Source organism: Rickettsiella endosymbiont of Aleochara curtula (assembly GCF_964030935.1).
In the GTDB taxonomy this organism is placed as follows: domain Bacteria; phylum Pseudomonadota; class Gammaproteobacteria; order Diplorickettsiales; family Diplorickettsiaceae; genus Aquirickettsiella.
This window is the reverse complement of the sequence record NZ_OZ034990.1, coordinates 519,042-576,712: the sequence shown is the minus strand read 5'-3', so window position 1 is coordinate 576,712 and position 57,671 is coordinate 519,042. Positions and strand designations below refer to the sequence as shown.

At 39.5% G+C, this 57,671-nt stretch carries 56 protein-coding genes and 2 other RNA genes (2 of these 58 cut by a window edge); 33 read left to right on the top strand and 25 right to left on the bottom strand.

The annotated features are described in order from the left end of the window. From AAHF87_RS02475 to polA, 6 genes are all read right to left on the bottom strand, one after another. A protein-coding gene (locus tag AAHF87_RS02475) for an adenylosuccinate synthase (protein WP_342146786.1) crosses the window boundary here: on the bottom strand, window positions 1-465 show its start. Its footprint begins 822 nt before the window's first position; 465 of the gene's 1,287 nt are visible here — the first part of the coding sequence; it begins with the start codon at window positions 463-465; its stop codon lies off the left edge, out of view. Beyond that, on the bottom strand, window positions 462-1,397 hold the full coding sequence (locus AAHF87_RS02470) for a protease modulator HflC (protein WP_342146785.1): 936 nt from the start codon (window positions 1,395-1,397) through the stop codon (window positions 462-464). The genes AAHF87_RS02475 and AAHF87_RS02470 overlap by 4 nt, the downstream gene beginning before the upstream one ends. Then, window positions 1,394-2,578, bottom strand: a complete 1,185-nt coding sequence (hflK, locus tag AAHF87_RS02465; RefSeq protein WP_342146783.1) for an FtsH protease activity modulator HflK — start codon at window positions 2,576-2,578, stop codon at window positions 1,394-1,396. The genes AAHF87_RS02470 and hflK overlap by 4 nt, the downstream gene beginning before the upstream one ends. A gap of 148 nt (window positions 2,579-2,726) precedes the next feature. Further along, a complete protein-coding gene (gene hflX, locus AAHF87_RS02460; protein WP_342146781.1) occupies window positions 2,727-3,914 on the bottom strand; it encodes a ribosome rescue GTPase HflX in 1,188 nt (395 codons plus the stop codon). Then, window positions 3,907-4,188 (bottom strand): RNA chaperone Hfq, encoded by a 282-nt coding sequence (gene hfq / locus AAHF87_RS02455; RefSeq protein WP_342146779.1) that lies wholly within the window; start codon window positions 4,186-4,188, stop codon window positions 3,907-3,909. The genes hflX and hfq overlap by 8 nt, the downstream gene beginning before the upstream one ends. Before the next feature lie 331 nt (window positions 4,189-4,519). Further along, window positions 4,520-7,219, bottom strand: a complete 2,700-nt coding sequence (gene polA / locus AAHF87_RS02450; protein WP_342146778.1) for a DNA polymerase I — start codon at window positions 7,217-7,219, stop codon at window positions 4,520-4,522. Window positions 7,220-7,306: 87 nt separating this feature from the next. On the opposite strand from polA, the gene AAHF87_RS02445 reads away from it, so the two are divergent. From AAHF87_RS02445 to erpA, 6 genes are all read left to right on the top strand, one after another. Continuing rightward, a complete protein-coding gene (locus tag AAHF87_RS02445; RefSeq protein WP_342146777.1) occupies window positions 7,307-8,371 on the top strand; it encodes a GMP reductase in 1,065 nt (354 codons plus the stop codon). Between the two features lie 233 nt (window positions 8,372-8,604). Beyond that, the gene (gene ccmE, locus AAHF87_RS02440; RefSeq protein WP_342146776.1) at window positions 8,605-9,003 is read left to right on the top strand and encodes a cytochrome c maturation protein CcmE; all 399 of its coding nucleotides are present in this window, start codon (window positions 8,605-8,607) and stop codon (window positions 9,001-9,003) included. A 161-nt stretch (window positions 9,004-9,164) separates the two neighbouring features. Next, the gene (locus AAHF87_RS02435; RefSeq protein ID WP_342146774.1) at window positions 9,165-9,710 is read left to right on the top strand and encodes a hypothetical protein; all 546 of its coding nucleotides are present in this window, start codon (window positions 9,165-9,167) and stop codon (window positions 9,708-9,710) included. A gap of 36 nt (window positions 9,711-9,746) precedes the next feature. Beyond that, window positions 9,747-9,995, top strand: coding sequence for a succinate dehydrogenase assembly factor 2 (locus AAHF87_RS02430; protein WP_342146773.1), 249 nt, complete (start codon window positions 9,747-9,749; stop codon window positions 9,993-9,995). Then, window positions 9,985-10,410 carry a protein YgfX gene (locus AAHF87_RS02425; protein WP_342146772.1) on the top strand — a complete coding sequence of 142 codons (426 nt, stop codon included), beginning with the start codon at window positions 9,985-9,987 and terminating at the stop codon, window positions 10,408-10,410. Before AAHF87_RS02430 ends, AAHF87_RS02425 begins: the two co-directional genes overlap by 11 nt. Before the next feature lie 184 nt (window positions 10,411-10,594). Continuing rightward, window positions 10,595-10,954: an iron-sulfur cluster insertion protein ErpA gene (gene erpA / locus AAHF87_RS02420; RefSeq protein WP_342147863.1), complete on the top strand. Its 360-nt coding sequence runs from the start codon at window positions 10,595-10,597 to the stop codon at window positions 10,952-10,954. Window positions 10,955-10,959: 5 nt separating this feature from the next. On the opposite strand, the gene AAHF87_RS02415 is transcribed toward erpA, so the two are convergent. From AAHF87_RS02415 to AAHF87_RS02405, 3 genes are all read right to left on the bottom strand, one after another. Then, the gene (locus AAHF87_RS02415) at window positions 10,960-11,244 is read right to left on the bottom strand and encodes a type II toxin-antitoxin system RelE/ParE family toxin (protein ID WP_342146771.1); all 285 of its coding nucleotides are present in this window, start codon (window positions 11,242-11,244) and stop codon (window positions 10,960-10,962) included. After that, window positions 11,237-11,464: a TA system antitoxin ParD family protein gene (locus AAHF87_RS02410; protein ID WP_342146769.1), complete on the bottom strand. Its 228-nt coding sequence runs from the start codon at window positions 11,462-11,464 to the stop codon at window positions 11,237-11,239. The genes AAHF87_RS02415 and AAHF87_RS02410 overlap by 8 nt, the downstream gene beginning before the upstream one ends. 69 nt (window positions 11,465-11,533) lie before the next feature. Continuing rightward, window positions 11,534-12,658: an anhydro-N-acetylmuramic acid kinase gene (locus tag AAHF87_RS02405; protein WP_342146767.1), complete on the bottom strand. Its 1,125-nt coding sequence runs from the start codon at window positions 12,656-12,658 to the stop codon at window positions 11,534-11,536. Window positions 12,659-12,958: 300 nt separating this feature from the next. Here AAHF87_RS02405 and rnpB point away from each other — a divergent pair. The 11 genes from rnpB (at window position 12,959) to AAHF87_RS02350 (ending at window position 26,304) form a co-directional block, all read left to right on the top strand. Beyond that, an RNA gene (gene rnpB, locus AAHF87_RS02400) (RNase P RNA component class A) lies at window positions 12,959-13,321 on the top strand. Window positions 13,322-13,503: 182 nt separating this feature from the next. Beyond that, the gene (gene mraZ, locus AAHF87_RS02395) at window positions 13,504-13,959 is read left to right on the top strand and encodes a division/cell wall cluster transcriptional repressor MraZ (protein WP_342146766.1); all 456 of its coding nucleotides are present in this window, start codon (window positions 13,504-13,506) and stop codon (window positions 13,957-13,959) included. Window positions 13,960-13,969: 10 nt separating this feature from the next. Then, window positions 13,970-14,905 carry a 16S rRNA (cytosine(1402)-N(4))-methyltransferase RsmH gene (rsmH, locus tag AAHF87_RS02390; RefSeq protein ID WP_342146765.1) on the top strand — a complete coding sequence of 312 codons (936 nt, stop codon included), beginning with the start codon at window positions 13,970-13,972 and terminating at the stop codon, window positions 14,903-14,905. Continuing rightward, window positions 14,902-15,243, top strand: coding sequence for a cell division protein FtsL (gene ftsL, locus AAHF87_RS02385; RefSeq protein WP_342146764.1), 342 nt, complete (start codon window positions 14,902-14,904; stop codon window positions 15,241-15,243). Before rsmH ends, ftsL begins: the two co-directional genes overlap by 4 nt. 97 nt (window positions 15,244-15,340) lie before the next feature. Further along, window positions 15,341-17,029, top strand: a complete 1,689-nt coding sequence (locus tag AAHF87_RS02380) for a penicillin-binding protein 2 (protein ID WP_342146762.1) — start codon at window positions 15,341-15,343, stop codon at window positions 17,027-17,029. 69 nt (window positions 17,030-17,098) lie between these two features. Next, window positions 17,099-18,898 (top strand): inverse autotransporter beta domain-containing protein, encoded by a 1,800-nt coding sequence (locus AAHF87_RS02375; RefSeq protein ID WP_342146760.1) that lies wholly within the window; start codon window positions 17,099-17,101, stop codon window positions 18,896-18,898. Window positions 18,899-18,956: 58 nt separating this feature from the next. Beyond that, on the top strand, window positions 18,957-20,762 hold the full coding sequence (locus AAHF87_RS02370; RefSeq protein ID WP_342146759.1) for a hypothetical protein: 1,806 nt from the start codon (window positions 18,957-18,959) through the stop codon (window positions 20,760-20,762). A gap of 49 nt (window positions 20,763-20,811) precedes the next feature. After that, window positions 20,812-22,620: a hypothetical protein gene (locus tag AAHF87_RS02365; RefSeq protein ID WP_342146758.1), complete on the top strand. Its 1,809-nt coding sequence runs from the start codon at window positions 20,812-20,814 to the stop codon at window positions 22,618-22,620. Between the two features lie 79 nt (window positions 22,621-22,699). After that, window positions 22,700-23,680 carry an EF-P beta-lysylation protein EpmB gene (gene epmB / locus AAHF87_RS02360; protein WP_342146756.1) on the top strand — a complete coding sequence of 327 codons (981 nt, stop codon included), beginning with the start codon at window positions 22,700-22,702 and terminating at the stop codon, window positions 23,678-23,680. Window positions 23,681-23,834: 154 nt separating this feature from the next. Further along, window positions 23,835-25,238 carry a class II fumarate hydratase gene (gene fumC / locus AAHF87_RS02355; RefSeq protein ID WP_342146754.1) on the top strand — a complete coding sequence of 468 codons (1,404 nt, stop codon included), beginning with the start codon at window positions 23,835-23,837 and terminating at the stop codon, window positions 25,236-25,238. 121 nt (window positions 25,239-25,359) lie between these two features. After that, window positions 25,360-26,304, top strand: coding sequence for an Rpn family recombination-promoting nuclease/putative transposase (locus AAHF87_RS02350; protein WP_342146753.1), 945 nt, complete (start codon window positions 25,360-25,362; stop codon window positions 26,302-26,304). Window positions 26,305-26,413: 109 nt separating this feature from the next. Here AAHF87_RS02350 and dapF read toward each other — a convergent pair whose 3' ends face one another. From dapF to lptM, 3 genes are all read right to left on the bottom strand, one after another. Next, a complete protein-coding gene (gene dapF, locus AAHF87_RS02345; RefSeq protein ID WP_342146752.1) occupies window positions 26,414-27,247 on the bottom strand; it encodes a diaminopimelate epimerase in 834 nt (277 codons plus the stop codon). Between the two features lie 158 nt (window positions 27,248-27,405). Further along, a complete protein-coding gene (gene lysA, locus AAHF87_RS02340) occupies window positions 27,406-28,656 on the bottom strand; it encodes a diaminopimelate decarboxylase (protein WP_342146751.1) in 1,251 nt (416 codons plus the stop codon). Further along, window positions 28,656-28,799: an LPS translocon maturation chaperone LptM gene (gene lptM, locus AAHF87_RS02335; RefSeq protein WP_342146750.1), complete on the bottom strand. Its 144-nt coding sequence runs from the start codon at window positions 28,797-28,799 to the stop codon at window positions 28,656-28,658. Before lptM ends, lysA begins: the two co-directional genes overlap by 1 nt. Window positions 28,800-28,982: 183 nt before the next feature. Here lptM and AAHF87_RS02330 point away from each other — a divergent pair, with 183 nt between their 5' ends. The 6 genes from AAHF87_RS02330 (at window position 28,983) to ycaC (ending at window position 34,769) form a co-directional block, all read left to right on the top strand. Next, window positions 28,983-29,654 carry an alpha/beta hydrolase gene (locus AAHF87_RS02330; RefSeq protein WP_342146748.1) on the top strand — a complete coding sequence of 224 codons (672 nt, stop codon included), beginning with the start codon at window positions 28,983-28,985 and terminating at the stop codon, window positions 29,652-29,654. 188 nt (window positions 29,655-29,842) lie between these two features. Beyond that, the gene (gene lepA, locus AAHF87_RS02325) at window positions 29,843-31,636 is read left to right on the top strand and encodes a translation elongation factor 4 (protein WP_342146747.1); all 1,794 of its coding nucleotides are present in this window, start codon (window positions 29,843-29,845) and stop codon (window positions 31,634-31,636) included. 24 nt (window positions 31,637-31,660) lie between these two features. Next, the gene (gene lepB, locus AAHF87_RS02320; protein WP_342146746.1) at window positions 31,661-32,437 is read left to right on the top strand and encodes a signal peptidase I; all 777 of its coding nucleotides are present in this window, start codon (window positions 31,661-31,663) and stop codon (window positions 32,435-32,437) included. Between the two features lie 28 nt (window positions 32,438-32,465). Beyond that, on the top strand, window positions 32,466-33,158 hold the full coding sequence (rnc, locus tag AAHF87_RS02315) for a ribonuclease III (protein WP_342146744.1): 693 nt from the start codon (window positions 32,466-32,468) through the stop codon (window positions 33,156-33,158). 11 nt (window positions 33,159-33,169) lie between these two features. Further along, on the top strand, window positions 33,170-34,045 hold the full coding sequence (era, locus tag AAHF87_RS02310) for a GTPase Era (RefSeq protein WP_342146743.1): 876 nt from the start codon (window positions 33,170-33,172) through the stop codon (window positions 34,043-34,045). A gap of 82 nt (window positions 34,046-34,127) precedes the next feature. Further along, a complete protein-coding gene (ycaC, locus tag AAHF87_RS02305) occupies window positions 34,128-34,769 on the top strand; it encodes an isochorismate family cysteine hydrolase YcaC (RefSeq protein ID WP_342146742.1) in 642 nt (213 codons plus the stop codon). 45 nt (window positions 34,770-34,814) lie between these two features. On the opposite strand, the gene AAHF87_RS02300 is transcribed toward ycaC, so the two are convergent. After that, on the bottom strand, window positions 34,815-35,273 hold the full coding sequence (locus AAHF87_RS02300) for a DUF721 domain-containing protein (RefSeq protein ID WP_342146740.1): 459 nt from the start codon (window positions 35,271-35,273) through the stop codon (window positions 34,815-34,817). A gap of 1 nt (window position 35,274) precedes the next feature. Next, a complete protein-coding gene (locus AAHF87_RS02295) occupies window positions 35,275-37,239 on the bottom strand; it encodes an APC family permease (RefSeq protein WP_342146739.1) in 1,965 nt (654 codons plus the stop codon). A 247-nt stretch (window positions 37,240-37,486) separates the two neighbouring features. Here AAHF87_RS02295 and AAHF87_RS02290 point away from each other — a divergent pair, with 247 nt between their 5' ends. The 3 genes from AAHF87_RS02290 (at window position 37,487) to gshB (ending at window position 40,937) form a co-directional block, all read left to right on the top strand. After that, entirely contained in the window at window positions 37,487-38,440 is a 954-nt protein-coding gene (locus AAHF87_RS02290) for an ankyrin repeat domain-containing protein (RefSeq protein WP_342146737.1), read from the top strand. 241 nt (window positions 38,441-38,681) lie between these two features. After that, entirely contained in the window at window positions 38,682-39,992 is a 1,311-nt protein-coding gene (gshA, locus tag AAHF87_RS02285) for a glutamate--cysteine ligase (RefSeq protein ID WP_342146736.1), read from the top strand. A gap of 3 nt (window positions 39,993-39,995) precedes the next feature. Beyond that, window positions 39,996-40,937, top strand: a complete 942-nt coding sequence (gshB, locus tag AAHF87_RS02280; RefSeq protein WP_342146735.1) for a glutathione synthase — start codon at window positions 39,996-39,998, stop codon at window positions 40,935-40,937. A gap of 103 nt (window positions 40,938-41,040) precedes the next feature. Here the strand turns inward: gshB and AAHF87_RS02275 are convergent, their stop codons facing one another. Next, window positions 41,041-41,493 carry a hypothetical protein gene (locus AAHF87_RS02275; protein ID WP_342146733.1) on the bottom strand — a complete coding sequence of 151 codons (453 nt, stop codon included), beginning with the start codon at window positions 41,491-41,493 and terminating at the stop codon, window positions 41,041-41,043. 279 nt (window positions 41,494-41,772) lie between these two features. Between AAHF87_RS02275 and AAHF87_RS02270 the strand changes: the two genes are divergently transcribed. From AAHF87_RS02270 to AAHF87_RS02260, 3 genes are all read left to right on the top strand, one after another. Continuing rightward, a complete protein-coding gene (locus AAHF87_RS02270; RefSeq protein ID WP_342146732.1) occupies window positions 41,773-42,612 on the top strand; it encodes a DoxX family protein in 840 nt (279 codons plus the stop codon). 271 nt (window positions 42,613-42,883) lie between these two features. Beyond that, on the top strand, window positions 42,884-43,471 hold the full coding sequence (locus AAHF87_RS02265) for a hypothetical protein (RefSeq protein ID WP_342146730.1): 588 nt from the start codon (window positions 42,884-42,886) through the stop codon (window positions 43,469-43,471). 113 nt (window positions 43,472-43,584) lie between these two features. Further along, a complete protein-coding gene (locus AAHF87_RS02260) occupies window positions 43,585-44,340 on the top strand; it encodes a hypothetical protein (RefSeq protein WP_342146729.1) in 756 nt (251 codons plus the stop codon). A gap of 26 nt (window positions 44,341-44,366) precedes the next feature. Here the strand turns inward: AAHF87_RS02260 and AAHF87_RS02255 are convergent, their stop codons facing one another. Both AAHF87_RS02255 and AAHF87_RS02250 read right to left on the bottom strand, forming a co-directional pair. Beyond that, window positions 44,367-44,681: a Rieske 2Fe-2S domain-containing protein gene (locus AAHF87_RS02255; RefSeq protein WP_342146728.1), complete on the bottom strand. Its 315-nt coding sequence runs from the start codon at window positions 44,679-44,681 to the stop codon at window positions 44,367-44,369. A gap of 17 nt (window positions 44,682-44,698) precedes the next feature. Next, a complete protein-coding gene (locus AAHF87_RS02250; protein WP_342146727.1) occupies window positions 44,699-45,040 on the bottom strand; it encodes an SUF system Fe-S cluster assembly protein in 342 nt (113 codons plus the stop codon). A 161-nt stretch (window positions 45,041-45,201) separates the two neighbouring features. On the opposite strand from AAHF87_RS02250, the gene AAHF87_RS02245 reads away from it, so the two are divergent. Next, entirely contained in the window at window positions 45,202-47,892 is a 2,691-nt protein-coding gene (locus AAHF87_RS02245) for a histidine kinase (protein WP_342146726.1), read from the top strand. Between the two features lie 18 nt (window positions 47,893-47,910). On the opposite strand, the gene sufU is transcribed toward AAHF87_RS02245, so the two are convergent. The 7 genes from sufU to AAHF87_RS02210 form a co-directional block, all read right to left on the bottom strand. Further along, window positions 47,911-48,366, bottom strand: coding sequence for a Fe-S cluster assembly sulfur transfer protein SufU (gene sufU, locus AAHF87_RS02240; RefSeq protein WP_342146725.1), 456 nt, complete (start codon window positions 48,364-48,366; stop codon window positions 47,911-47,913). Window positions 48,367-48,518: 152 nt separating this feature from the next. After that, complete coding sequence (locus tag AAHF87_RS02235) at window positions 48,519-49,766, bottom strand: cysteine desulfurase (protein WP_342146724.1); 1,248 nt, start codon at window positions 49,764-49,766, stop codon at window positions 48,519-48,521. Beyond that, a complete protein-coding gene (gene sufD / locus AAHF87_RS02230; RefSeq protein ID WP_342146722.1) occupies window positions 49,753-51,081 on the bottom strand; it encodes a Fe-S cluster assembly protein SufD in 1,329 nt (442 codons plus the stop codon). Before sufD ends, AAHF87_RS02235 begins: the two co-directional genes overlap by 14 nt. A gap of 3 nt (window positions 51,082-51,084) precedes the next feature. Beyond that, complete coding sequence (gene sufC / locus AAHF87_RS02225) at window positions 51,085-51,837, bottom strand: Fe-S cluster assembly ATPase SufC (RefSeq protein WP_342146720.1); 753 nt, start codon at window positions 51,835-51,837, stop codon at window positions 51,085-51,087. Window positions 51,838-52,074: 237 nt separating this feature from the next. Next, window positions 52,075-53,517: a Fe-S cluster assembly protein SufB gene (sufB, locus tag AAHF87_RS02220; protein WP_342146718.1), complete on the bottom strand. Its 1,443-nt coding sequence runs from the start codon at window positions 53,515-53,517 to the stop codon at window positions 52,075-52,077. Continuing rightward, complete coding sequence (locus AAHF87_RS02215) at window positions 53,514-53,978, bottom strand: SUF system Fe-S cluster assembly regulator (protein ID WP_342146717.1); 465 nt, start codon at window positions 53,976-53,978, stop codon at window positions 53,514-53,516. Before AAHF87_RS02215 ends, sufB begins: the two co-directional genes overlap by 4 nt. A 192-nt stretch (window positions 53,979-54,170) precedes the next feature. Further along, window positions 54,171-54,803: a hypothetical protein gene (locus AAHF87_RS02210; protein ID WP_342146716.1), complete on the bottom strand. Its 633-nt coding sequence runs from the start codon at window positions 54,801-54,803 to the stop codon at window positions 54,171-54,173. 293 nt (window positions 54,804-55,096) lie between these two features. Between AAHF87_RS02210 and AAHF87_RS02205 the strand changes: the two genes are divergently transcribed. Together AAHF87_RS02205 and ssrS are read left to right on the top strand one after the other, a co-directional pair. Continuing rightward, complete coding sequence (locus AAHF87_RS02205; protein WP_342146715.1) at window positions 55,097-56,053, top strand: hypothetical protein; 957 nt, start codon at window positions 55,097-55,099, stop codon at window positions 56,051-56,053. A 37-nt stretch (window positions 56,054-56,090) separates the two neighbouring features. Beyond that, window positions 56,091-56,252, top strand: a non-coding RNA gene (gene ssrS / locus AAHF87_RS07285) — 6S RNA. A gap of 567 nt (window positions 56,253-56,819) precedes the next feature. Here ssrS and AAHF87_RS02200 read toward each other — a convergent pair. After that, window positions 56,820-57,578: a pteridine reductase gene (locus AAHF87_RS02200; protein ID WP_342146714.1), complete on the bottom strand. Its 759-nt coding sequence runs from the start codon at window positions 57,576-57,578 to the stop codon at window positions 56,820-56,822. A gap of 29 nt (window positions 57,579-57,607) precedes the next feature. Here AAHF87_RS02200 and AAHF87_RS02195 point away from each other — a divergent pair, with 29 nt between their 5' ends. After that, window positions 57,608-57,671, top strand: partial view of a class I SAM-dependent methyltransferase gene (locus AAHF87_RS02195; RefSeq protein ID WP_342146713.1) — the beginning only. 1,121 nt of this gene lie beyond the right edge of the window; the window shows 64 of its 1,185 coding nt (coding positions 1-64); it begins with the start codon at window positions 57,608-57,610; the stop codon falls past the right edge of the window.

The following is a 57,671-nucleotide window of genomic DNA, read 5'->3' as shown; positions in this document are numbered from 1 at the left end:
TTGTGGATTAAAAAAATCACACAGTCGTAAACCGCGTCGCGCTACTTTATCTTCATAAGCAGGTCCTATGCCGCGTTTGGTGGTGCCGATGGCATTTTTTCCACTCTTTTCGCGCGCTTCATCGAGTGCAATATGTGTCGGTAGAATAATAGGACAGGTCGCGCTGAGCTTCAGGCGTAGTCGTGCTGGGACACCTTGCTGTTCTAGTTCATCCATTTCTTTGATCAGGGCTTCTGGCGAAATGACTACGCCATTTCCAATTAAACATTCTACACCGGCATGTAAAATTCCAGAGGGGATTAACCGTAAAATCGTTTTTTTACCTTGGATAACCAAAGTATGTCCGGCATTATGTCCGCCTTGAAAGCGTACTACGGCTTTAACGTGCTGCGTGAGTAAGTCAACAATTTTCCCTTTGCCTTCGTCGCCCCATTGGCATCCAATAATGATGATGGTTTTTGTCATAATATTTGGTGGGTTAATTTAAGCTGGCTTTTATGCGAGTGAATTTTTTCTAATTTTAAGTGTGCATCTTTTGTATTTAATAACAAAAAATTATTCGTTGAGGATTGGTTAAATCCTTGTTGATAGGCTTCTAGATTGAGATAAAAAGCCGCAAATTCTGGATTTTTATTATAGGCTTGATTATATATTTTTGCGGCTTCGGCGTCGCCTCGTGCACGAATCTTTGCAGCTTCCTCTTTTGCCTTAGCTAAAATTAAACTGACTGAATTATCGGCGTTGGCACGAATCAATTCGGCGTTGGCTTTACCTTCGGCGCGTTGGGCAATGGCAATATTTTCTTGTTCACTACTCATACTGTTTAATAATCGTGTATTAGCATCACTAGAGAGATGTAATTGCTTAAAACCAATACCGATAAGTTTAATTCCGGCGGTTTTAAGTTGTTTATTAATAGTAGACAAAATGCTATCTATTTGCGTAGGTGATCCATGTAGGATGAGTTGGCTAAAGGATCGATGCGGATCTTTATCATTAAATAAAGTGTTTATCTGTTGGCTAACTAATAATTTAATTTGCTGCAAATTATTTTTAGTTTGTTCGTAGTAACGCACAGGATCACTGATGCGCCAATTCGCATAATAATCGATGTTAATGGGTTTATCGGGTGAATTATTAGTATCACTGACCTCACTAAAGAACAGTGTTTGCAAGCGATTATCCAGCAATATCGGACGCATCAAAAAAGGAATTTTAAAATGTAAGCCAGGTTTTAGAACCAAATCTTGTTCTTGCGCATAGGTGGTTAATTTTTCTGCAGATAACAGCAAGCCGCTATGACCTTCGGGCACGATAGTAGTGCTTTGGTAAAGAATAAATAATAAACAGATTAAAAAACCTAAGAGTAAATGAATTTTTTTTCTTAGAATGATCATTCATATCCTCCGGAAATATTGTAACTACTGGGGATAGTATTATTTGTTTTATTATTCGATTCGTTATCAATACTTGATGTTTTATCGTTGCTAGTCGAAGTAGGGGCTTTTTCTATCTTGGCGTTTACTGGCGATGCGGTTTGGAGTTGGTCTAAGGTTAATGAAAAATTAGTATTCGCATTATTGGCTACAACCAGCTTATTGCTATGTGCCATCATCGTTTGCAAAGCGCTTAAATAAAGCCGTTTTCGCGTCAATGCAGGAGCAGCTTCATAAGCCGGTAGTAAGGCTAAAAAGCGAATGATATCGGTTTTAGCTTTTAATACGACTTCTTGTTGATAAGCTTTGGCATCCGTTATAAGTCGTTGTGCCAGCGCTCGAGCGCGTGGTTCCACTTGGATGGCATAAACATTGGCTAGCTTTTCTAGTTGTTGCTTATCATTTTTGGCATTAGCAACATCAGTAAAAGAAGCATGCAGTTGCTCTGGAATTTGGATAGGTCCCAACTCAATATTTTTGATAGCTAAGCCGGTTTGTTGTTGTATTGTTAAAGTATCCAACTGTTTTTGTAAGCGTTCTGCGAGCGAGAAATTTGAAGTGCTGAGCAGTTGCTTTAATGTAAACTGACTGAGGACCTGATTTACTACATTGTGTAAGGTCTCTTGAACGCTGAGTAAAGGCTGAGCGGTGGCAAAAAGGTAGTTGCGCGGATTAGCGATAGAATAATCAATATCGACGTCTACAGCAATTTTGTTTTCATCTTGCGTTAATAATTTAACCTGAGTGGAAAGTTTAGCTAATTTGCCGGAATTTACTATTGTGTAATGTTGGAAAGGTTTAAGGATCCAATGATAGCCTGAACCTAGTGTTGTGCTATAGGCTCCAAGGCGAGTAATAACGGCTGATTCACCCATATTGACTTTGAAAAAGCCGAGCGCAAGCCATGCAAGTAAGCAGACGATCGAAATCAGACTAAGTGACTTGGCATTAAGTTTTGTGGGTAAGAAAGGGAAAGGACGAGCGAGCGCCGACTTCTTATTCAAAATTCTTAGCTTAAATAAAGCGACGATCTTCTTTACTAAATCACGTAGAAACGCTTCAAGATCGGGAGGAGTCTGTTTGGGTCGTCCTGTCCACGGATCTTTGTTTTTACTGGGATCACCCGGTTCGTTCCAGGGCATAATATGCTCCAATTGTTAGCCTTCTATACTTTACAATACAGTTTACCGCTTTTTAGTAGCTAGCTGTCAAATAGCTTAGACGGTATTTTTTATGTAACTTGCCTGCTGAGGAGAGCATTTTAGGCATGCTGAGCCATTCTCGCAACTATTAATTCATCACCGCGTCGTTATGATCAGATGAAGCGGGGTCAAATAGACTAGCTTGTGTATGATGGTTTGGCAGATAAGATTTTTCGCTATCCGCTTGATAAGCCAGACATTCGATGATTGCCTGTCGTAATAAATCGATACCTATACCCGATTGAGCGGATATCCAAACTTTAATAGGTAGGCCTACCGCATTGCGTTCTAAACGAGGCGGCGTATCGTCTAGTAAATCAATTTTATTGACCACCAGCAATTGCGTAATGTGATCGGTATGTATTTGTTTTAAAACATTATTTACCGCTAGATTACATTCATTTTTATCATTATTCGTAGCATCCACTACATGTAATAGTAGATCGGCTTGTTGTGTTTCTTCTAAAGTCGCTCGAAAAGCCACGACGAGGTGGTGAGGCAAGTGGCGTATAAAACCTACCGTATCGGCCAAAATAGCGATTTGTCCGTCGTTAAGAGGCAGTCGACGTATATTGGGATCTAATGTGGCAAAAGGTTGATTAGCGACAAAAACCGTGGCTTTAGTCAAACGATTAAATAACGTGGATTTCCCGGTATTCGTGTATCCGACTAGCGAAATATGTGCTAAACGAGACTTTCTTCTTGCACGTTGGCTTTGCGCACGTTGTGCGCGAACTTTTTCTAAACGTTTTTTTATAATTTTTATTTGTTGTCGAATCAAACGCTTATCGGTTTCTAATTGCGTTTCACCGGGACCGCGTAAGCCAATACCACCGCGTTGCCTTTCCAAGTGCGTCCAACCACGGATGAGCCGCGTGGAAAGATGTTCTAGTTGCGCAAGTTTAACCTGCAATTTCCCTTCAAAGGTACGTGCACGTTGCGCGAAAATATCTAGAATTAACCCAGTACGCCCTAATACCCGACAATGTAATTTTTGTTCTAAATTACGTTCTTGAGCGGGACTTAAATCGTGATTAAATAGAATTAATTGTGCTCGATGTGCAATTGCAGCAGTGTAAATTTCTTCAAGTTTACCCAAGCCAATGAAATACTTTACTTGTGCTTTGCGCTGTCGCCCAGTGATGAGAGTCATCGCGCGGGCGCCCGCTGCTAGAGCTAGCTCCTGAAATTCTTTTACTATTTCTTCGGGTTCATATTTTTTAAAATAAATATGAACCAATAGTGCTAGCTCACCGCTTTGGGGACGTTCAAGCATTACTGATTTCTAATTCCTCAACTGGCACATTAGTATTTTGTTGATCATCGCATTCATCAATACTTGCTAATTTAACATTCTTTGCTGGAACGACGGTTGAAATAGCATGTTTGTAGACCATTTGGCTAACTGAGTTTTTTAATAACACTACGAACTGATCAAATGATTCTACTAAACCCTGAAGTTTAATCCCGTTAACAAGATAGATTGAAACCGGAACTTTATCTTTACGCAATGCGTTTAGAAAAGGATCTTGTAGTTGCCCTTTAGACATAATTAGCTTCTCCATGCAAATTTTAAATATAAATATAATCTCAAAAAGCCTTGGCCTTAAATTTATTTAGCTTATAACCAAGCGCAGTAAGTTTAGCATGGGAAATGCATAGGGCATAGCCCTGAACGTTAAGATTTTGTCTAGTCTCTAGGAAGTCAGAGAGAATATAAGTCTGTAATCTAACCATCCGTGAGCCTAGAAAAATAGGCTAACAACCTAAAAAATAGTGATAAAAAGTCAATCTGGATTTTTTTTAGCAGCTGTTAATTTAATACCGAATGGGTAATATATGGTAATTTAAGATACGAATGCGCATCTTAAATTAAAGCAATTAAATTGCTTTGTCCCAATTCGAGCCTATCTGAATATCGACCAGGAGTGGAACAGACAGTGGTGTGGTATTGACCATTAAGTCTTCAATCAGTTGTTTTGCAGGGTTAAGATCCACATCGGCGACTTCAAATACCAGTTCATCGTGAACTTGCATAATCATATGTGCTTTAAGACCATGTTGCGTTAAAGCATGGTCAATAGTGATCATCGCTTTTTTGATGATATCGGCTGCGCTACCTTGTAAAGGCGCATTGATGGCGGCACGTTCGCTGGATCGACGTTGTATCGGGTCACTAGAGTTAATGTAAGCCAAATTCAAACGCCGCCCAAATAAGGTGGTGACATAAGCGTGTTCATGCGCTAGGTGTCGTGTGCGTTCCATATACTCTTTTACGCCTGGGTAGCGAGTAAAATAACGATCAATATAATTTTTAGCTTCTTCCCGCGAGATGCCTAATTGTCTGGCTAAGCCAAAAGCAGACATTCCATAAATGAGCCCGAAATTAACCGCTTTAGCGCTACGCCGTTGATCAGGTGTGACTTGATCCAAGGGGATATTTAAAACTTCTGCCGCAGTGGCTTGGTGAATATCGAGTCCTTTAGCAAACGCGTCCAGTAAACCTTGATCTTGTGAAACATGGGCTACGATGCGTAATTCAATCTGCGAATAATCCGCTGCAAGGATTTTATAACCCGGTGGCGCAATAAACGCTTGACGGATTTTTCGGCCTTCTTTAGTCCGAGCAGGAATATTTTGTAGATTAGGATCCGATGAGGAAAGTCGTCCGGTAACCACCGCCGCTTGATGATAAGAAGTGTGGATGCGACCGGTTTTTGGATTAATTTGTAGCGGAAGTTTATCGGTATAGGTTGATTTTAATTTACTGAGGCTGCGATGTTTTAAGATGACTTTTGCTAAGGGAAATTTTATGGCGAGCGCTTGTAAAACACTTTCAGAGGTGGATGCTTGGCCTTTGGGTGTTTTTTCTAAAATAGGGAGACGTTGCTCAATAAATAACACCGTTTGCAGTTGTTTGGGTGATGCTAAGTTGAAGCTTTTACCGGCTAATTGATAAGCTTGTTCTTCGAGTTTTAATAAACGTTTCGCAATAGAACGACTTTGTTTTTGCAGTAATTCTGCATCGACTAATACACCATGACGTTCGATATGAGAAAGCACTGGGACTAATGGCATTTCGATGTGCGTGAAAACTTTAGATAATCCTGGCAACGCATTTAATTGCGGCTTAAGTGCTTCGTGTAAGCGTAAAGCAATATCGGCATCTTCGGCGGCATAAGGACCGGCTTGTTGAATATCGATTTGATTAAAGGTTTTTTGTTTAGCGCCTTTACCCGCAATTTCTTCAAAGCGTATGGTTTTATGATCGAGATGTTTTATTGCCGCGCTATCAAGACTATGTGAATTACTTGCACTATCCAATAGGTAAGACTCTAACATGGTATCAAAACTAATTCCTTGCAGTTGTATTCCATAATTGGCGAGAACACCCCTATCATATTTTAAGTTATGACCTATTTTTAATTGCTTAGGATCTTCAAACGTAGGTTTTAACTGCTGCAGCACCCAATTTCTATTTAATTGTTTTGGGGCCCCAACATAATCATGCGCTACAGGAATATAAACCGGTTTTTCACCTTTTATGGCAAAAGACAGGCCTACCAGTTCTGCTTGCATGACATCTAAACTTGTGGTCTCGGTATCGAATGCCCAGGTCTTTGCTTCAGTTAATTGTGTTAAGAAGTTTTGAAAAGCCTTTTCGTCGAGAATTAATGTGTAAGGTGCGGATGTGGGCAGATTTTTATCGCTAACTTCGCTGTCCGGAGTGAGGTTTTTTTCTAATTCTCGTACCCATCCTTTGAATTCTAATTTTTTATACCACTCCATTAACGCCGCTGTATCGGGTGTTTTAGGCCGAAATTTTTCCAAATCAAATTCGAAGTCGACATCTTTTTTAATCGTGACTAATTGACGAGATAAGGGGAGTTTATCGAGATGTGCTTTAAGATTTTCTCCGACTTTCCCTTTAATTTCATGCGCATTTATTATGAGTGATTCGAGATTTCCATATTGGTTAAGCCATTTTGCGGCAGTTTTTGGTCCTACATTGGGAATTCCGGGGACATTATCCACCGTATCGCCAATCAGACTTAAATAATCAGTTATTTGTTCGGGAGTGACGCCAAATTTATCAACAACACCTTGCTGGTCTAGGCGGGTGTTGGTCATGGTGTTTACTAAGGTAATCTGTTCGCAGACTAATTGTGCAAAGTCTTTATCGCCGGTGGAAATTAAAACCGGTAGTTGTTGTTGTACTGCTTTGGAAGCTAATGTGCCTATCACATCGTCGGCTTCAACGCCTGGATGGATGATGAGTGGCAAGCCTAAACTACGCACGATGGCATACAACGGTTCTATTTGCAGTTGCAAATCATCCGGCATCGTAGGCCGATGTGCTTTATATTCAGTATATAATTCTTCACGGAAGGTTTTCCCTTTAGCATCGAAAACCACGACCATATATTCTGGGTTAGTATCCTTAATTAATTTGCGTAGCATATTAATCACCCCATAGACCGCACCGGTAGGTTCTCCTTTCGAATTACTTAAAGGTGGAAGCGCATGAAAGGCGCGGTAAAGATAAGAAGTGCCATCGACTAGAACTAAGGGTTTTTTCATGGTGATATGATAACATAGGCGCTTTTAAAGCGAGTAAGATTTATAGGTCGTTATACAGCGAACAACTATCCCATTGATGAGGTTATTATGCGTATCGAGCAAGAAATAAGATTAGATTTTAAGGATGTATTAATTCGCCCGAAACGTAGCACCTTGCAAACGCGTGCGGATGTTGATTTAACTCGCGAATACAGATTTAAACATTCACAGCTCTCATGGAAAGGGATCCCTATTATTGCTTCAAATATGGATCATACCGGAACTTTTGCAATGGCGAAAAGTTTAGCAAAACATAAGTTACTTACCGCGATAGATAAGTTTGCAAGCTTAAGCGACTGGAAGAAATTTTATAATCAACATCCCAAGCTTACCGCGTATTGTTTTCCAACCACCGGGATTAAAGCCGAAGATGCGGATATGCTGGCAAAAATTATTAAGATTGCGCCTAGTCCTTTTATTTGCATTGATGTTGCCAATGGTTATACGCAACGTTTTGTTGATAGTATCCGTGCGTTACGAAAAAAATATCCTAAGAAGACATTGATTGCCGGTAATGTAGTGACGGCTGAAATGGCTGAAGAATTGGTATTAGCAGGAGCCGATATTGTTAAAGTAGGCATTGGTCCGGGTTCTGTTTGTACCACACGTTTGAAAACCGGTGTTGGTTATCCGCAATTGTCCGCTATCATAGAATGTGCTGATGCGGTACATGGTTTAGGCGGTCATCTGTGTGCCGATGGTGGCTGCGTTTCGCCGGGGGATGTCGCGAAAGCTTTTGCGGCAGGTGCGGACTTTGTTATGCTGGGAGGCATGTTGGCTGGCCATGAGGAATGCGCTGGCGAAACAGTCGAGGAAAATGGCCAATGCTTTATGCGATTTTATGGAATGAGCTCAAGTGAGGCGATGCATAAGCATCATGGCAAGATGAATGCTTATCGTGCGAGTGAAGGTCGTTCTGTGAACGTCCCTTATCGCGGTAAGGTGGAAAATACCGTGCTTGATATTTTAGGTGGCTTGCGTTCTGCCTGTACTTATGTGGGTGCACAGCGTTTAAAAGAACTTTCTAAACGTACGACTTTTTTACGTGTCACTCAACAATTAAATGAAGTTTTTGCAGCGTTACAAGTCAATGAATGGGCCAATGATAACTAGTGAGTCTTTTCTGGGAAAAGTTTACTCGTCATTGCGAGGACTAGCAGATTAATCTTCATTGCCGCCCTTATATTAATAGTCCGCGAGCACGTATAGTAATCGTCATTGCGAGCACTGTAGGTGCGTGGCAATCTATACATTGGTTCGGTCATGATGGTGTTTGTTTATAGTATTTTTATTATTGTTGAATGCAGTTCATGAAATTTCTGTAGGATTAGGGATAGAAAAATGCAATGAATGCGCTGCAAAAAAAACGTTTAAATTTCGTTTTGTTGATGTTATTGGTAGCTGGCTTAGTGATAGCTTTATCTTTGTACGCCTTAAAACAAAATATTAATTTGTTTTATACACCGACGCAACTGGCTGAACGACACATAACACCGGGACGGCCTTTTCGTTTAGGTGGCCAAGTTAAAAAAGGCACGGTGAAGCAAAATGAACAGCAATTGTTAGTTTCATTTGTAGTGAGTGACGCATCACATAATGTTCTAGTTGAATATCAAGGTGTATTACCGGATTTATTTCGTGAAGGACAGTCTGTGGTTGTTGAAGGGAGCTTAGATCAAGCAGGGATTATGCAAGCTAAACAAGTGTTGGCCAAGCATGATGAACGATATAGGCCCGCTAAATAATTTATCAATGCGTATACTTTTCGCACTTAACATTGTCTGTGTTGCCGCTCAATTCGCAATCCTCATGTATACTCATACACTCCGGTTGCTTACTACACGGAGTCACTCTCAAAAAATCCAATTGCTGTGAGTATATTACTTTTTGATAAGGCAGGAAGCAAATGACCAAAATGACTGGCTTGAAAGTATTGATAGCGGTTTTATTGATTGCTATCGCGAGTCTGGCTTATATCTTATTGACGCGTTTTTTTCCGAGTGAAGAAGTGTTTTTTATCGGATCCCGAGCAATAACCCGAGCGTTGGTATTGGATCTAAGCATTAAAAGCAATAAAGATTATGCTACTTTTTTACCAGAAAACTCTGGATTTTTAGTCGTTCATCCAACGAAATCGGCTGAAGATCATCGCGACGATATCCTTGAAACCCGAGATATTTTTGCTTTAGTTGAAAAAACTAACAAAAATACCCTACAAGACTCAGACCCTCTTTATTCAGAATTGGAATTACTTTTTTTGAGGAAAACGCCTTTAGGAATACGTGCCAATTATGTGACTTTAGCGAGTTTAGGTGTGAAGAGTATTTTTTTTAATCCGGATTATCTAGGCCAATTTTCGCAAATATATCAGGATAAGCTACCTCATGCAGCAGGCTATGCCATTATGGGCGATAGTAGCCAACGGCAAATTCGTGATATTCTAGTGAAATAAAGTTTGATTTTTGACTGAGATGATAATTTCTTAGCTATGATGAATTTACAAGAAAAAGTACGGCGTTTGCAGTGGCAATGCCGGCGTGGCATGCTTGAATTAGATCTCATTTTGCAAGCTTTTTTAGATAAAAATTATCTATATTTAAGTGCTGACGATCAAGCGTTATTTGAGGAATTATTAACTTACTCGGACCAAGATCTTTACTGCTATATGATTAAGCGTCAGTCTAATGAGAGTGGAGCGATGCAGGCTTTAATAGAACGGATAAGTTGTGGCCACTAATTTTTATCGTTTAAAACCCTCTTATTATTTAGCGATTTTGCTCTTAGTGGTGCATGGTGGAGCTATTGCTTGTTTGTGTTTTTTGCCCTGGCCCTGGTGGACTAAATTATTGTTAAGCTTAGCTTGTTTAATGAGTTTTGTTACGCTTTTCTGCCAACATGTCTTGCTAAATAATCCTCATTCTGTCATTGAATTTTGGCAACAAAGTTCGGGCTGTTGGCAATTAAGAAATAATCTTGGCGAAGTAAGTGTGTTCAATTTAGCCAATGAAAGTGTTTGTACGCGTTATTTTGTGCTATTAAACTTTGCTTCCTTAGGCAAGAAAAAAACCAAAATTTCTTTAGTGTTATTGCCGGATAGTTTAAACCCCAAGGACTTTAGACGGTTACGTCGGCAATTACACGGCGTAGCGTAATTCTCCTTTTAAGCTCCAAGATGTGTTTTGGCGCTGCGGCTATTTCTAACGACTATCTCTATAGAGTATAGGCTTAGGACTCAGAATAATGTATAATTTTTATTCAAATTCCCAGTAGTAGGTTCTTATGTCAGAAATAGCGTCACAGCAAAATTTAGCTGCTTCAGAGCTGCCTTTAGCAGAGATGCAGCCGATTATTATTACTGAAAATGCGGCCAACAAAATATGGGAGTTGATTACTGAGGAAGAGAATTTTCAATTAAAGTTACGTGTCTTTATTACCGGCGGTGGTTGTTCTGGTTTTCAATATGGATTTAGTTTCGATGAGACTATCAATGAAGATGATACCGTGATAGTTAAAGAAAGTGGAAAAGACCAAAATAACAATATCATTAAAGTTCAATTACTAGTGGATCCCATGAGCTTAGTTTACCTAGTCGGTGCAGAAATCGATTATAAATCTGATTTAACCGGGGAACAGTTTATTATCCGTAATCCGAATGCTAAAACCACTTGTGGTTGTGGTTCTTCTTTTGCCGCTTAAAAACTTTATTTTCTGCATTTTTTTAAATCGCGATAAAAATTTTCATGGAAGCCCATAGCTAGCAAAATTCTACGTTTGAAATCCCACTCATAAGCTAATAATATTTCACGTCGCTCCATTTTAAATTTGTAAACAAATACTCCCGCTAAATCACCTTTCTTTTCTTGGCCTATTCTTGGGTTTTGAATGATAGCTTTTATCGCGTCATTGACCTGTAATTTATCCCGCAAATGCAGCTTTTTATAGGTAGTTTTAAAAGTAGGCATTTGTGTAATAACAATCTTAGTCATCGTTATTATCAAAATTAAAAGGTTCTGCCAGTGATCGATCGGTATGTTTTGAGATTAACACTTCTTTGATGAACTCGGTTGGCAAATCAGGGTTTTCTAGGGCGCATTTTCCTATTTTTGCCCAAAACTCGATTTGATTGGGAATAGAACGGCACTCAGCACGTGCTACCTTTTTGGCGGCTTTATATATAGATTCGTCAATCCTTATTGGAACACCCATTAGAATACCTACAAAAGTTTCATATTTATACAATTGTAGCATATTTTATGGTGAACAAAAAATTAAAATTTAGACGGAAAGGGCGAGATATATACCGCCGAGTATTGTTGGATTTTTAGCACCCGTTACTTCAGGAAGATTACTACATTTTCCTTCTAAGGTTTGTTTTGCAATCCAGGCGAAGGCCATTGCTTCTAACCATTCACTGGATACACCACGATCATCGGTTAATAATACTTGATGTGAGTGACAATGATGTTGTATGCGTTTTCTTAAATAAGTATTTTTACTGCCTCCGCCACATAGTAAAATGACACCACGCGTACTTTTAAAAGCTTGTATGGCTTTGGCAATACTCACTGCAATCAATTCGCAAAGCGTTGTTTGCACTACAGCAGGTTCTAACTGCCGGTTTAGAGCAGCAAGTTGAGTCTGTACCCATTTAAAATTGAAGTACTCCGGTCCAGTACTTTTGGGGGGCTGCAATTGAAAATAAGCATCCGATAAAAATTGTTTTAATAAGGCTTGGTCAAAGCTAGCACTTGCTGCCCAAGTGCCAGCTTCATCAAACCAGCGCTTAAGATGATGGTGTATCCATTGATCGAGTAGGCAATTAGCGGGCCCAGTATCAAAACCTAAAACGGGTGTTTTTAAATCTGCGGCCAAGTAAGTGATATTGGCAATACCACCGAGATTTAATACTATCGTGTCTTCTTTTTGGTTGCGAAAAATAGTGTTGTGGAAAGCAGGTGTGAGAGGTGCTCCTTGACCACCGGCAGCGATATCGCGCCGGCGAAAATCCGCAATGGTGGTAATACCGGTTTTTTCGGCAATAATATTAGGATCACCCATCTGAATCGTAAAAGGATGATTGGTAAGATGTGGATAATGAAAAACAGTTTGGCCGTGGCTACCGATGGCCAAAATGTCTTTTGCAGAATATTGTCTTTCTGCTAATAAATTCTTTACCGCATCCACAGAAATTAACGCTATTTTTTGATCGAGTTCCGCAAATTTTACGATGTTGATAGAGTCTATGCTGTAAAGCTTGGTTAGCTCTTCGCGCAGAGTATTCGGCAAAGGGGACTTATAGGTAGCAAGTAATTTCGGTTGATCGTTAGAAAAGTCCACTAAAGCAGCATCCACTGCATCCATGCTCGTACCCGACATTAAACCGATATACAATTTTTTCATTAGACCTCTTTCTGAACCTGCGTTATCCCAATAAAACTTTCTACAGTCGTTCCGCAAATTGAGTTAAATTAAGTAAAAACTAAAAAAATTACCGTCATGGCGAGCGAATGTGATGAGCGTGGCCATCCATGGATTGCCACGCACCTACGGTGCTCGCCATGACAATTAATATATTTTACGCGCTTGCAATGACAAGCGGGTAGAAAAGAGTTAAGTTTTTCTTATGATGATCTTTATTCGCGAAACTTGTTTAATTGTATTGCAATATACTGTGAAAAAATAGTACGCTAGCGCCCAAGTAGAGTTGGCTAGACAGTCGCTGTATTTTTTACAGAGGAAAGTCCGGGCTCCATCGGGCAAAGTGCCAGGTAATGCCTGGGAGGCGCAAGCCTACGGAAAGTGCCACAGAAAATATACCGCCTAAGCGTAGTTTTGTCTCTGATGAGATTATAAATAGGTAAGGGTGAAAAGGTGTGGTAAAAGCACACCGCATCATTGGTAACAGTGATGGCAGGGCAAACCCCACTTGGAGCAAGACCAAATAGGAACCTATTAGGCGTGGCCCACGCTAGGTTCGGGTAGGTCGCTTGAGGTGTATGGTGACGTATATCCTAGATGAATGACTGTCCACGACAGAACCCGGCTTATCGGCTAACTCTCTTTCTAAAATATTACCCTTTAGGTAATTAATTCTCCAATTTTTATAGTCCATCTGCTCGTTTTGTACTTATAAAACACATTTATCCAAACCCGCCCAGCTAATGCTTGACAAGAAGCAATTCTAATTCCTATAGTGTAATTAAGTGGCAAAAAGTGGGTAAATGTGGGCAAAAATGGGATAAATTATGTTTCGGGGTATAAATTTGGTAGTGCTCGATGCGAAAGGCCGGATCAAGTTACCGGTTCGCTATCGACAGTTACTACCTACAGATAAAGAACCTCAACTAGTACTCACCATCGATACCGAGTCTCCTTGTTTATTGCTTTATCCTTTGCAGGAATGGGAAATCATCGAAGAAAAATTGCAGGCTTTACCAAGCTTTAATCCAGCAGTGCGGCGTATTCAGCGTTTACTGATAGGACATGCAACGGACTTGGATTTAGATACCAATGGCCGAATTTTATTGCCGTCGTTGTTAAGAAATTATGCGCATTTAGAAAAAGAAATTATGGTCGTAGGTCAAGGTCGAAAAATCGAGTTGTGGGGCGCCAGCGAATGGGATGATTACCGTACTCAGTGGCTTGCAGAGACAGTTAAGCCTGAAGACATACCTGATGAGTTACAGAATTTAGCGTTGTAGGCCTTTGACGATGCAAAAACAAGAACAGCATCAACCGGTTTTACTGGCCGAGGTAATTGAATATTTAGCTATAGCTGCCGATGGAATTTATATCGATGCTACATTTGGACGCGGTGGACATGCTGGGCAGATTTTACGCAATTTAGGAGAAACAGGAAGATTAATTGCGATTGATAAAGATCCTACTGCCATAGCTTATGCACAACAGCAATGGGGCCATGATAAGCGTTTTAAGATTTATCAGGGCTCATTTAAGCGTATTAAAGAAATAGCAGAAGCCGAAGGGATCATGGGGCAAGTGTCGGGGCTGTTATTAGATTTAGGGGTTTCTTCTCCCCAATTAGATCAAGCGGATAGAGGATTTAGTTTTTTAAGAGATGGGCCATTGGATATGCGTATGGATCCAAAAACCGGATTCAGCGCAGCAGAATGGCTAGCTTGTGCAGCTGAGAAGGAAATTGCACAAGTATTAAAGGACTATGGCGAAGAACGTTATGCAAAACGTATTGCTCGAGCAATAGCAGAAGAACGAAAATTAAGACCTATTGTAACGACGGTGCATCTAGCGAATGTGGTGAAGTTGGCTCATCCGCGTTGGGAGAGACACAAGCATCCCGCTACGCAAAGCTTTCAGGCAATACGTATTCGAATTAATAATGAGTTGGAAGATTTAAAGATCTGCTTAGAACAAAGTGTAGAAGTATTGAAGATAGGTGGGCGTTTGTTAGTCATTAGCTTTCATTCATTAGAAGATCGAATCGTAAAACGTTTTATTCGTCAACATACTCATGAAGCGGTGGAATTAAAAAAGCTGCCCTTCATGCCAGCTGAATGGAGGCCTAAATTAAAAAATTTAGGTCGGGGGATTAAACCGGATGCGTATGCGATTCAAGCCAATCCACGATCGCGTAGCGCTGTGTTACGAATTGCGGAGAAAATATCATGAATATGGCAGCACGAGCTTTAACACAAAGTTCTTTGACATGGGAGCGAGGGCAAAGTTGGGTTATTTCCTTAAAGATGTTAGGACTCTTTTTACTAACACTGGCGGTATTGTCTTCAGCGCTTTCAGTTATCTATATAAAAACCGTACAACGTAATTTATATAGTCAATTACAAAGCAGTCAGCAAGATTACGAAAATTTAAAAACAGAATGGAGCCAACTCCTACTCGAAGAAAATACCTGGGTGGCGCCAGTGAGAATACAAACCTTAGCGCAACAAGAATTAGGCATGCGAATTCCTGAAATGAAAAACACGGTTTTATTAACTAAGTCAGCTTAGAAATGCTATGGGATCTTTTTTTAATCGGTGTTGCTGATTGATTTTATTCAAAAAAAACAAACGCACTCCTATCGCTTCGACATATCAGTGGCGTTTAATGATAGTGGTTTTTATACTACTAATCATCGCTTTAGCTTTAATTGGAAGACTCATCAATTTAACGGTCATTAACCGTCAGTTCTTGCGCAATCAAGGAAATGCAAGAACCGTGCGTACTCTAAATATTCCGGCGCATCGCGGTATGATTTTGGATCGGCATGGCGAGCCCTTAGCCATTAGTACACCGGTAGATGCAGTCTGGATTGATCCCGCTTATTTTAAGCCTAATCGACAACAACTCGCTGTGTTAAGTCATTTTTTACAAATATCTTTGAAAGCTATTCGTGAAGTATGGTTGCATGGTCAATTTAAAGAATTTGTTTATTTAAAACGTGGTTTAAATCCGAGTTTAGCGAAACAAATTAAGGATCTAAAAATACCGGGCGTATTTTTACAAAATGAATATCATCGTTATTATCCAGAAGGTCCAGTAATGGCGCATGTGGTTGGGTTAACCAATGTGGATGATAAAGGGCAAGAAGGTTTAGAGTTGGCGTATAATAATTGGTTAGAAGGACAATCTGGTTTAAAGAAAGTAATTAAAGATCGATTAGGACATGTTGTAGCGGATATCCGATCGATACGTCAGCCAAGACCCGGACATGACTTACAATTAAGCATCGACAAACGCATTCAATATGTTGCTTTTAGAGAACTGAAGAGCGGCATCGAGCGCTATCAAGCGGACTCAGGATCGGTCGTTGTACTTGATGTGATTACCGGTGAAATTTTGGCGATAGCAAATTGGCCTTCTTATAATCCTAATGATCGATTAACGGCGCAGGATGGACGTACGCGTAACCGTGCATTAACCGATTTATTTGAACCGGGTTCCACCATCAAAAGCTTCAGTATGACGAGTGTGTTGGCCAGTGAACGCTATACTCCCAGCAGTGAAATCAATACATCGCCCGGTTGGATGATTGTTGCGGGTAAGCGAATTATGGATGAACGTAATAATGGTGTTATGGATTTGACCAAGATATTACAGATTTCTAGCAACATGGGCATGTCAAAACTTATCCTTTCCTTACCCGCAGAAAACTTATGGAACACTTTAAATCAAGTCGGTTTTGGTCAAATTACACAAAGTGGTTTCCCGGGAGAACGTACCGGTAGTTTACCGAATTTTAAAGTATGGAATCCTTTTGTACTTGCGACCTTATCATTTGGTTATGGAATTTCAGTGACTGCTTTACAATTGGCGCAAGCTTATGCCGTGTTAGCGCATGGAGGTATCAAAATTCCGGTTACTTTTCTTAAAGTACAAGATGAAAAGCCAGTAGGGCAGCGTGTGATGGATAAGACTATCAGTAGGGAAGTTTTAGACATGTTAGAGTCAGTATTGACTAAAGGTGGAACAGCGCCCTTAGCGCGAGTTCCGGGCTATAGAGTCACAGGAAAAACTGGTACGGTGCGTATAGTCGGCGCGCATGGATATGAAAAACATCGCTATAATAGTATTTTTATTGGTATTGCTCCTGCGAGTCATCCACGTCTCGTTGTAGCGGTGGTTTTGCATGATCCAAAAGGTCGCTTGTATTATGGTGGTTATACGGCGGGACCGATTTTTTCTCATGTGATGAATAATGCTTTACATTTACTCAATATTCCACCCGATGATTTAACCAGTCTTAATCAACCGCTGCCGAAAGTCATGTTACCTTCACAAGGAATGCAGGATTAGGATGTGATTATATAAATGAATTTGTAATTTATTAAATAGCTGTATTGGGTATAGGTATAAGGAAATACTATGCACAAGAAGATCGACAATTTTAAGCGCATATTTTGTCCTGTCTTAATTTTATTTATATTTTTCATACCTAATCTACAAGCACGCGAACCATTACCGCCGCGATTTTCAGCGAATGCTTATACCGGAGTGTATACCGTAGGACTAGCCGATTTGATGGTTTCTTTGGATGGCGATAACCAACATAATCTCTATGTGGATCCGCAAGGCGCATATGGCACTGATCAACAATGGTATGGGGATCTCGGCTTAGGTTATCGCTGGATTAAAAATGATGCGGCAATACTAGGCGCGTATTTATTTGCCGGACATAGCCGCGTCGAAAATAAGAGTAATTTTTGGATAGTCAGTCCAGGTGTGGAAGCCTTAGGCCGTCGCTGGGATGCGCGGATTAATGCCTATATTCCGGTAGCAGGACGTAGTAATGAGATAGGGCTAGAAGAATTTAATATCGTGAATACTCCGGTTTTTACTGGACATACTGCATCAATAAATAGTGCGTTTATTAATGAAAATGCTATCCAACAAATTGGCAATGGTGCCGATGCCAGAGTAGGGTATCAATTTTTTCACCAAGTTCCATTAAAAGGTTATATAGGCGCGTATTTCTTTGCGCTTCCAAATATCAATAATATAACCGGCGGTGCAGCAGGCTTAGAATATTGGTTTGATGATAACATCCGTGTATTTGCGAATTATAGTTATGATAATTATCAACATAGTAACGTAGTCGGCGGTTTAGGTATTAGTTTTGGTGGTGTAAGAAAACATTGGGCAGATCCAAGTTTATCCGAACGTTTAACCGATCCAGTGGATCGTTATTTAGCGAATTTAGGTCATGGTTCGGGTATTCCAAGTAAAACGCTTTTATATGGAATGGGTCGTGGCAGTAGTTCACAACTCATAAGCAGCGACATCGCTTTTTTTAGTCAAACCGGAACACCGAATGCGGGTGGAGCAGGTTTAACCTTAGCTAATTGTACATTCGAAAATCCGTGTGGACCAACGGATTTTAGTCAAACCGGAGTTAACACCTTAAATACCTTATTACCGAATACTATGATGTATTTTAATGGTGGAACCTACCCAGCCAGTAATGGGTTCAATCCAATAACTTTAAATAATGGCCAAGGAGTATTTTCCAGAACGGCGGATTATAGTGTCGCTGCCAATGGTATGGGACGTTCTACCTTTAACGGTGGATTTAACCTTAGTGGAAATAATCAGCTAGAAGGGGTTATTTTAAATAATACAGGGTTAGCGTTTGGTGTTACTAGCACGGGTGGCTCGAATATACTAATAAATAATAGCCAAATTGGAAGTGTGAGTAATCCGTATATTTCTGGATTATCATTATTTAACAGTTCTGCGACATTAACAAATAGTGTTATTTTTTCGAATCTTTCTGGTATACAAGTTACACAAAATGCTTCATTAAACATACAGTCAAGTGAAGTTAATGTGAGTGGTGTAGGTAATAAGACAGGTATCTCGTTAACTAGCAATGGTACAACGACAATTGTAGATAGTCAGATTAATGTTTTGCAAGCAACCGGCGGTGTCGCGATTGGCATTTTTGGAAGTGGAACTTCCACGTCGGAAATTAATGACAGCACTATAACTGTGCAGAATGCAAGTGCAACAGCAATAGGCTTGGAAACAACTGGATCAGCGCAAATACAGATGAATGCAGGTAGTATATTGATAACTGGTGATGGGACTTCTTTGCTTACAGAAGGTTCAAATATTTCACTTAATTTGGTTAATTGCACGCTCAATGGCAGTGGAGTGGTTTGTTGAGCTGTCTAAAAATATTATTTAAGCTAAAATGATTACTTAACATTTAAAGGAATGGACAATGCATATGGAAATGCAATTACTTAAGCGAATAGTTTTTCTTTTCATATTTATTTCGTTTGTATTTTTTATATCGAGCCTGGAAGCGCGTGAGCCGTTACCGCCACGATTTTCAGCGAATGCGTATACCGGCGTGTATACGGTAGGGCAAGCCGATTTGCTGGTTTCTTTGGATGGAGACAGTCAACATAATCTCTATGTGGATCCGCAAGGCGCGTATGGTAGTGATCAACAATGGTACGGTGATCTCGGCTTAGGTTATCGTTGGATTAAGAATGACGCCGCGATATTAGGCGGCTATTTATTTGCCGGACATAGCCGTGTCGAAAATAGCAGTGGTTTTTGGATAGTAAATCCAGGCATAGAAGCCTTAGGTAGTCGCTGGGATGCGCGGATTAATGCCTATATTCCGGTAGCCGGGCGGAGTAATGAATTAGGCATAAAAGAATTTAATATAGTGAATACACCTGTTTTTACGGGTCATACGGAAGTCATTAATAGTGTGTTTAACGATGCGAATGCGATTCAACAAGTCGGAAATGGCGCCGATGCCAGAATAGGCTATCAATTTTTTCACCAAGTTCCATTAAAAGGTTATATAGGCGCGTATTTCTTTGCGCTTCCAAATATCAATAATATAACCGGCGGTGCAGCAGGCTTAGAATATTGGTTTGATGATAACATCCGTGTATTTGCGAATTATAGTTATGATAATTATCAACATAGTAATGTAGTCGGCGGTTTAGGGATAAGTTTTGGTGGTGTGAGAAAACATTGGGCGGATCCGAGTTTATCCGAGCGCTTAACCGATCCAGTGGATCGTTACTTAGCAAATTTAGGACATGGTTCGGGAATACCAAGTAAAACTTTATTATATGGCGTGGGCAGTGGCAGTAGTTCGCAGCTGATCAGTAATAGCATTGCTTTCTTCAGTCCAAATGGTACGCCTAATAATGGAGGGGCAGCATTAACCTTAGCTAATTGTACGTTTGAAGATCCTTGCGGCCCCACAGATTTCAGTCAAACCGGTGTGAACACATTAAATACCTTATTGCCAAATACCGATTTTTATTTTAATGGTGGGGCATATCTGGCAAATAATGTAGGAATCGCTCTTACCCTAAATAATGGTCAAAATGTTTATTCTAGAACAACCGATTACTCGGCACTTGCGACGGGTTCAACACGATCTACGTTTGATGGAGCATTTATTTTAAATGGAAATAATGAGTTGAATGGAGTTATTTTAAATAATGCAGGTGTAGCTCCAACGACCGCAGGTATTAGCAGCGGTGTCGGAGCTAGTAATTTATTAATTAATAATAGCCAAATCGGTAGTGCTTCTGCGCCTTATAATTCAGGTATTAACATTAATTCAGGATCTGCAACTATCGAAAATTCAAATGTTTTTGGTATTATTTTAGGAGTAGGGGCTCAAGACAGTGTATTGACTGTCGAATCGAGTCAAATAAATAGCCAAGGTATGGATACAATAGGTTTAGGGATCGCAAATGCCCAGGCACAAATTAATAATAGTCAAATAAATGCTTTTGGAACAACTGGAAGCACTACTATAGTAGGACTCAATGCCGCTGGAAATAGTGTCGTTAATCTTCAAAATAGCGGAGTCACTGCACAATACACGAGTGCTCCTCCTGCCGGTTCGATCGGTTTAAGAACACAGGGCGCCACTGCACCGATTCAAATGACAGGCGGTAATTTGATTGTATCAGGTAATGGTACCTCATCATTGACATCGGGCTCTAATATTACCCTGATTGAAGTAAATACTTCGCTGAATTCCTAATGAATTTTTTGAACTTGAGATAGATTATTAATATTTAACGGAATAAACGATGCATTGGGAAATGCAATTCTTTAAGTACATACTTTTTCTTTTATTTTTTTCTTTTGTATCGAGCCTAGCAGCGCGAGAGCCTTTACCGCCGCGGTTTTCTGCGAATGCCTATACCGGAGTATATACCGTAGGACTAGCCGATTTAATGGTTTCTTTGGATGGAGACAGTCAACATAACCTCTATGCCGATCCGCAAGGCGCGTATGGCAGTGATCAGCAATGGGTTGGTGATCTCGGTCTAGGTTATCGTTGGATTAAGAATGATGCCGCAATATTAGGTTGGTATTTATTTGCTGGGCATACGCGCGTAGAAAATAGCAGTGGTTTTTGGATAGTCAGTCCAGGTATCGAAGCCTTAGGTCGTTGCTGGGATGCACGGATTAATGCCTATATTCCGGTGGCAGGGCGGAGTAATGAATTAGGCATAGAAGAATTTAATATCGTGAATACCACAGTTTTCACTGGACATACTGCAACAATAAATAGTGCGTTTATTAATGAAAATGTGATCCAACAAATCGGTAATGGCGCCGATGCCAGAGTGGGCTATCAGTTTTTTCACCAAGTACCCTTAAAAGGCTATGTAGGCGCGTATTTTTTTACAATCCCAAATACCAATAATATAACCGGAGGTGCGGCAGGTTTGGAGTATTGGTTTGACGATAATATCCGCGTGTTTGCGAATTATAGTTATGATAATTACCAACATAGTAATCTAGTCGGTGGTTTAGGTATTAGTTTTGGTGGTGTGAGAAAACATTGGGCAGATCCAAGTTTATCCGAACGTTTAACCGATCCAGTGGATCGTTATTTAGCGAATTTAGGTCATGGTTCGGGTATTCCCAGTAAAACCTTATTATATGGAATGGGTCGTGGCAGTAGTAGCACATTGGTAAGTGATAACATCGCTTTTTTTAGTCAAACAGGTACACCGAATACTGGCGGGACAGCATTAACCCTAGCCAACTGTACCTTTGAAAATCCTTGCGGCCCGACTGATTTCAGTCAAACCGGTGTGAACACATTAAATACCTTATTGCCAAATACCATGTTGTTTGTTAATGGTGGGACATACATAGCGAATGATGGCGCAAATGCGTTAACTCTAAATAATGGCCAAGGAGTATTTTCTAGAATCGCGGATTACAGCGCTGCTGCCACTGGATCAGTCCGTTCCATATTTGAAGGTGGATTTATTTTAGAGGGTAATAATCAATTGAATGCGCTTATACTGCAATATGAACCCGGTTTAGCTCAGGAAGGAATTTCAAGTAATGGCGGCCAAAATATCCAGCTAAATAATATTCAAATTGGAGATGGAGTCACCCCCACTTATCCGATAGCCATTGAGTTTAGTAATGGGGCTATGGGAACCATGGATCAATCAAGCGTTTTTTCAGTGCGCGCACTAAACTTAAACGATTCTTCCTTTACTATACAATCTAGTAATATAGTTGTAGCGAACGGGCTAGATAGTAGTATCTCGGGTTTTGACTTGCTGAATTCGAATTTGGTATTTAACAATAGTCAATTATTAGTTTTAGGAGACGTTTCTGATGAAGCTATCGGTATTTTTGCCGATGATGGATCCATTGTAGCGATTAATAATAGTGATTTAACCATACAGAATATTCAGACACCAACACCCAGCAGTGCGCTAGGTTTAGAAACTATTGATAGCCAAATACAAATGAATGGTGGGAGTTTGTCGGTCATTGGAGATGATACTTCAGAGTTGACTTCAGGCACAAATATTGTGTTGAATGGTGTCGCTTGTACCTTAAATGGAATAAGTTTGATATGTTGATGGTGAAATCGTCTTTTCATAATCTGCTTTAGTGTGAGTTTTTTGATGAGTATGGCTAAAGCCTTAGAATAAAAATTTTATGCAAAAAAATTGGCAGACTTTACTGAAAGAAGTTATTACCGATCCGGCAGAATTGCTCGATAAACTGGAACTAAATCCTAATTTATTACCCTCAGCACAACGAGTGGCGAAATTATTTCCATTACGTATCCCGACGAGTTTTTTAGCACGCATGCAAAAAGGCGATCCTGAAGATCCTCTGTTACAACAAGTGCTTCCTTTAGCAGCTGAGGAAATAATCAGTGTTGGTTTTAGTCAGGATCCTTTACAAGAACGCGCGGTTAATCCATTACCTGGACTATTACATAAGTATCATGGCAGAGTATTGCTAACGCTGACTGGTGCGTGTGCTATCAATTGTCGCTATTGTTTTCGCCGTCATTTCCCTTATGCAGAAAATATTCCCGGCGGCACAGCCTGGCAAAATATTTTGACTTATATCAAAGCGGATACTTCTATCAACGAAGTTATTTTAAGTGGAGGCGACCCTTTATTAGCGAATGATCAGTATTTGCGAAAATGTACCGATGATCTTGTTGAAATTGCGCATGTTAACATTTTACGCATTCATTCCCGCTTGCCCATAGTATTGCCCGAGCGCATCACTACTGATTTTTTAAATTGGTTTAGCAACACGCGTTTACAGACCATCTTGGTTACGCATAGTAACCATGCTAATGAGTTAGATGATTCAGTACACTGCGCAATAGCTAAACTACGTGAGCGAAAAATTAGTGTATTAAATCAAACAGTGTTGTTAAAAGGCATCAATGATAATGTTGAAGCCTTAGTTAATTTGAGCCAACGTTTGTTTGCTTGCGGGGTTTTGCCTTATTATTTGCACCTACTCGATAAAGTACAAGGTGCAGCACATTTCGTCGTACCTGAAGCAACAGCCAAACGACTCATGACTGCATTGCGCGAACGATTACCCGGTTATTTGGTGCCGAAATGTGTGTATGAACAGAGTGGCGCTTTATCCAAATTGCCGGTATTTTAGCGCTATACTCTTCACACTTGATATTGTCTGTGTTGCTGCGCAATTCTCATTGTATAATGAATATACCATGATTACTGCACGGACGTGGCACTTGCCAAAAATCTAACTGCTGTGGGTATAGTAATAATCTTTTGAAGAATAGTATAGGTGGTATATGTCAGAAAATTTAAAAAAGCGTATTGAAACCGATAGTATGGGACCTATAGAAGTTCCAGCCGATCACTATTGGGGATCGCAAACACAACGGAGTTTGCATCATTTTGACATAGGTCACGAACAAATGCCTTTAGCTGTGATCCATGCGTTTGCTATTTTAAAAAAAGCTACTGCCAAAGCTAATCAAGAATTGGGCTTATTGGCCAAAGATAAAGCCGATTTAATTATTCAAGTGGCTGATGAAATAAAATCCGGACAGCTCGATGCCGAATTTCCGTTACGGGTTTGGCAAACCGGTAGCGGTACGCAAACTAATATGAATGTTAATGAAGTGATTGCCAATCGTGGCATAGAATTGGTCGGTGGCGAACGTGGCAGTAAAAATCCTATACATCCTAATGATCATGTTAATAAATCCCAATCATCTAATGATACTTTTCCGACGGCTATGTATATTGCTGCCGTTTTAGCGCTAGTTAAGCAATTGTTGCCAGCGGTGCAAACACTGTATAGCGCTTTAATCGAAAAAGTTCATGAATTTAAAGATATCATTAAAATCGGTCGTACTCATTTACAAGATGCCGTTCCTTTAAGTTTAGGTCAAGAATTTTCGGCTTATGTTGATCAATTAGAATCGGCTTTAGCCAACATCGAACAAACCTTACCCGGACTTTACCAGTTGGCGATTGGCGGTACTGCCGTGGGAACAGGTTTAAATACACATCCGAAATTTGCGGAATTAACCGCAAAAAAAATCGCTGAAGAAACTAAACTGCCTTTTGTTTCAGCAAAAAACAAATTTTCCGCTTTAGCAGCACATGATGCATTAGTCTTTGCGAGTGGCGGATTGAAAACCTTAGCGTGTGCGTTAATGAAAATGGCGAATGATATTCGTTGGTTAGGTTCAGGTCCGCGTTCAGGTTTAGGGGAATTGATTCTGCCTGAAAATGAACCAGGTTCTTCAATTATGCCGGGTAAAGTCAATCCCACCCAGTGTGAAGCGATGACCATGGTGTGTGTGCAAGTGATGGCGAACGATACAGCGATAAGCATGGCAGGTAGTCAAGGTAATTTTGAACTAAATGTATTTAAGCCCTTGATGATTTATAATTTTTTACAATCGGTGGATCTATTAAGCACAGCATGCCAGTCATTTGCTGAGTTTTGCGTTAAAGGTTTAAAAGCCAATCAAGCAAAAATTAAACATTTTTTAGAAAATTCGTTAATGTTAGTGACTGCATTGAATCCTATTATTGGCTATGACAAAGCGGCCAAAATTGCACATAAAGCTTTACATGAAGAAACCAGTTTACGTGCCGCGTGTTTGTCGTTGGGTTATTTAACTGCCGAAGAGTTTGATAAGGCCGTCGATCCGAAAAAAATGCTGGGACCGAATAATTGAAAGAAATTAACGTGCATTCGGATTGCTATATTGATCCGCGTGTTTGGCACTCGCGATGATAGATTTTTTTTAAAGTCAGCTTAGATCCACTGCCTATATAATTAAAATAAGAAATATTGTAATGCTTGCAAAAAATAAAACACGATCAAATCAAGATAGTGCATGGAAAGATATTTTAGATGTCTATTTTAAAGAGTTTATGGAGTTTTTTTATAATGAAATAGCTCAGAAAATTGATTGGAAAGCTGGCTACGAAGCTCTCGATAAAGAACTTCAAGCTATCACTACCGAGTCAATGATTGGTAAAAAGTTTGTTGATAAATTGTTTAAAGTGAAGTCTCTTGATGGTCAAGAAGAGATAGTATTAATCCATATTGAAATTCAATCTCAGAAAGAAGAGGAATTTGCTCAACGTTTGTTTCATTATTATTATCGTATCTACGATAATAACGGCCAATCGATTTTAACTTTAGCAATTCTGGCAGATGATCAGCAAAATTGGCATCCTAAAAGTTATCAAAAAAGAGTTTTTGGTTTTGCGGTCCTGAATTTTAATTTTCAAGCTTGTAAACTACTCGATTATCAAAATGAAAAAGAAGCATTAGAAAAATCTAATAATCCCTTTGCGATGGTGGTTTTAGTCCATTTAGCGTTTTTGATGACTAAAAAAGATTCTAACGCACGATCGCAAATGAAATTTCAGTTAACCCGTCGACTATATGAAAAGGGTTATAAACGAGATTATGTAATAAATTTACTCAAGGTGATAGACTGGGTATTGGTAATACCTGAGTATCTTGAGTTAGAATATAAATCAAAGGTTCATGAATTAGAGGGCGTAAAAAATATGAGTTATATCACCAGTTTTGAGCGACTAGGTCGAGAAAAAGGGCTGCAAGAAGGCTTACAGGAAGGCTTACAGCAAGGCCTACATCGAGGCCTACAGCAAGGCCGTCAAGAAGGGCAATTATTACTGGCCAAAAAAATGCTGGATAAAGGCATCGATTTAGAATTTATTAAGAATATCACTGGTTTTTCTGAACAAGAACTTATTGGCTTAGATTAAGTTTACGATGGGATCTTTCTTTGATCAAGCCGGAAAAAATTAACGTTCATTCGGATTGTTACATTGCTCCATGTCCCTGATCCGTCAATGACAGATGTTCTTCAAAAAATTAATCAATGACGCCGTCATAGACTTTAGCAGGCGTGCCACGTAAAAATACCGGTGATTGTTCACCTTCCCAGCGTACTGTAAGGAGTCCGCCGGGTAGACTGGCGTTGACTTTTTTGCCAAGTCTATTCAGTAAACGTCCTGCAATCACCGCAGCGCAGGCGCCACTACCGCAAGCTTGGGTTTCGCCGGCACCACGTTCATAAATACGCAGATCGACTTGTTTCGGATCGCGAATTTTCATAAATTCGACGTTACACCCTTGTGGAAAGTAAGGGAAGGGATGTTGATTAAGAAAGCTACCTAAGTCATCTACCGGTGCTTGATCTAAATTATTGACTTGTATTACGCAATGCGGATTACCTAAAGATAACACACAGCAATCAAAGCGGCCAAAAGGGGTGTCTATAGGATAAATAGGTGGTGGAGACAAGCTAATAAATGGAATTTTTTCCGGATCAAAAATGGGCAGACCTAAATTTGCAGTCACTTTTCCATTTTCTTCTACGCTTAATTCTAAGATATTATTCATCGTCATCAGATGCATGGGATTTTCTTTGCTTAGCTTTTTTTCTAATAAAAATTTTGCGACACATAATGCACCATTGCCGCATTGTGCTACTTCATTGCCGTCGGCATTAAAGATGCGATAATAAAAATGCGCGGATTTAGGTCGAGGCTTTTCTATTAGCAATAGTTGGTCAAAGCCAATACCACGATGTCGATTGGCCCACTGGCGTATTAATTTACCATTCGGTTTAAAATTTTGTTGTATGGCATCGATAATAACAAAGTCGTTCCCTAATAGGTGCATCTTTGTGAATTCAGTTTTCATTAGACCTCTTGCATAACCTGCGTGCTAGACTTGATTTCATCGTTAAACGCTAGTCTACGGTCCTCATTTACTCATGTAAACTCCGGTCCTCGACTATCGTTTGCCTCGAACTCAAGCCCATCACTGGGTTATGCAAGAGGTCAATTTAATCGATAGGTTTAGTTTGAGATTATTTTTTCGTTTTGCCATAATTGATCTAAGGTTTCACGCGAGCGAATTAAGTGGATTTGATCTTTATCGACCAAAATCTCTGCGGCTCTCGGTCTAGAATTATAGTTGGAACTCATGGAAAAACCATAGGCGCCACTATCCATGATCGCTAAGTAATCACCGGCTTGTATGGCCAGTTGGCGGTTTTTACCTAGAAAATCACTGCTTTCACAAATAGGTCCGACCACATCATAATTTTTTTCGGGTAGTTCGACGCGTTGGAGTACGGGTAATATATTTTGTTCAGCATGATATAGAGCAGGGCGTATCAGATCATTCATTCCTGAATCAACAATAGCAAAATTTTTTTCAGTATTAGTCTTGATGTATTCAACCTGTGTCGCGAGTATGCCCGCCTGCGCGGTAATAACACGGCCGGGTTCGATAATTAAATGCAGCTTAGAATTTCTTTTTTTCAGTACGGCTAAAATTTCTTGACAGTATTCTTGCAAAGTGGGAACTTTTTCTTGTTGATAGGAAACACCTAAACCTCCGCCTAAATTAATGGTCTTTAATGTGATATTTTCTTTTTCTAATCGTTGGGCAAGATTCAATAACTGATCGAGGGCTTGTAAAAAAGGGTCGAGTGTGGTGAGTTGTGATCCTAAATGGCAGCTAATACCATGAATTTTTATATGCTTGGAATTTGCTGCACGACGATAGAGTTGTAAGGCGTCATTTTCACTCATGCCAAACTTGGTTTCTGTTAAGCCCGTGGTGATATAGGGATGGGTTTTGGCATCGATATTAGGATTGATACGTAAAGCGATGGCTGCCGATTTGTGCAGATTTTTTGCAATGGCTTCGATGCGCTGTAATTCCGATTCTGATTCAACATTGAAGCAGCCAATATTCGCTTGCAAAGCAGTTTTTATTTCCTCGCTGGTTTTACCTACGCCCGAAAATACCGTTTTTTTAGCGTCTCCGCCTGCTTGCATAACCCGCGCAAGTTCTCCGCCTGAGACGATATCAAAGCCTGCTCCCCATTCTGCTAAGCGAGCTAAAATGGCGAGATTTGAATTAGCCTTAACGGCATAACAAATTTGCTCGGTGTGTGGTAATAGTTGCCTAAATGCAGACCATTGACGGTGCAATATTGCCTGAGAATAAATATAACAGGGCGTACCAAATTCGGTCACGATGCTTGCAATAGGTACTTCTTCTACGTGTAATTCTCGATTTGAATAATGAAAAGACATTATGATGACGGTTTAGCGAAATGATGAGGGATATAAACCGGTGGTTTTTGATCGGGCAAATATAAAGGACCCATTTGGCCGCATCCGGTTAAGAAAAGTACAATACTTAGATAAAGGGGAATGCAGCGGGGTTTTTTTTGCATAAATATCTAAAAAGCTAACAATGTGTGCAACGATGAAACTCATAGTATATAGTAATCGCGATTGAAATTGCGAAGGTTAGGAAAATTTAAAAATAGTAGGGAGCGGTATATACTGAAAATATAAATGTCTTTTTTCTGAAGGCATTCTAGCAAAAAATAGTCTTAATTTTTATGAGGTTCACAATGGAAAACCCAAAGCCATTAGATTTTTTAGAGTTTAATCCGATCAAATCTCCCTCTGCTAGCATCATTTGTTTACATGGGCTAGGAGCAAGCGGTCATGATTCAGCCAATATGGCACGTGCGGTGGCATTAGGGACAGGATTTCGTTTTGTATTTCCGCATGCGCCAGTGAGACCGATTACTTTGAATGGCGGAGTAAAAATGCCAGCTTGGTATGATATACATGGCCTTACCTTTGGCTCAACTGAAGATGAGACCGGTATCCGCGCTGCGGCACAAAGCCTATTTGAATTGATGCAAAAAGAAGTGGCTAGAGGTATTCCTGCTAATCGAATTGTTTTAGCGGGTTTTTCTCAAGGTGGGGCGATGGCGTTATATACTGCTTTACGCTATCCGCATGCTTTGGCTGGGGTTTTGGCTTTATCAACCTATTTACCGTTACACCATTTTTTAGAAAAAGAAGCGAGTGATGCGAACAAAACTACGCCTATTTTTATGGCGCATGGTGATGAAGATAACGTGGTTGCACCGGCCTTAGGTGAATTTTCTTATAACTGTTTGAAAAAATTAGCTTATCAAGTACAGTTTAATCGTTATCCGATAGGCCATAGTGTTTGCCCACAGGAAATCATGGATATTACGCAATGGTTACAACAACGTTTACAAAAATAAACTACTCTTCACACTTGACATTGCCTGTGTATCGCGAGGATCGCAATCCTCAGGTATCTGGAAGAAACGAAGCTTGCTCATACTTAGGTGTCTTGCCAAAAATCCAATTGCTGTGAGTATAAATCCGTTATACTCTTTCGCCTCATCCAGTAAAAGTGACATTTAATCGTAGGCGATAAAATACCAACATGAAGAATATTCGTAACTTCTCAATTATTGCTCATATCGATCATGGAAAATCGACCTTGGCTGATAGGTTAATACAAGTTTGTGGGGGCTTGACCGAAAGGGAAATGTCTGAGCAAGTACTCGATTCCATGGACCTAGAACGGGAACGGGGGATTACTATCAAAGCACAAAGCGTGACGTTGCATTATAGTGCTCGTGACGGACAACGCTATCAGTTGAATTTTATTGATACCCCCGGGCATGTGGATTTTTCTTATGAAGTATCGCGTTCTTTAGCCGCTTGTGAAGGTGCGTTGTTGGTCGTGGATGCCGCTCAAGGCGTTGAAGCACAAACCGTAGCGGTTTGTTATACCGCTGTTGAACAAGGCTTAGAAGTTTTACCGGTATTAAACAAAATTGATTTACCCCAAGCCGATCCAGAGAATGTCATTCAAGAAATTGAAGAGATCATCGGTATACCCGCTCAAGATGCGGTGAGAGTGAGTGCAAAACAAGGTATTGGAATTTTAGAATTGCTAGAACGACTTATACAGGTTATTCCACCCCCGCAAGGAGATTTGGAGCAGCCCTTACAGGCTTTGATTATCGACTCTTGGTTTGATACTTACTTAGGAATCGTCTCTTTAGTGCGCATCAAAAATGGCCGGCTTAAAGTGGGTGACAAAATCCAAGTGATGTCGACAGGACGCAGTTACGTCATCGATAAATGTGGAATTTTTACACCTAAACGCCAAGAAATGGAAACATTGAGTGCTGGTGAAGTAGGATTTGTTATTGCCGGGGTTAAAGACATTCATGGCGCGCCTGTCGGAGATACCTTAACCCATACCTCGAAGCCTGCGAGTGCTCCTTTACCCGGATTTAAGCGTGTTCACCCACAAGTATTTGCTGGCTTGTTTCCGGTCAATACCGAAGAATTCACTGATTTTCGCGAGGCTTTAGAAAAGCTCAGTTTAAATGATTCATCCTTGTTTTACGAACCTGAAACTTCAGAAGCCTTAGGATTTGGTTTTCGTTGTGGTTTTCTAGGTTTGCTGCACATGGAGATAGTCCAAGAGCGCCTAGAACGGGAATATGATCTGGACTTAATTACTACCGCGCCCACCGTGGTTTATGAGATAGTAACAACACGTGGAGAAACGCTGCATGTTGATAACCCAGCAGATTTACCGGTGGCTAATTTTCTGAGTGTGATGCGTGAACCCATCGTTTTGGCGAATATATTAGTGCCACAAACTTATTTAGGCGCTGTGATCACGTTATGTAATGAACGTCGGGGTGTGCAAACCAAATTACTTTATACCGGGAAACAGGTATCTATCGCTTATGAATTACCCATGAGTGAAGTGGTTTTAGATTTTTTTGATCGTTTAAAATCTTTAAGTCGGGGTTACGCCTCACTGGATTATCAGTTTATTCGCTTTCAAGAAGCGGATTTAGTCAAGTTGGATATTCTAATTAATGGTGATAAAGTCGATGCGCTTGCCTTAGTGGTTCACCGCAGTCAATCACAATATCGAGGCCGTCAATTGGTGGCTAAACTTAGAGAGCTTATTCCGCGTCAGATGTTTGAAGTCGCACTACAAGCGGCGATAGGCGGCCATATTATCGCAAGGGAAACGGTTAAGGCCTTACGCAAAAATGTTATTGCTAAATGTTATGGCGGCGATGTGTCACGTAAGAAAAAATTATTAGAAAAACAAAAAGCGGGTAAAAAACGTATGAAGCAAGTGGGTCGCGTGGAGATACCACAGCAAGCGTTTTTAGCGGTCTTGCAACTAGAGAAGAAATAATCCTACACATATAGAGTGACTATAATGAGCTTTAATTTTGAATTTTTTTTGACGACAGCGGTAGTCATCTCAGGTGCCATTGCTTTGGTAGACATACTCATTTTTGCGCCCATACGAAAACGAAAAAAAATTGCTCATCCTTCGGTGTTGATTGAATATGCACGCTCTTTTTTTCCTATTTTACTCTTGGTTTTATTATTACGTTCTTTCTTGGCCGAACCTTTCCGTATCCCTTCGGGCTCGGAAAAACCCGATCTATTAATAGGTGATTTTATTGTTGCAAATAAGTTTAGTTATGGCATACGCTTACCCGTATTACATAAAAAAATTATTTCCATGGGTGAACCCAAACGCGGTGATATTGTGGTGTTTTTATGGCCTAAAGATACTTCTACTTATTTTATTAAACGTGTAATTGGTTTACCGGGTGACGTTATTATCTATAAAGATAAAGTATTAACCATCAATGGTCAGCTTGCTCCGCAAACCTTACTCGGGGAACAAACCGATCAAGATGGTGCGAATGAAAAATGGCCGGTATTGCTGAAACTTGAAAATTTATTAGGTGTTCAACATGAGATTTATTTACGCCCTGATCAATTAGCGACCGATTTTTCGGTGACTGTACCACCAGGAAATTATTTTGTTATGGGTGATAATCGAGATAATAGTTTAGATAGTCGTTATTGGGGTTTTGTGCCTGAAAAAGATCTCATCGGGAAGGCTATGTGGGTATTTTTTAGTTGGGATAATGAGCAGCACCGAGTTCGATGGGAACGATTGGGTATGCGTATCCATTAGATGGGTTTTTTAATTTTAAGAGGCAATAGTGAGAGCAGAAATAGCAACTTTATGTGAAAAATTAAATTACCAATTTAAAAATCCTGAGCTAATGGAAGATGCACTGAGCCACCGTAGTTTTCGTGGCAATAAAAATAATGAACGATTAGAGTATTTAGGCGATGCGGTACTTAATTTTGTCATAGCAGCCGCTTTATTTCGACAAAATATTAAAGCACGCGAAGGTGAATTAAGTCGATTGCGTGCTAATTTAGTGCGCGGTGAAACGCTGACTGATCTTGCACAAGAATTTGAATTAGGTAAATATTTACGCTTAGGCGCAGGTGAATTAAAAACCGGTGGTGCGCAACGTAAATCTATTTTAGCCGATGGTATGGAAGCCGTGGTCGGTGCAATTTATCTTGATGGTGGTTTTCAGGCTTGTGAGAACTGCATACTGCGTTGGTATGAAAATCGTTTGGAAAATGTCGAAACCATTCCTGATCTGAAAGATCCTAAAACGCGTTTGCAAGAATATTTACAAGCCAAAAAGTTACCTTTGCCGGTTTACACCATTTTAGCTTTAGAAGGACCCGCGCATCAGCAGTCTTTCAAGGTTGAGTGTCAACTACATGGTTTGCCCAATAAAGCGGTTGGTATCGGCAGCAGCCGACGTCGCGCTGAACAGAAAGCCGCAGAAAAGATCTTAGCTGAATTGGAATCAACTTATAAAACCTCATAAATAATAAGCACATGAAAAATCTAGCAAGCCATTGCGGTACTATAGCCATTATTGGACGTCCAAATGTCGGTAAGTCTACTTTACTGAATAAAATATTAGGTGAAAAATTAACCATCACTTCATCTAAACCGCAAACTACTCGGCATCAAATCTTAGGGATTAAAACAGCAGAGCAGACGCAAACTATTTATATCGATACACCCGGTATACACCCCAATACGCAACGCCGTCTAAGCCGCGCGATGGTTCGAGCGGCTATTAATGCCTTAATCGATGTGAATATTATCGGCTTTGTTATCGAAGCTAATCGTTGGACCGCGGAGGATGAGGCTATTTTAGAACGCTTAAAAAAACAAGAACACCCAGTGCTATTAATTGTTAATAAAATAGATAAAATAAAAGATAAGAGTCGGTTGCTGCCTTTTTTACAAGCCTGTTATGAAAAAATGCCTTTTTTAGCGGTCGTTCCCGTTTCAGCACAAAAAGGTAAAAATGTTGATGAATTAGAAAAAGTGATAGCTCAGGCATTACCTGTCGCTGAATTTATTTATCCACCGGATCAGTTCACGGATCGTAGTCAGCGGTTTTTGGCGGCTGAATTTATTCGTGAAAAATTAATGCGTAGTTTATACGAAGAGCTGCCTTATTGGTTAACCGTCAGCATCGAACAATTTGCTGAGCAAAAAAAAATAATTAAAATTTCTGCAATAATTTGGACCGAACGCTCCAGTCAGAAAGCCATTATTATTGGTAAAAATGGAGAACTACTAAAAAAAGTCGGCACTGAAGCACGTCTGGATATGGAAACCTGTTTTGGCAAAAAAGTTTTTCTAGAGCTTTGGGTAAAAGTAAAAGCGGGATGGTCAGAAGAAGAGGGAAGTTTATGAGCTTTATATAGGGATAGTTATTTACCTAATTTATGCTTATAATAAACATATTTTTTAAAACATCTTAATCATGGAGGATTAAATGAACACTGCGAATCTGTGTGCCAAAAGACAAGTAGGTGATAATCGCTTGTCTAAAGAAAACGCAGCATTATTAATGATCGATCACCAAACTGGCTTGATGCAGATAGCGAGAGATTATCAATATGATGAATTCAAAAATAATGTTTTAGCTTTGGCGGCTATCGGTAAGTTATATAATTTACCAGTTGTATTAACAACAAGTTTTGAAAAAGGCCCTAATGGACCACTCTTACCTGAATTAAAAAAGGAATTTCCGAATGCTCCTTTTATTCCTAGACCTGGGCAAATCAATGCTTGGGATAATGAAGATTTTGTAAAGGCGGTCAAAGCAACGGGTCGAAAAAAACTGATTATTGCGGGCATCGTAACGGATGTTTGCGTAGCATTTCCCGCATTAGCTGCATTAAGTGAAGGATATGACGTCTATATAGTGGTAGATGCTTCGGGAACCCTGAATAAGTCAATACGAGAAGCGGCGCTTAGTCGTATGATACACGCCGGAGCTATTCCTATGGGGTGGTTTGCGCTCTCGGCTGAATTACAGCGCGATTGGCGTGATAACGGCGAGGGTTTAACCAAACTCTATAAAAAACACTTAGTTCCCTATGATAATCTTATCAGTAGTCACGATGCAAAATAGCAGGTTTAAGTTTAGCAAATTACATTACTGTGTAAGCCGACAACGTTATTTTTCGTGCTGAGCGATGCGTAATAATGCTTCTTGTAAGGGTTTAACCTGTATATTATCTGCAGCATTTTTCAGTAATGCTGCGCTAGCATGGGATAGCACCGGAGGGAGTTGGCTTAATTGAATGTTAGGCGCGTGAAACTGAGGTTGTATATTCCATTCAATATGCGTTAAATCACGCAAATCAGGATGTTTAAGTAATTTTTGGGTTATATCGGGTAATGTATAACGTAAACGTGTGGCCCAAGCCGCACTATCACACTCGACGATTAAATAACCGTCACGGAAATTAGCCACACGCGTATGTTCGGCGAGATCGCCAGAAATCTCAGCTTGCCAGATGTGATTCAGTTTTGTTAATTGTTGCACTTTGTTTTGAATAAACGCTAACACGCTTTCTGGATCTTGTTGCAAGATATTGGCTGGAGTTTTTTCCGGAGCGGATTTTTTTGTCATGTTAATCTATTTTCATGGGTAAAATGACCAGTTGTACGCCTAGCAAGTGTAAACGTCGTTGTAGCATAACCGCTGTTTCATTATGTAGTAAGCGAGTGATCCAATTATCCTTACTAAAAATGAGTTTACTGGCGAAAAAGATCGAATGCGGGAATTCTTTAATAACTTTTTTGGATAAGTTAGTTAATTTTTCAGTCGGATCCGTGCCATAGGCGGTGAAACCTTTTGCAGCTAAGCCTTGTTCTTGGCAATAAGTAACAAAATAATCCAACATTTCATTGGTATTTTTTTGCAGGGTGGTCAATTCTTTTTTCGCACTAAAGCTTTCTACATCGACGATGCCCACGTTAACAAATACAAAATTTTTAAAATGATTTGGAAACATACGCAGTATCCACAATAGATTATGCAAGCCAATTCCACGATGTTTTCCGACCATAATGACCGCAGTGGCTTCCTTGGGTTGTAAGGGCGTGACTGCATTGGGTGTTTTTAAGGGTGTGCTGGTCATTAGTAAGTCGATATCATGTAATTTATTAAACACCATGGTGTAATGTTTTTTAATTAATAAACAAATAAAAATAACAAAACTGGTAATAACGACCGTTACCCAGCCACCAAAGGTAAATTTAGATATCAATGTGACAATCAAAATGCTAAAAGTTACCAAGAATGCAAAAGCAGAAAAAATTAATCGACTCAACCAATGGGGAGAAGCATTGCTGCGCTGTTTAATCCAATACACACACAAACCTAGGATAGACAAAGAAAAAGTTAAGAACACATTCATACTATACAGAATGACTAGCCAAGAAACCCTACCGCCACTCATCCAAAGAATAAGTAGGGCGGCGATACCAAAAACTATCACGCCATTTTGTGTGACTAAACGACTGGATAAATGACGAAAACGATTCGGTAACCAACTATCGATCGACATGTTGGCTAATACACTGGGGCCCGCTAAAAAACCGGTATTTGCGCCGACTAATAACAGACCTGCTTCCAGCAATAAGGTTATTGTTAACATGGCTTTTGCGAGAGCGGAGTCACCCAGAATTTTATGGAATACCACCGCATTTAAGGTTTGGCCATACACCGGATGTGCATGCCAGAGTAAATACAGTAAAATAATGCCACCGGCGGTGAAGCTTAAGGAGAGCGCCATATAAAACATAGTCCACTTCCCAGTTCGCACGCGCGGCTCCATGAGACGATTTACATTGTTAGAGACGGCTTCGATCCCGGTATACGTTCCGCTACCTAATGAGTAAGCACGTAGTAATAAAGCAATAATAAATAACCAACCGGTTTGCTTGGACATTTCTAAGGTATTACTTAAAGTATCCGAAAACACTGTCGGTAACGTACTTTTATGTACAATGACACCATAAATAATTAAAAAAAAGTGCGTAGCGACAAAGCCTAGAAAAATCGGCATTAACACCTTAATCGATTCTTTCATGCCACGTAAATTAAGTGTAATTAACAGGATAATAACGCCAGCGGCAGTCAACAATTTATAATGCAGAAAGTAGTGAGGTAATAGACTGAATAAAGCATCAATACCACTCGCCACCGAGATAGCAATGGTTAAGACATAATCCACGATCAGGGCTGCACCAGAAACCAAGCCTGCATGGGGGCCCAACAATTGCGTGGCCACTTTGTAACCACCACCACCACTAGGAAACAGGGTAATGACTTGATTGTAAGCTAAGGCAATGACAAAAACCGTCAGTATCGTGGCGATGGAAATATACAAACCTAAAGAACTATAATGCGGACCTAAAGCAATAAAAGCTTCCTCAGGACCGTAACAAGAAGACGAAAGACCGTCTGCACCCAGACCGACCCAAGCCAAAAAGGCCACCAATGCAATATTGCGTTGCGCGTTAGGATTTAAGGGGTTACGGGGTTTACCGAGCAAAAAACGACCAAGCCGTTGAAAAAAAGTCATGCTCATGCAGAGTCTGAATAAAAAGCTACTATAGCCGCTTAAGCCTAGTTTTTGAAGCCATGTTTTTTTTATCGGCTATTTTTTTCAAATATTTATTTCAATGAATTTATTTTTTTTATAAAATTTTTAAAATATTACAAGAATATTTTCAGCGTCAATCGAAGGTTGTGTATACTGAGAATTCACCCGCAATTTTGTTCAGCTGATTGTGGATTAATAATACAATAATTTTTTAAAAAAAAGGAATATTTTAATGGATACCAATAAATTGACTGAATTATTCTCTCGAGCATTGGATAGAGATTGCATGATAGTAGGGGATGGTTCTGATTCGTCTCCTTACAAGATTAAATTTCATAGTAACTTAGAGTTTAATGAATTTGAAAAGTTTAAAGCTGACTGCGAAAAGTTTTTATCTCAATATCGTATAGCAACAGGAGCATTAATTTCTGTTCCAGAAAAATCATTTACAGTACAGATATTACCGGATGAAGGATTAAGTGAAAAATTGGAGGCTTTAAATCAATTTATTCAATTACAGGAAGCAGCTAGAAGTGGCAGTTCTAGGGTTTTTAAAGAGCTTTTGCATGAAGGAATAAAGGTTGATACTAGCAATATCAGTGGTAAAACCCTTTTATTTCCCGCTGCAATTTTAGCGGTGTATACCGATAGCTTTTGTAATATAGAACAGCTTTTAGAACATAAAATAAACATTAATCACCAAGATAATGACGGCGCAACTGCGTTACACATTGTTATTGGGCTATATAGCGAAGTAACTCATGGTTATGTAAAAACATTGCCAGTTATAGCAATGCTTCTGAATAAAGGAGCAGATGTGACTATCAAAACTCACGACGGTGAAACAGCTTTGCAAGTTGCCGATCGCGTCAAAGATGCTGTGGCGGGTGAAATGCTTATTGACGCGTTATTGAAGAAGGTTCCAACAACTGAAAAACCATCTTTTAAAATGCAAGAACTTTCCGATTATTGGGAGCAACAGGTGAAAAAAATAACTGATAAATCCATTATATCAGACACCATAGAAGGGGCAGTGGGAGGAACAGAAAGAGCTTTAGGAGTAAGAAGAATCGAAAATATTATCCGATTCTTTTCTCAAGCGACTATTCAAGATCCCAGCAATACAGAAGCAGCTGAACAACAGGTAGCTGACGTTAAACCAACGGCCGCCAATTTAGGTAAATAAAATTTATTTTCCTATACTTGGTGATAGAGAAAGTATGCTTACAACAATTGGATATTTGGCAAGACCCCGGGAGAATGCAGCAACCCTCGTTAATTAATATACGTGAGGATTGCGAATTGCGGGGCAACGCAGATAAAAATTCAAATGCCAAGAGTATAGGTTTAAAATGCTGATAGGACTTTTTTAGTAGTTTGGTTAAGATAGACTAAAAAAGTCCTTTTCTTTATTGGGGGTTAGCTGGATGACACAATCATCAGAAAATCGGTATGAGATCCCATGTTTAGCGTCACATTGTTTAGATCCGCTCCATCAGTTAGAACAGCATTTACTGGCTGCACAAACCACCACTGAAAATTGGTTACGTGAACAATGGCGTAAAACACCTGCGCCTTTTTATTCCTCGGTTGATTTACGCAATGCCGGGTTTAAACTAGCGCCGGTTGACACGAATTTATTTCCAGCGGGATTTAATAATCTGAGTGAAGACTTTATTCCGCTGGCAGTACAAGCGGCACAAGAAACCTTAGAACGTTTAGCGCCAGGATGTATGCGTATTTTATTAATTCCTGAAAATCATACGCGGAATAATTTTTATTTTGAAAATCTGTTTACCTTACAAGATATTTTAAGTAAAGCCGGTTTTGAAGTCAGAATCGGATCCTTATTAGAAGACATCAAAGCGACCAAAGAGATTACGTTAGAGTCAGGTGGCTCCTTAAAACTAGAACCCATACATCGGCAAGCCGATCAGATCCGAGTGAATGATTTTTTACCTTGTTTTATCCTATTAAATAACGATTTAGCCACAGGTATTCCTGAAATATTACAAGGAATACAGCAAGCTATTCTACCTAATGTAAATTTAGGGTGGCATAGTCGTTTAAAATCGAATCATTTTCGTCATTATGAACAGGTGACACAAGAATTTTCCCAATTATTGGATCTCGATCCTTGGTTGATTACACCTTATTTTTCACATTGTAAGGGTGTGGATTTTATGCAGCGTGAAGGCGAAGCCTGCATGCTCGAAAAAAGCCAGGAAATCTTGCAAGCAACTGAAAAAAAATATCGGCAATATCATATTAAAGAAAAACCTTATGTAGTTATTAAAGCGGATGCAGGCACTTACGGAATGGGTGTGTTATCTATCCATGAACCCGAAGAAATCCAACAACTGAATCGTAAAAAACGTAGTGATATGATGGTTTCTAAAGGTAGTCGACCCATCGATAAGGTGATCATTCAAGAAGGCGTTTATACTTTCGAAACCTGGAATGATGCGGTGGCTGAACCGGTAGTGTATATGTTAGGACAATACGTAGTCGGCGGATTTTATCGTGTGCATACCGGCCGCGGTGTCAGTGACAATCTGAATACACCGGGTATGCAATTTGAGCCTTTACCCTTTGTACAAGCGTGTAACGTTCCAGACGCTAGAGGACAACAAAAAGGAAAATGCGCGAATCGGTTTTATGTATATGGAGTGATAGCACGACTGGCGCTATTAGCAGCGGCACGTGAACAAGCCGAAGTTTTAAAGAAAGCGGAGTAAAACATGCGTAAGCCACTGGGCGTGATTATGGATCCCATCGAGGGGATTAATCCTAAAAAAGATACCACACTGGCCCTATTGTTAGCTGCACAGCAACGTGATTGGCCGATTTTTTATATGCAAGCCAAGGATCTTTTTTTAATCCATGATAAACCTTGTGCACGCATGCGCAGTTTGCAAGTCCAAGATGATCCGAAACATTGGTTTGAGTGTGGCAAAGAAAGTATACAGGCGTTAGATAGCTTATCTGTGATTTTGATGCGTAAGGATCCACCGATCGATATGCAATATATTTATGCGACGCAATTGCTGGATAAGGCCGAGCAACAAGGCGTATTAATCGCCAACCGTCCACAAAGTTTGCGCGATTTTAATGAGAAATTATTTACATTAAATTTTCCTGATTGTTGTCCTCCCAGTTTAGTGACATCCAACATCCAAACCGCGCAAGAATTTTTGTTGCAACACCACGATATCATCGCCAAACCGCTGGATGGTATGGGTGGTCAATCAGTGTTTAGAGTGCGCGACAATGATCCAAATTGTAACGTCATTTTAGAAACTTTAACCCATAATAATCAATCTTACATGATGGTACAGCGCTACATTTCTGAAGTGCGTTTCGGAGATAAACGGATCATAATGATCAATGGCGAAGCTATTCCTTATGCGTTGGCGCGTATTGCAGCGCCCGGTGAAACGCGTGCTAATTTGGCCGTAGGGGGAATAGGTAAGGCGGTCAAATTAAGTGAGCGCGATGTTTGGATTTGCCAACAAGTGGGGCCTGTTTTAAGAAAAAAAGGTTTATTATTTGTGGGTTTAGATGTTATTGGTGATTATTTGACCGAAATAAATATTACTAGTCCTACCGGCGTGCGTGAAATCGATGCACAATGTAAACTTAATATTGGTAGGCAATTTATTGATGCCATTTTTCCCGCATAACACTTAATGACCAGCATCATGTTTTCAACGTAAATTTGTAAATCTAATTTCCTGCAATAAAATTTATTGCAGGATTTACAGTTTTATAAATTAAGAATTTCCATTAACTTATAAACTCAAACTTACAATTTTCAATATTTTTATTACAATAATAAATTTTGTGTTTATCTTTTTTCCAATTTCCATCTAACTGGATAGTGACTTTATTTATTTTTGGATCTAAGAATATTTCAAGACCGTCTTTTGTTGTATAAACACAACTATTCAGCTTTCCAGATATTGTTCCCTTTTTAATAGGTGTGTTCGTTTTAACCTCAACGTCTACAAAATGAGTAATTTTTCCGGGTAGGTCAATGCCTGTATATTTATCAGTGTCTGACCAAATAGTTCCTTGGGAATTAGCTGAGAAAGAGCAAACATTATAGTTTTTTTCTTTAGTACAAGTTATTTGTATTTCATTCAATGTCGGGCAAGTTGTCGCTTGCACGGATAAAGTACAAAATAAACTAAGCATGCTGAGTTTCGTCGTTATGGTTTTTAATTTATTTATTTTCATAGAGTAACCTTTTTGTAAAATACTGCTTTTGAAGCATATCTGGAATTCAAACAATTTAAAAGTAGATTTTTTTGTAACGTTAATTGAGTGCTTACTATAAAATTATCAATTAAGGACAGTCATCTTAACCCTTCTAGGTTTTTAAAAATAAAAAACTATACTAAAATTTTAATAATTTGTAGAAATGGAGGAAAAAAAGCTTGATGAATTACATGCTCAATTTTGACACAGGAAGGTCATAATAAACATTTTATAGTTAATTTAATTTCTGGAGCAACCATGTACAAACAAGCCTATTCGTCGTTGGTATCCCTCGCACTTCTAGGAATGTTTCTAAGCTTAATTATTCTAGCTTTCTCGTATCATAGTATTCCTGCCAATCCTACTTTTTTTATTGTCCTATTAAGTTTATTAGGCATTATCGCGCTGTGTCTGATGTATCGTTATATTTGCATCCCCTTTTTGCTTGCAACATTTAGTGTGTTATCGGTATTACGGATTTTAGGTTTACATAAATGTTTTGTGCCGATGATACCGATAATTATTAGTTTATTGTGTTTGGCGATTTTATTTCTTTATATTGCTTATCATGATGTTAAAAAAAGACCGATTATTTTACGGGGTACGCCCCAAGAGATGTTTGAAATGTCTGCTTATGAATGGCATCTGAGTTTTATCCGGCTTTATGTGGGCTTTGATCTGATTGCCCATTGCACCGAAAAACTATTTGCCGGACGTGTTCCCTTTCAAACGGATGTCACCGCTTTCATGCATCTGAATGTGATGGATCCAACGCTTTTTGTGCGATTTTCAGGTTTATGCGAATTAGCGGGTGTCATTTCTTTAGGCTTAGGGTTGTTGACGCGCGTGGGTGCGATAGGTACTTCGTTATATTTAATTGTTGCCACCATAATCGGCCATCACTTTTTAAAGGGTTTTATTTGGGCATTACCTGGCGGTGGTTGGGAATATCCGGTGATGTGGAGCGTATTTATTTTGAGTTATGTCGTATTAGGAGCGGATGAATTTTCTATCGATGGTGTGTTAGATAAAAATTTTAATTTACCTATTTGGTTGAAGCGATTAATGGGTGTCATGGAATCGGATGGAAAGATATGACCTTAGATGCACGCTGTGCACAGTTTCTGTGGTAAAGCTGTGTAAAAATATGTGTAAAAGCTTTTGAACACGTTTATGGGATTGGACGCGTAGCATCTGTTCAAAAATTAAACGATGCGCTTAGGCTTTGTATTTTAATTGTGAATAGCTTTTTTATATCGAGATTGAGCATAGAAAGTGGTCGGTATTGAAATGATCAATTTATCCTTGACGAATATTTTTAAATTATTTTAATATAAATAGATTAAATTAAAACAAGAGGTAAACTCATATGCTCAAAGCACAAGCACAAGAAAATATCTCAACCTTTAAACCACTTCATTTGCTGCAACCCGATCCTCAAAAAACTCAAGGGAAACAGATATTTATTTTCTGCACAAACTCTACCCAAAGTTTTTGGATAAAAGAAAATCATGCTGATTGGGAAGAAGTTTCGATCGATCCTGATGATTATTCTTGTGATAGAGATGGTGGTTCAGCAACTTTTAGATTTAGCGGAAAAGAATTTAATCAATTATATATTTCTTCTCCCCTAGGAAAAGAAACTTCTCATATATCTGGAGATGGTCAACGCATAAACTTAGAAAAGCTACTCTTGTCAAACCAAAAATTGGAAAAAATAGGTATTACTAATCAAGTTAAATTAGATCTATCAAATATTCCTGAAACCATAGCCGATGCAGAAAAAATTCAAAAAGAAAAGCTGGCAAAAAGAAATGCATCGACTAGCGAAAATCTTTCAAGACTTTTGAAAAAAGATCTAAACCTTTTTTTTAATGCACTTTCAGATTCCGGAAAGTTTTCAGAAGCTGGAACTTCATCTGGTAGTGAAAAATTAACCAAAGGACTTAGCAATTAAAAATGTAAATATGAATAGATGACATGTTTTTACACTAATCAAAGTCCAAAGGGTTTTTAATTGACATAAAATACCGCGAAATTTAAGATGCGCATTTATTAAAGGAATAATAAATGAAAAAAGTAAAGCATGTCACATTTCAAATCCAGACAAATGGCGAGCAGTCAACTGGAAAACTTTCCAATCTAGAACAGTTAGATGATTCGGAAATTGTTACGGCGAACCAAAATACCGAAAAAATTTTACAATTAAAAACACGAATTGCTCAAATTGTAATTAAGGTTGACCATCTGAAAGCTTCCTTGCTGATTTTTATAGCAGCAAAAGATACAATGAAAAAATTAGATGGCGATAAGAATGACCCCTTTACTAAAGAGGATATTAATGCCGAGATTAAATTAATTAATCGACAAATACATCACTATGGATACGTAAAATTAAAAAATGAAGTTAAAATAGAGATGCTATCCACCCAGGAAATATATCTAGAACCTGAAGCGTTCGAAAGACGCTTGTTAGAGTTAAGATTGCAAGAAAGGGAAACTGGTCAAGTCATTCAAAATCTAGAATCGGCTATTAATGCATTAAAAAGAATGCTTAATGAACTTTCTAAGAACTTTAGTAAATCTTGGGAAGATTTCCTAATAAAGGGTTATGTTAATCGGCAGATTCAATTGCTTAAAAAAGAGGAGTCAGAAAATAAAGCGAAATTGGAGAATATAGAAGGAAAAATAAAAACATTAAAAGAACCTAAGTCTATTCAGGATACTTTTTTGGCAGCCAGCCAAGCCAAACTGCTATTTTTTAATGGTAAGGCAGGAAAAGATAATTGCACAACACAAGCTGAGTTAAAACACTGTACACTTTGAAGTATAAGTCAGCTTCACATTAGAATTTATGCATCAATGGCAACTTGGACTTTGCCATCGATTAATCGCGCAGGAAAGGTTTTAATGCCTGTGAAAGCGGGTGCACGGGTTGCAGCACCGGTTTTAATGCAAAAACCAGCGCCATGCCAAGGACAAATAATTTCTTCTCCTTCTATCTCGCCGCCTTCCAGGGATTGATCTTCGTGCGTGCACAAATTCTTAATGGCATAAAATTCGCCATTAAGATTGAAAACTAATAAAGATAGTCCATTCCAATCAAATACTTGATAGCTACCCACCGGAAAACTTGCTGCATCGATGACATCAACCCAATTTGCCACTTTTCTCTCTCCAGAATTTACAACATGCCTAATTGCAATTTGGCCGCTTCGGACATATTTTCGCTGGTCCAAGGTGGATCCCAGACTAATTCTACTTGCGTCTCGCAAACACCGGCTACATTATTGATCACATTTTCCACCGTGCCGGGAAAGGTTTGTGCTACCGGACAACCCGGTGACGTTAAGGTCATTTCAATCTTTACCATACCTTGTGGATCGATAAAAATTTGATAAATGAGGCCTAAATCATAAATATTAACCGGAATTTCTGGATCATAAATGCCTTTGAGTGCTTCAATAATATGCTGGGTAAGTTGTTTAATCGATTCTTCTGAGAGTGGATAGGTGAGCATGATCATAATGAATTAAGTTATTTTGCTTAGTGAGTAGGATAGATAGATTAACAGGAGTGAGCAAGCCTATTTGATAATTTTATCGATAGCTTCTATCCTTAACTCTTATTTTAGAGTTCTGATTGAATAGACTTTTTAAAATTCATTATTCACTTAGAGAGATACCCTTGAAAAGGATAGCCTGGTATTTATTCGTTAATATCACTTTAGGATTTAGTGTATTTTATTTAAACGCAAATGCTGCACCCCTTTCAGCCTACACCTTTTCTTCGTTACCGGCTCGATTTTCAGCAGACGGTTATACGAGCACTAACTATCTCGTAGGCCAAGCTGATTTAATGCTGCCTTTAAAAGGGGATGCTGAGCATAATTTTTATATCGACCCTGCATTGGCTTATGGAAGTGATACACAAGGCTATGCCGATTTGGGAGTAGGATATCGATGGGTTAAAAATAACGCGGCGATATTGGGCGGTTATCTATTTGGGGGATATAGTCGAATTGATAATAATGCGCGTTTGTGGGTGCTTAATCCAGGTATAGAAGCCTTAGGCTCACGTTGGGATGCCCATCTCAATGGATATCTTGCCATGGGTGATCGTAATAAAGCTGTTTCAAGCTTTTTATCCTTTGATGAGTTTACTGGACATTCTGAATTATTTTACTTATTCGACGTAACACAACATGCAGGGAATGGTGCGGATGTGAAATTTGGGTATCAACTTTTCCCCAATACTCCTTTAAAAGCTTATGTAGGCAGTTATTTTTTTAGTCCGGCAGAAACTAATAATGTTTTAGGGGGCGCTGTTGGCTTGGAATATTGGCTGGATCAAAATATTAAAGTTTTCGCTAATTATACTTACGATAATTTACGACGCAGTGTCGGTGCACTGGGTATAGGGTTCGAATTGGGTGGCACACATGTGCATCGTAGTGACCCAAGTATTGAAGAACGAATTACCGATCCAGTAGAACGCAATTTAGCTGAACTAGGCCGTGGTTCGACCATACCTAGTCAGAAGAAAACCCAATTCTTAGGTCTGATCGTGCCTGCTAATAGGGATGATGATGCTTTTTTTAGTCCAACAGGGACACCTAATAATGGTGGCATGGGTTTGACATTGGCTGATTGTACTTTTGAGAATCCTTGTGGTCCTACTGATCTCACTAATCAAGGTACACAAACCTTAGCAACGTTGCTTCCGAATACGAGAATGTTTTTTGGCGGGGGAACTTATTCGGCTTTAGACGTCCCCGGAGGAACAAATCCAGTTACGATCAGAACCGGTCAAAGCATCGCTGCTACGCCAGGAACGTCACCTTCAACTTTTAATGGAGGATTTATTTTGGAAGGTAATAATAGCTTAAATGACATTATTCTTTTACCAACGGTAAGCACAGCAACTGGACCCGGAGTCAGCGCTACCGGAGGTAATGTTTTAATAAATAATAGTCAAATTGGTAGCATGGCGAATCCTTTTGCGACGGGCTTAGCTTTTTCAGGTAATACGCAAGCCAAGCTTACCAGCAGTATGGTGTTTGCCTCTAATTCAGGCGCAAGCCTTGCAGATTCTGCTAGTTTGACGGTGGATCCTTCCACAATCAACGTAAATGGCGGGGACAACATAGTGGGTATTAATTCATCGAGTAGTGGTTCTCTCAACGTTATCCAAGGAAGCTCGGTCAATGTAACAGGAGGAAATAATCTAATTGGAATCTCTACGAGTGGAAGCGGAAACTTTGTGCTCAGTGACGCCAGTTCGATCAATGTAACTGGAGCGATGAATATTTTTGGTTTAGCCAGTGTAGGAAGCGGTACAGTAACCGTAAGTGGCGCAAGCTCAGTAAATCTGACTGGGAGTGGCAATGTCGCCGTTGGTTTTTATTATGAAGGTTCCGGTCCTGTCATATTTAGCGAAGGCAGCGAAATTAATGTGAATGCTCCGGGTCAAAATGCAATTGTAGGATTTACGGATACACCGGCAGCAAGTGGAGATATTACTTTCGATGCGAGCTTTATTAATGTAACAGGTGCAGACGACACCATTGGACTGGGTAGTTCAGGAACCGGAAATCTTAATATTATTAATAATAGCGCCTTTAATATCACAGCGGGTGATGATTCTTTTGGAATAGATGTCAGAGGCGACCGGATTATTACTCTCTTGAATAGCACATTGACCTTCACTGGAGGTGATGATTCTTTTGGATTTGACTCAACTGGAAATGGAAATGTTACCATAAACAATAGCACGCAAAACTTTACTGGCGGGAGTGGTTTCACTGGGTTAAATACCGGGGGAGCGGGTTCGATCTTAGTGAGTGGAAGTACGCTTAATGTGACAGCAGGTGACACTTCAGATGGTTACATCATTGAAGGGAGTGGCCCGGTTAACTTTACGGATAGTTCGATAACTATGAATGCAGCAGGTGCGATCAGTGCCGTTGGACTTTTGAGTAGTCCAGGTAGCAGCAGTAATATCATTTTGAGTCGAAGCCAAATTAATGTTAATCAAGGGGGAGATAATTCGACAGGAATTTCTACTGAAGGAAGTGGTACGCTTAATTTAGCGACTGCAAATTTAGTTAATGTGAATGGAACTGGCACTCTGCGTGGAATACAGGCTATCAATAACAGTTCAATAACCGGTAGTAATGTGAACGTGATTGTATTAACTGATAATGCAGACCAAGCTATCGGATTAGCTACAAGCAACACTGCCACAATTACTTTAAATGGAGTAGATATGGACGTTATAGGTAGTCCCGCCTCTGTTATAAGGCAGGCATCAGGAGGGCTTATCACCTTAACGGGTACCAATGTTTGCGTTTTAAATGGTAATTCTGTTGCTTGTTAGCAATAAGGCGAGAATATTTTATTTTTCGGTAGAAACTAATTCATTTTTCTGTTTTAACGCCGCGAGTAAAGTATGCCAAGCCAATGTGGCACATTTGACGCGCGCGGGATAAGCTTTAACACCTGCAAAGATGGCTAATTTTTCGAGATCGTGCAATTGATCGGGTGTGGATTCATTAGTCAATAATTGATGAAAAATTTCAAACAAAGTTTCTGCTTCGCTGAGCGTTTTTCCAGACAATAATTCCGACATCAAAGAGGCGGATGCCATTGAAATGGCGCAACCTGAGCCTTGAAAACTAATCGATGTAATTTTATCACCTTCTATTTTAAGATAGACCGTTAAACGATCGCCGCAGAATTGATTGTAACCATCGGCTTGCCGATTTGCCAAAGGCATTGCATGATGATGCCGCGGGTTACGCCCGTGATCTAGGATCATTTCTTGGTATAGTTCACGTAAATCTGACATCATCTTAGACCTCTTTCATAACCTGCGTTACAGGCTCGATTTCATCGTTAAACGCTACTCTACGGTCCCCATTTACTTAGGTAAACTCCGGTCCTCGGTTATCGTTTGCCTCGAACGCAAGCCTATCACTTGCTTAGGCATGAGGTCTTTTATTTTTATTTAAACAATTGTTTTAAAGTCTGTAAACCGCTGATTAAGGCGTCAATATCTTCTTTATTATTATACAACGCTAGCGAGGCGCGTACCGTAGAATCGACATTAAAACGTTGCATGAGCGGCATAGTACAATGTTGACCGGCGCGCACAGCAACGCCGACTTCGGTATTCAAAACGTCACTGATATCATGTCCATGGATGCGCATCCCACGTGAGTCGCTAATCGTAAAATTCAAAATGGCTGTTTTTTGTTTAGCGGTGCCTATCAAATGCAATCCCGCTATGGTTTTTATACCCGCTGTCGCATAATCGAGTAACTGTTGTTCATGCTGGTGCACGGCCTCAAAATCTAATTGATTAAGATAGTCTATGGCAGCTCCTAGGCCAATAGCACCGGCAATATGCGGCGTGCCAGCTTCAAATTTATACGGCGGTTCGCGGTAATAACTTTTTTCTAATTGCACTTCGGTAATCATACTACCGCCGCCTTGATAGGGTGGCATGGCGGATAATAAATCTTGTTTACCATATAAAACACCAATACCCGTCGGCGCAAATAATTTATGCCCAGAAAAGGTATAAAAGTCGCAGTCTAACGCTTGCACATCTACTTTTTGATGCGCCACCGCCTGTGCACCATCGATCAATACTTTGGTTTCGGGGCTGTTAGCATGGGCCCACTCGATGATTTGTTTAATAGGATTAATGGTTCCTAAGGTATTGGAAATATGGCATATCGCGACCAGTTTGGTTTTTGGATTAAGTAAACGTTGGTATTCTTCTAGGATCAGCTCACCGGCATCATTAATCGGAATAACTTTAAGTTTGGCGCCGGTTTGCGCGCATAATATTTGCCAAGGTACAATGTTGGCATGATGTTCCATATGCGAAATAATTATTTCATCGTCCGCTTGGATCTGGCTTAGACCATAGGTTTGCGCGACTAAATTAATAGCTTCAGTCGTGCCCCGTACAAAAATAATTTCGGCAAAAGATTTTGCATGAATAAATTGTTGAACTTTTTCACGGCTTTTTTCAAATTCTTCAGTAGCTAATTCACTTAAAGTATGAATACCGCGATGCACATTACTATTTTCATGACGATAAAAATAATCTAAACGTTTGATAACCGAGTTAGGTTTTTGTGTGCTCGCGGCATTATCCAGATACACTAAAGGCTTACCCTTTATTTTTTGTTGTAAAATAGGGAAATCCGCTCTTATTTTTTTTACGTCAAACGTTTTCATACGTGTTTTTAATTAAACGAGGTAAAATAACATTTCTAAACAATGGCATTTGTTCGATGATGTCTTGGATAAAGGCTTTAACGAGTAAATCCGTCGCTTCCGCTGCCGTTAATCCACGCGCACGTAAATAAAATAGTGCATCTTTATCGAGCTGACCGATACTCGCACCGTGCGTACACTGAATATCATCGGTAAATATTTCTAGCTGTGGTTTACTATTCACTTCGGCATGCGCTGACAATAATAAATTTTTATTCAGTTGCTGCGCTTTGGATAAGATAGCTCGTTCGCGTACTATTAGTTTACCATTAAAGCTAGCACGGGCCTGTTCATCAATAATACCCTTGTAAAATTCTTCGCTGCTGGTCTGCGGACTAACATGCTCGATCTGCGTACAGTGGTCGACTTGCTGCCGGTCTGAAGCATAATAAAGACCTTTTAATTGACAATGTGCCTGCGGCGCCAATAATTTAACCGAGACATCGCTACGAATTAACAGGCCGCTTAAAGCTAATGAATAGGCAGAAAATTGGCTGTTTTTTTGTTGTGTCACACAAAGATGGCCCACATGTTGCGCTGGTTTACTTTCGGTGATGCTTTTGTAATGTTGAATATGACTATTGGCGCCTAAACGACATTCTGTTACCGTATTCAGAAAATAATGCGCGTTATTTTCCGGCGTCATATCGATATATTTTTCGACGATAATGGCTTGGCTATTTTCTTCAGCAATAATGATATTGCGTAATGCAATAAAACGCTGCGGCGTTGTATCGGTGTTGATAAACAGAATTTCTATCGGTGAATTTAAATGCGTGTTAGCCGCCAAATAAATATACGCACCATCTTGAAAAAAGGCGGTGTTTAAATGCGTGAAACTATTTTTTTCTACTACTGCGTTAGGTTTCCAGCTTGCACTTAATTGTTCGGGTTCTTGATCCAGCATCGTAGCTAAATTGCTTATTTTACTATTACCCGCTAGCACTGCTATCGAGGATAAATGTGCAGCAAAAAAACCATTGACGAACACTAAGCGATAATCACTGCAAGGTAAATCTAATGTTGTTGTATCGAGGTGACATGGCTTAGGTGTAATAGAATAGGGAGTTTGACGTAAGGTATTTAAAGACGTGTATTTCCAATCAGCGTGTTTTTTACTAGGAAAGCCGAGTGTGGAGAATTGCGCTAATGCATCCCGTCGTAATCGACTTAAATATTTTTGATCATAACCAATTAATTCATTTTCAACGCGTTGGTATTCGCTTGTGTAATGGGCTATCGCGTTAGCATCATGATTTTTATTATTATTTAACATGTTCTACACCAACGATTCTTCTTGTAAAATAGCGGTATAACCTTCTTTTTCTAAGGTTTGTGCTAAAGAAAAGTCACCCGAACGAATAATTTTTCCACCCGCCAGTATATGTACATGATCCGGTTTAATGTAATCGAGCAAACGTTGATAATGTGTAATTAATACCATAGCGCGTTGTGGAGAACGTAGATTATTCACGCCTTGCGCAATTATTTTTAAGGCATCAATATCTAAACCAGAATCGGTTTCATCTAAAATAGCTAATTTGGGTTCTAATAGTGCCATTTGCAATATTTCATTGCGTTTTTTCTCACCGCCCGAAAAGCCGGTGTTGACCGATCGATACAGAAAATCTTGATCCATTTCGACAAATTTTAGTTTTTCTTTAATCAGTTTTAAAAAATCCATGGCATCAAGTTCAGTTTCACCGCGCGCTTTACGGATAGCATTTAACGAAGCTTTCAATAAGTAAACATTACTGACGCCGGGAATTTCGACGGGATATTGAAACGCTAAAAATAATCCGGCACGTGCGCGCAGCTCAGGTGACAGCTGAGTTAAATCTTCACCTAAATAGTTAATTTCGCCCGCGAGTGTGTAGTTGCCACGTCCGGCTAAAACATTGGCTAAAGTACTTTTACCCGAACCATTAGGGCCCATGATCGCGTGTATTTCACCGGGTTTTATGTGTAGGTTAATTCCCTGTAATATTTTTTTGTTATCGATTTCTGCGTGTAGATTTTTAATAGTTAACATATTTTTCTTCGTCTTATCATTAAATGAATAGATTAAACACACTTAAAATTTTTCGTCGCGAGCGCAAAATTAATCGTCATTGCGAGCGTTAAATATTAATTGTCATTGCGAGCGCGTAGCGCGCGGCAATCCATTGAAAGTCTTATTTTTTTCTGGATAGACACGGCCGCCACTTCGTTTCGGCCTCGCTATGACGGATTTTCTATATTTTTTACTGTGCATAAAATGAGTAATTAATTATCCGATACTACCTTCCAAACTTAAACCCAATAATTTCTGTGCTTCGACAGCAAATTCCATGGGTAATTCTTTAAATACTGCTTTGCAAAAACCATTCACGATCAATGAAAGTGCTTCTTCACTATCTAGGCCGCGTTGTAAACAATAAAACAGTTGATCTTCACTAATTTTCGAAGCCGAGGCTTCATGTTCTATCTGTGCACTTGGATTTTTAACTTCGATACTAGGGAAGGTATGTGCTTTGCAGTTACCGCCAATTAAAAGTGAATCGCATTGCGTATAATTACGCGCATTATCGGCTGTTTCTGCTATTTTAACTAAACCACGATAACTGTTTTGACCATGGCCGGCACTAATTCCTTTCGATAAAATGGTACTTTTAGTATTTTTACCAATATGTATCATCTTGGTTCCGGTATCGGCTTGTTGTCTATGGTTGGTCAGTGCAACCGAGTAAAACTCGCCGACAGAAGCATCACCTTGCAGAATAACACTTGGATATTTCCAAGTAATGGCTGAGCCGGTTTCGACTTGTGTCCAAGAAATTTTTGACTGCACGCCGCGACAATGGCCACGTTTAGTGACAAAATTATAAATCCCACCTTTGCCATCTTTATCGCCAGGATACCAATTTTGCACCGTTGAATATTTAATCTGTGCATGATCTAGCGCGATCAACTCAACCACAGCAGCATGCAATTGGTTTTCATCACGCTGTGGCGCGGTACATCCTTCTAAATAACTGACATAGCTGCCTGCATCGGCGACGATCAAGGTGCGTTCAAACTGGCCAGTATTGGCGGCATTAATTCGAAAATAGGTGGATAACTCCATCGGACAGCGTGTGCCCGGTGGAATGTAGCAAAAGGATCCATCGGTAAACACTGCTGCATTTAAGCAGGCATAAAAATTGTCGGTATAGGGTACAACGGTGCCTAAGTATTTTTTAATCAGTTCGGGATATTCTTGCACAGCTTCGGAAAAGGAACAGAATAAGATTCCCATCGTATGCAATTTTTCTTTAAACGTAGTAGCGACAGAAATACTGTCAAAGACCGCATCTACCGCAACATTGGATAAGCGTTCTTGTTCTCTAAGCGAAATACCCAATTTATCATAAGTACGTAATAACTCCGGATCGACTTCATCTAAACTATTTAGCTGTTTTTTTATTTTGGGTGCCGAATAATAGCTAATCGCTTGGTAGTCGATAGCGGGATAATGCATATAATCAGCCCAGTGCGGTTCGGTTAACGTTAACCAATGGCGGTAGGCTTTTAAACGCCAAGCTAACAAAAATTCAGGTTCATTTTTTTTCGCTGAAATATGACGAATAACGTCCTCATTCAGGCCGCAGGGTAAAGTATCCGACGCGATATCACTGACAAAGCCATGTTGATAATCTTGTTGTAATAATTTGTTTAAAGCAACTTGGGTCATGGGGTGTTCTCTGGTTGCAAAAGAGGGTAGCTTGTTATTGTTTCTAATTGGCTCGGCTTAAGTGGCTGGATGAGGTCCGCCAAACTAATCTGCATGAACGTCGATTGAATAAAGGCGCTAATCCTACGCCAGTTATCGCGGATCGTACACTGTTTTTCTAAGCCACAAGCTCGTAGGTTATGGCTACATTCGGTAAGAGCAATTTGGCCTTCCAATGTTTGAATCACGGTTCCCAGTGAAATATCCGTCGCCGGATAGGCGAGCTGGTAGCCCCCTTTAATACCCCGATTAGCCTGCAAAAGGCCTTCATGACTTAAGCGTTTCAGTAATTTGCTAGCGGTAGGCAAAGAGATGCCAGTATGCTCGGCAATGCTTTTAGCATTAATGGCAATTCCAGGATGCTGTGATAAATATGCCATGATGACCACGGCATAGTCGGTTAGTTTGCTGAGCCTTAACATATAAAATTAATTTTTTATTGTATCCATCTGAAATGGGACTATTTTAGTCCTATTCTCTGCCGAAAACAAGCTAAGGAGTAATCTGGAGTCATTTGCTAGTTTGTTAAACTATTATATGTCTAACGAGTAAATAGAAAATGATGGATTGAATGATAAGCTAGAGGAAATAAAATACTTAGTCAGGAGTACAAGCTACCTATGTAATAGTGGAGCAGTTTCCTCAGTATTTTGCATTGAATTATTCGATAGAATTTTTTTTGAGGATAGATTATAAGATTTAAAAAATCCATAGGTGCTAGCAGCGCCAGCAGCTACACAGCCTATAATAGCAGCGGTAGCAATTCCACCGGTTAAAACGGTCGCAGCCATAGATAGTGTTAGAACTGAAACTCCAAGTGTCAATATAGTCAAAGCCAAACTGATATTTAAAAATAAATAACTATATTTGGCTACTAACTCCGGGTATTTTTTTGCTTCAATATGAAGTTTTGCATTTGACATGATTCGCCCCGGGAGCGTTATTGGGCATGGAATTAAACTTGGCCACATAATTCCTAAAGCAAGGTGATTGAGACTAAGATTAAATGAATCAGGATTCGGAATTTTTGCGAATTTGTTTAAAAACCATTGAGCCGCCACAGCGCAATTATCACCTAAAATACTTGCTGTTTCCTGAGTTTCATCCCAATAAGTTTTCCATTCTTGAGTTATTTTTTCAGGATCTGCTTCAATATCGAAACTGAATACGGAACTGGCTTGTTGAATATAATTTTTACTAGAGTCTAATGCCGATGCGGAATCCCATTCATTCCTGGGTTTTCCCAACGATTAATACGATAAAATTGCTGGTCCTTTTCTAATACAATTTCTATATGAGAGCAGAGACTGTGAAAATTTAAAAGATGCACCTTAATTTTAGCCATAAGCAATTAAACCCATATATTTATATATTTCTTTAAAGTTTACTGCTTGAACATTAACTAAATATTAAGGTAATGAGCTTAAAATAGCTTATAGCTGGCGATGTTGCTGGCAGTAGTAGCATATTTTTGTTGTTAATAATTGTTTAATACAACTCAATTAAAATAAAAAAAATAATAATAAAGAGAAATTCGAAAATGCCAAAATTCACAACTCAGGCTGTCGAAGGTTTCGAGTTGGTTGATGTAGTTCCAGAGGACGACATTGAGCAAGCTGAGGAAGCGACAGAGTTCACACTAATGACGGCCTCTTCAACATCTTCTCCAACTGAAGACTTCCGCTTAAATCCAACGCAATTGAATAACCTCAATTTATCTTATTTGGCAAGATTTGCTGCTAAAAAACACTACCATATTAACGATGGATTTGTAGATACTGGAGACTTGAAAATTCGGACTCATTTTAAACACCTGGCTAAAGACCATGAATTAGATTTTATCGTGTTTCAAGCGGTTTGTGATGTTGCAAGACCAAATGAGCTAAAAATAAATGACTTGGCCTATATCAATGATGTGATCAGAAGTTTTAAAGAAAAATATCCAGAATTAGAGGGTAAACTACTTATCCCTTTAAATCAAAGCCGAGTAGGTAAACGACACAGTGTTTTGGTTGAAGTGCGAATGCTAGAAAAGCAAATAAAAGAGGTAATCTTACATAATTCGCAGTCAAAATGGGGGAATTTAATCTATCCAAATTGTTTGAATGACTTAAATGCTGTTTGTATTAATAGCAAGCATTATCAAATGCAAAAAGATGATATTTCTTGTGGCTTTTTTGTTCATTTTTATATTGAATCTATTTTAGAAAATAAAGAATCTAGTCAATTAAAAAATATCTATGTAACTTTGCAAACCTTGGTTTCTAATCCAACTTTATTAGAAGACACGCTCAATAAAAATTTTGTAGAAAAATATCCTGATGCACGAAAAATTACGGCTTCGGGCGAGGCATTATCTTGGGAAAAAGCAGCTCTTGAAACAGAGTTAGATGAAGAGGAGTATCAAAAAACAAAGGCTAGAGACATAGAGTTTCCAGAGGGGTTTGAAGATAGTGCCGTAGAAAAAAGGGATCAAAAAATGATCTATAGCCGATAATTTGCATTATCCTGATTAAGGGCTACACTTGATTATGAAAGTTCCGTTGGATTGCGCTTGAAGTTTGATCCTAAAAGGTTGGAGATAGTCTTGAAGCATGGTGTGCATGCCTACTTTAAGTAGGAAGCCTAAAGTGTTTCACAAATCGCCATCGTAGCATTGTCGCTTTCAAGTAGATTAAGACACTGGCGGAACTTTTTTCTATTCTGCTTTTAAAAACCCTCGTCTTTTATTTTATTTCTGCGTTGGATCACTTTTTTCGTTGCTCATGCATTTTCCAGTACACTCCGCTATTTAACGGATTTTGAGTGCTTATTTTCATCGTTGATGATTAATATTGCGCCGATTCCTATGGCAAAAGCGGCTATAATAATCGGCAAGAATGATAAAAAAATTTTCATGGTTTATTTTTCCTCAGTCCTAAATATAAAGCTATTATACCTATGGTTGTTAATGATGCGGAAGTTAAGGACAGGGTCCAAAAACCTATGCCTACGTAACGGTTAACAAACACACCTACAACACCTGCGGTAATAAAATTAATGCCTATTTTTCTAAAATCTTCCTTTAGCGCCTTTAAATCAATTGATCTTTCGAGCCTTAACAACACAACATCCTGTATTTTTGTTTTTATTATATTATACCTTATATTTGCTAATATTATATTTTAATAATTCGTAGGAAGCAGAGTAAAAAGTTTATAAATAACCCTGCTTTTCCAAAAAGCATCCAACAAAAACATTCCACAAGCTTTCTAACTATGCGATTAATAACCGAGTGAACGGCCGCCATCAACCGCAATGATTTGACCGGTGATAAAATCAGCGTGGTTAATCAAGAAAACGGCGGTATTAGCAACGTCTTGTGGTGTTCCGGCACGTTTCAAGGCGTTGCGGGCGACGATTTTTTCACGTAAAGCTTGATTAAATTCAGTTTCATCGTCTGGCCACAATACGATACCCGGCGCGATCGCATTGACACGAATGTCAGGTCCTAACTCTTTGGCTAGACTCTTAGTGAGCATCACTAATCCGGCTTTAGCGATACAATAGACAGAGTAATTCTTTAACGGACGTTGCGCTTGAATATCGACAAGATTAATAATGCTGCCTTTTTGCTGCTTGAGATAGCGCGCTGCGCTCTGAGCTAAAAAAAACGGTGCTTTTAAATTGCTGGCCATCACATCTTCCCATACGCTAGACGTGACTTTTGCAAAAGGCTCGGGATAAAAGCTGGAGGCATTATTGATTAGGACGTCAAGCTGTCCCCATTTGCTGATGATAGGTTCGATCAGACCCTCTAACTTGGCGCTATCGCGTAAATCGGCACCCAGCGCAATAGCTGAGTCTGGTCGTTGTTGGTTAAAGCGAGCAGATAAGTCAGCAGCCTGCTGGACAGATTCTCGATAATGTATCGCCAAACGCATGCCTAGCTGATGACAATGTTGGGCAATAGCGGCGCCGACGCGTTTTCCGGCCCCGGTTATTAGCACTACTTTATCATTTGCTTTAGAATCATCTGACATGATTTTTGCCTTAAATAGTTAGAGTAATAATGATAAAAATACCGCAAGGTTTACCTGTTCCGGCTGCTATGCTGCAAGCTCAAAGTGAGCAAT

What these genes read in the sequence shown, in the direction of transcription:
- AAHF87_RS02470 (WP_342146785.1), bottom strand. Translation starts at nt 1,397, where the DNA reads ATGATCATTCTAAGAAAAAAAATTCATTTACTCTTAGGTTTTTTAATC.
- hflK (WP_342146783.1), bottom strand. Translation starts at nt 2,578, where the DNA reads ATGCCCTGGAACGAACCGGGTGATCCCAGTAAAAACAAAGATCCGTGG.
- hflX (WP_342146781.1), bottom strand. Translation starts at nt 3,914, where the DNA reads ATGCTTGAACGTCCCCAAAGCGGTGAGCTAGCACTATTGGTTCATATT.
- hfq (WP_342146779.1), bottom strand. Translation starts at nt 4,188, where the DNA reads ATGTCTAAAGGGCAACTACAAGATCCTTTTCTAAACGCATTGCGTAAA.
- polA (WP_342146778.1), bottom strand. Translation starts at nt 7,219, where the DNA reads ATGAAAAAACCCTTAGTTCTAGTCGATGGCACTTCTTATCTTTACCGC.
- AAHF87_RS02445 (WP_342146777.1), top strand. Translation starts at nt 7,307, where the DNA reads ATGCGTATCGAGCAAGAAATAAGATTAGATTTTAAGGATGTATTAATT.
- ccmE (WP_342146776.1), top strand. Translation starts at nt 8,605, where the DNA reads ATGAATGCGCTGCAAAAAAAACGTTTAAATTTCGTTTTGTTGATGTTA.
- AAHF87_RS02435 (WP_342146774.1), top strand. Translation starts at nt 9,165, where the DNA reads ATGACCAAAATGACTGGCTTGAAAGTATTGATAGCGGTTTTATTGATT.
- AAHF87_RS02430 (WP_342146773.1), top strand. Translation starts at nt 9,747, where the DNA reads ATGATGAATTTACAAGAAAAAGTACGGCGTTTGCAGTGGCAATGCCGG.
- erpA (WP_342147863.1), top strand. Translation starts at nt 10,595, where the DNA reads ATGCAGCCGATTATTATTACTGAAAATGCGGCCAACAAAATATGGGAG.
- AAHF87_RS02415 (WP_342146771.1), bottom strand. Translation starts at nt 11,244, where the DNA reads ATGACTAAGATTGTTATTACACAAATGCCTACTTTTAAAACTACCTAT.
- AAHF87_RS02410 (WP_342146769.1), bottom strand. Translation starts at nt 11,464, where the DNA reads ATGGGTGTTCCAATAAGGATTGACGAATCTATATATAAAGCCGCCAAA.
- AAHF87_RS02405 (WP_342146767.1), bottom strand. Translation starts at nt 12,658, where the DNA reads ATGAAAAAATTGTATATCGGTTTAATGTCGGGTACGAGCATGGATGCA.
- mraZ (WP_342146766.1), top strand. Translation starts at nt 13,504, where the DNA reads ATGTTTCGGGGTATAAATTTGGTAGTGCTCGATGCGAAAGGCCGGATC.
- rsmH (WP_342146765.1), top strand. Translation starts at nt 13,970, where the DNA reads ATGCAAAAACAAGAACAGCATCAACCGGTTTTACTGGCCGAGGTAATT.
- ftsL (WP_342146764.1), top strand. Translation starts at nt 14,902, where the DNA reads ATGAATATGGCAGCACGAGCTTTAACACAAAGTTCTTTGACATGGGAG.
- AAHF87_RS02380 (WP_342146762.1), top strand. Translation starts at nt 15,341, where the DNA reads ATGATAGTGGTTTTTATACTACTAATCATCGCTTTAGCTTTAATTGGA.
- AAHF87_RS02375 (WP_342146760.1), top strand. Translation starts at nt 17,099, where the DNA reads ATGCACAAGAAGATCGACAATTTTAAGCGCATATTTTGTCCTGTCTTA.
- AAHF87_RS02370 (WP_342146759.1), top strand. Translation starts at nt 18,957, where the DNA reads ATGCATATGGAAATGCAATTACTTAAGCGAATAGTTTTTCTTTTCATA.
- AAHF87_RS02365 (WP_342146758.1), top strand. Translation starts at nt 20,812, where the DNA reads ATGCATTGGGAAATGCAATTCTTTAAGTACATACTTTTTCTTTTATTT.
- epmB (WP_342146756.1), top strand. Translation starts at nt 22,700, where the DNA reads ATGCAAAAAAATTGGCAGACTTTACTGAAAGAAGTTATTACCGATCCG.
- fumC (WP_342146754.1), top strand. Translation starts at nt 23,835, where the DNA reads ATGTCAGAAAATTTAAAAAAGCGTATTGAAACCGATAGTATGGGACCT.
- AAHF87_RS02350 (WP_342146753.1), top strand. Translation starts at nt 25,360, where the DNA reads ATGCTTGCAAAAAATAAAACACGATCAAATCAAGATAGTGCATGGAAA.
- dapF (WP_342146752.1), bottom strand. Translation starts at nt 27,247, where the DNA reads ATGAAAACTGAATTCACAAAGATGCACCTATTAGGGAACGACTTTGTT.
- lysA (WP_342146751.1), bottom strand. Translation starts at nt 28,656, where the DNA reads ATGTCTTTTCATTATTCAAATCGAGAATTACACGTAGAAGAAGTACCT.
- lptM (WP_342146750.1), bottom strand. Translation starts at nt 28,799, where the DNA reads ATGCAAAAAAAACCCCGCTGCATTCCCCTTTATCTAAGTATTGTACTT.
- AAHF87_RS02330 (WP_342146748.1), top strand. Translation starts at nt 28,983, where the DNA reads ATGGAAAACCCAAAGCCATTAGATTTTTTAGAGTTTAATCCGATCAAA.
- lepA (WP_342146747.1), top strand. Translation starts at nt 29,843, where the DNA reads ATGAAGAATATTCGTAACTTCTCAATTATTGCTCATATCGATCATGGA.
- lepB (WP_342146746.1), top strand. Translation starts at nt 31,661, where the DNA reads ATGAGCTTTAATTTTGAATTTTTTTTGACGACAGCGGTAGTCATCTCA.
- era (WP_342146743.1), top strand. Translation starts at nt 33,170, where the DNA reads ATGAAAAATCTAGCAAGCCATTGCGGTACTATAGCCATTATTGGACGT.
- ycaC (WP_342146742.1), top strand. Translation starts at nt 34,128, where the DNA reads ATGAACACTGCGAATCTGTGTGCCAAAAGACAAGTAGGTGATAATCGC.
- AAHF87_RS02300 (WP_342146740.1), bottom strand. Translation starts at nt 35,273, where the DNA reads ATGACAAAAAAATCCGCTCCGGAAAAAACTCCAGCCAATATCTTGCAA.
- AAHF87_RS02295 (WP_342146739.1), bottom strand. Translation starts at nt 37,239, where the DNA reads ATGAGCATGACTTTTTTTCAACGGCTTGGTCGTTTTTTGCTCGGTAAA.
- AAHF87_RS02290 (WP_342146737.1), top strand. Translation starts at nt 37,487, where the DNA reads ATGGATACCAATAAATTGACTGAATTATTCTCTCGAGCATTGGATAGA.
- gshA (WP_342146736.1), top strand. Translation starts at nt 38,682, where the DNA reads ATGACACAATCATCAGAAAATCGGTATGAGATCCCATGTTTAGCGTCA.
- gshB (WP_342146735.1), top strand. Translation starts at nt 39,996, where the DNA reads ATGCGTAAGCCACTGGGCGTGATTATGGATCCCATCGAGGGGATTAAT.
- AAHF87_RS02275 (WP_342146733.1), bottom strand. Translation starts at nt 41,493, where the DNA reads ATGAAAATAAATAAATTAAAAACCATAACGACGAAACTCAGCATGCTT.
- AAHF87_RS02270 (WP_342146732.1), top strand. Translation starts at nt 41,773, where the DNA reads ATGTACAAACAAGCCTATTCGTCGTTGGTATCCCTCGCACTTCTAGGA.
- AAHF87_RS02265 (WP_342146730.1), top strand. Translation starts at nt 42,884, where the DNA reads ATGCTCAAAGCACAAGCACAAGAAAATATCTCAACCTTTAAACCACTT.
- AAHF87_RS02260 (WP_342146729.1), top strand. Translation starts at nt 43,585, where the DNA reads ATGAAAAAAGTAAAGCATGTCACATTTCAAATCCAGACAAATGGCGAG.
- AAHF87_RS02250 (WP_342146727.1), bottom strand. Translation starts at nt 45,040, where the DNA reads ATGATCATGCTCACCTATCCACTCTCAGAAGAATCGATTAAACAACTT.
- sufU (WP_342146725.1), bottom strand. Translation starts at nt 48,366, where the DNA reads ATGATGTCAGATTTACGTGAACTATACCAAGAAATGATCCTAGATCAC.
- AAHF87_RS02235 (WP_342146724.1), bottom strand. Translation starts at nt 49,766, where the DNA reads ATGAAAACGTTTGACGTAAAAAAAATAAGAGCGGATTTCCCTATTTTA.
- sufD (WP_342146722.1), bottom strand. Translation starts at nt 51,081, where the DNA reads ATGTTAAATAATAATAAAAATCATGATGCTAACGCGATAGCCCATTAC.
- sufC (WP_342146720.1), bottom strand. Translation starts at nt 51,837, where the DNA reads ATGTTAACTATTAAAAATCTACACGCAGAAATCGATAACAAAAAAATA.
- sufB (WP_342146718.1), bottom strand. Translation starts at nt 53,517, where the DNA reads ATGACCCAAGTTGCTTTAAACAAATTATTACAACAAGATTATCAACAT.
- AAHF87_RS02215 (WP_342146717.1), bottom strand. Translation starts at nt 53,978, where the DNA reads ATGTTAAGGCTCAGCAAACTAACCGACTATGCCGTGGTCATCATGGCA.
- AAHF87_RS02205 (WP_342146715.1), top strand. Translation starts at nt 55,097, where the DNA reads ATGCCAAAATTCACAACTCAGGCTGTCGAAGGTTTCGAGTTGGTTGAT.
- AAHF87_RS02200 (WP_342146714.1), bottom strand. Translation starts at nt 57,578, where the DNA reads ATGTCAGATGATTCTAAAGCAAATGATAAAGTAGTGCTAATAACCGGG.